The organism is Streptomyces bikiniensis (genome assembly GCF_000716625.1).
Taxonomy (GTDB): Bacteria; Actinomycetota; Actinomycetes; order Streptomycetales; family Streptomycetaceae; genus Streptomyces; species Streptomyces bikiniensis.
The window spans coordinates 1-55798 of sequence record NZ_JNXJ01000009.1; the positions used below are offsets into that span (position 1 = coordinate 1).

Annotated in this window: 51 protein-coding genes and 1 tRNA gene (1 of these 52 cut by a window edge); 24 read left to right on the top strand and 28 right to left on the bottom strand. The window is 74.5% G+C overall.

Translation table 11 applies throughout. The annotated features are described in order from the left end of the window. Nucleotides 1-95: 95 nt before the first annotated feature. From OO47_RS08945 to OO47_RS08970, 6 genes are all read right to left on the bottom strand, one after another. Nucleotides 96-1505: a family 2B encapsulin nanocompartment shell protein gene (locus OO47_RS08945; RefSeq protein WP_030215245.1), complete on the bottom strand. Its 1410-nt coding sequence runs from the start codon at nucleotides 1503-1505 to the stop codon at nucleotides 96-98. Nucleotides 1506-1752: 247 nt separating this feature from the next. After that, a complete protein-coding gene (locus OO47_RS08950; RefSeq protein WP_030215247.1) occupies nucleotides 1753-2094 on the bottom strand; it encodes a GNAT family N-acetyltransferase in 342 nt (113 codons plus the stop codon). A 115-nt stretch (nucleotides 2095-2209) separates the two neighbouring features. Further along, nucleotides 2210-2818, bottom strand: a complete 609-nt coding sequence (locus OO47_RS08955) for a hypothetical protein (protein WP_234323109.1) — start codon at nucleotides 2816-2818, stop codon at nucleotides 2210-2212. Continuing rightward, complete coding sequence (locus tag OO47_RS08960) at nucleotides 2815-4539, bottom strand: serine/threonine-protein kinase (protein ID WP_030215252.1); 1725 nt, start codon at nucleotides 4537-4539, stop codon at nucleotides 2815-2817. The genes OO47_RS08955 and OO47_RS08960 overlap by 4 nt, the downstream gene beginning before the upstream one ends. Nucleotides 4540-4632: 93 nt before the next feature. Continuing rightward, a complete protein-coding gene (locus tag OO47_RS08965; RefSeq protein ID WP_030215254.1) occupies nucleotides 4633-6501 on the bottom strand; it encodes an RICIN domain-containing protein in 1869 nt (622 codons plus the stop codon). Nucleotides 6502-6579: 78 nt separating this feature from the next. Continuing rightward, nucleotides 6580-9198, bottom strand: a complete 2619-nt coding sequence (locus OO47_RS08970) for a beta-glucosidase family protein (RefSeq protein WP_078489547.1) — start codon at nucleotides 9196-9198, stop codon at nucleotides 6580-6582. 272 nt (nucleotides 9199-9470) lie between these two features. Here OO47_RS08970 and OO47_RS08975 point away from each other — a divergent pair, with 272 nt between their 5' ends. Further along, nucleotides 9471-10034: a TetR/AcrR family transcriptional regulator gene (locus OO47_RS08975; RefSeq protein WP_267883684.1), complete on the top strand. Its 564-nt coding sequence runs from the start codon at nucleotides 9471-9473 to the stop codon at nucleotides 10032-10034. Between the two features lie 58 nt (nucleotides 10035-10092). Here the strand turns inward: OO47_RS08975 and rpsR are convergent, their stop codons facing one another. Genes rpsR through rpmG form a run of 4 tightly spaced genes read right to left on the bottom strand, consistent with a single transcriptional unit; the run spans nucleotide 10093 to nucleotide 11966 of the window. Next, complete coding sequence (gene rpsR, locus OO47_RS08980; RefSeq protein WP_030215264.1) at nucleotides 10093-10329, bottom strand: 30S ribosomal protein S18; 237 nt, start codon at nucleotides 10327-10329, stop codon at nucleotides 10093-10095. Between the two features lie 38 nt (nucleotides 10330-10367). Next, nucleotides 10368-11519 (bottom strand): CobW family GTP-binding protein, encoded by a 1152-nt coding sequence (locus OO47_RS08985; RefSeq protein WP_030215272.1) that lies wholly within the window; start codon nucleotides 11517-11519, stop codon nucleotides 10368-10370. Then, a complete protein-coding gene (locus OO47_RS08990; protein WP_030215275.1) occupies nucleotides 11519-11764 on the bottom strand; it encodes a type B 50S ribosomal protein L31 in 246 nt (81 codons plus the stop codon). Before OO47_RS08990 ends, OO47_RS08985 begins: the two co-directional genes overlap by 1 nt. A gap of 37 nt (nucleotides 11765-11801) precedes the next feature. After that, nucleotides 11802-11966 carry a 50S ribosomal protein L33 gene (rpmG, locus tag OO47_RS08995; protein ID WP_030215278.1) on the bottom strand — a complete coding sequence of 55 codons (165 nt, stop codon included), beginning with the start codon at nucleotides 11964-11966 and terminating at the stop codon, nucleotides 11802-11804. Nucleotides 11967-12043: 77 nt separating this feature from the next. Between rpmG and rpmB the strand changes: the two genes are divergently transcribed. The 5 genes from rpmB to OO47_RS09020 all read left to right on the top strand — a co-directional run bounded on the left by rpmB (nucleotide 12044) and on the right by OO47_RS09020 (nucleotide 14884). Further along, nucleotides 12044-12280: a 50S ribosomal protein L28 gene (rpmB, locus tag OO47_RS09000; RefSeq protein WP_030215281.1), complete on the top strand. Its 237-nt coding sequence runs from the start codon at nucleotides 12044-12046 to the stop codon at nucleotides 12278-12280. Further along, complete coding sequence (gene rpsN, locus OO47_RS09005) at nucleotides 12280-12585, top strand: 30S ribosomal protein S14 (RefSeq protein ID WP_030215284.1); 306 nt, start codon at nucleotides 12280-12282, stop codon at nucleotides 12583-12585. Before rpmB ends, rpsN begins: the two co-directional genes overlap by 1 nt. A 142-nt stretch (nucleotides 12586-12727) precedes the next feature. Next, nucleotides 12728-12898: a 50S ribosomal protein L32 gene (rpmF, locus tag OO47_RS09010; RefSeq protein ID WP_030215287.1), complete on the top strand. Its 171-nt coding sequence runs from the start codon at nucleotides 12728-12730 to the stop codon at nucleotides 12896-12898. Nucleotides 12899-13199: 301 nt separating this feature from the next. Next, complete coding sequence (locus tag OO47_RS09015) at nucleotides 13200-13859, top strand: class I SAM-dependent methyltransferase (RefSeq protein WP_030215290.1); 660 nt, start codon at nucleotides 13200-13202, stop codon at nucleotides 13857-13859. Nucleotides 13860-14491: 632 nt separating this feature from the next. Next, nucleotides 14492-14884: an SPW repeat domain-containing protein gene (locus OO47_RS09020; RefSeq protein ID WP_158708644.1), complete on the top strand. Its 393-nt coding sequence runs from the start codon at nucleotides 14492-14494 to the stop codon at nucleotides 14882-14884. Here the strand turns inward: OO47_RS09020 and OO47_RS09025 are convergent. Then, on the bottom strand, nucleotides 14858-15292 hold the full coding sequence (locus OO47_RS09025) for a hypothetical protein (protein WP_106969366.1): 435 nt from the start codon (nucleotides 15290-15292) through the stop codon (nucleotides 14858-14860). The two genes, OO47_RS09020 and OO47_RS09025, sit on opposite strands and share 27 nt — an antisense overlap. Next, complete coding sequence (ctaD, locus tag OO47_RS09030) at nucleotides 15289-17016, bottom strand: aa3-type cytochrome oxidase subunit I (protein WP_030215298.1); 1728 nt, start codon at nucleotides 17014-17016, stop codon at nucleotides 15289-15291. The genes OO47_RS09025 and ctaD overlap by 4 nt, the downstream gene beginning before the upstream one ends. Nucleotides 17017-17324: 308 nt before the next feature. Here ctaD and OO47_RS09035 point away from each other — a divergent pair, with 308 nt between their 5' ends. Together OO47_RS09035 and OO47_RS09040 are read left to right on the top strand one after the other, a co-directional pair. After that, nucleotides 17325-17795 carry an SPW repeat protein gene (locus OO47_RS09035; RefSeq protein ID WP_030215300.1) on the top strand — a complete coding sequence of 157 codons (471 nt, stop codon included), beginning with the start codon at nucleotides 17325-17327 and terminating at the stop codon, nucleotides 17793-17795. 166 nt (nucleotides 17796-17961) lie between these two features. Next, on the top strand, nucleotides 17962-18189 hold the full coding sequence (locus OO47_RS09040) for a DUF5133 domain-containing protein (protein ID WP_030215303.1): 228 nt from the start codon (nucleotides 17962-17964) through the stop codon (nucleotides 18187-18189). A 105-nt stretch (nucleotides 18190-18294) separates the two neighbouring features. On the opposite strand, the gene OO47_RS09045 is transcribed toward OO47_RS09040, so the two are convergent. From OO47_RS09045 to OO47_RS09060, 4 genes are all read right to left on the bottom strand, one after another. Then, nucleotides 18295-18963 carry a DUF3618 domain-containing protein gene (locus tag OO47_RS09045; protein ID WP_030215306.1) on the bottom strand — a complete coding sequence of 223 codons (669 nt, stop codon included), beginning with the start codon at nucleotides 18961-18963 and terminating at the stop codon, nucleotides 18295-18297. Continuing rightward, the gene (locus OO47_RS09050; RefSeq protein WP_030215308.1) at nucleotides 18939-19373 is read right to left on the bottom strand and encodes a phage holin family protein; all 435 of its coding nucleotides are present in this window, start codon (nucleotides 19371-19373) and stop codon (nucleotides 18939-18941) included. The genes OO47_RS09045 and OO47_RS09050 overlap by 25 nt, the downstream gene beginning before the upstream one ends. 2 nt (nucleotides 19374-19375) lie before the next feature. Then, nucleotides 19376-20119, bottom strand: a complete 744-nt coding sequence (locus OO47_RS09055; RefSeq protein WP_051716106.1) for a hypothetical protein — start codon at nucleotides 20117-20119, stop codon at nucleotides 19376-19378. A 133-nt stretch (nucleotides 20120-20252) separates the two neighbouring features. Next, the gene (locus OO47_RS09060; protein WP_030215315.1) at nucleotides 20253-20558 is read right to left on the bottom strand and encodes a hypothetical protein; all 306 of its coding nucleotides are present in this window, start codon (nucleotides 20556-20558) and stop codon (nucleotides 20253-20255) included. Between the two features lie 188 nt (nucleotides 20559-20746). On the opposite strand from OO47_RS09060, the gene OO47_RS37210 reads away from it, so the two are divergent. The 3 genes from OO47_RS37210 to OO47_RS09070 all read left to right on the top strand — a co-directional run bounded on the left by OO47_RS37210 (nucleotide 20747) and on the right by OO47_RS09070 (nucleotide 22540). Continuing rightward, a complete protein-coding gene (locus OO47_RS37210) occupies nucleotides 20747-20896 on the top strand; it encodes a hypothetical protein (protein ID WP_167345340.1) in 150 nt (49 codons plus the stop codon). Between the two features lie 209 nt (nucleotides 20897-21105). Next, on the top strand, nucleotides 21106-21966 hold the full coding sequence (locus OO47_RS09065; RefSeq protein WP_051716119.1) for a Rieske 2Fe-2S domain-containing protein: 861 nt from the start codon (nucleotides 21106-21108) through the stop codon (nucleotides 21964-21966). Nucleotides 21967-22027: 61 nt separating this feature from the next. After that, a complete protein-coding gene (locus tag OO47_RS09070; protein ID WP_030215319.1) occupies nucleotides 22028-22540 on the top strand; it encodes a DUF1360 domain-containing protein in 513 nt (170 codons plus the stop codon). Between the two features lie 21 nt (nucleotides 22541-22561). On the opposite strand, the gene OO47_RS09075 is transcribed toward OO47_RS09070, so the two are convergent. The 5 genes from OO47_RS09075 to OO47_RS09095 form a co-directional block, all read right to left on the bottom strand. Continuing rightward, the gene (locus tag OO47_RS09075; protein ID WP_030215323.1) at nucleotides 22562-23272 is read right to left on the bottom strand and encodes a hypothetical protein; all 711 of its coding nucleotides are present in this window, start codon (nucleotides 23270-23272) and stop codon (nucleotides 22562-22564) included. Between the two features lie 179 nt (nucleotides 23273-23451). Continuing rightward, nucleotides 23452-24099 carry a class I SAM-dependent methyltransferase gene (locus OO47_RS09080; RefSeq protein WP_030215325.1) on the bottom strand — a complete coding sequence of 216 codons (648 nt, stop codon included), beginning with the start codon at nucleotides 24097-24099 and terminating at the stop codon, nucleotides 23452-23454. Between the two features lie 109 nt (nucleotides 24100-24208). Beyond that, nucleotides 24209-25627, bottom strand: coding sequence for a Re/Si-specific NAD(P)(+) transhydrogenase subunit beta (pntB, locus tag OO47_RS09085; RefSeq protein ID WP_030215327.1), 1419 nt, complete (start codon nucleotides 25625-25627; stop codon nucleotides 24209-24211). Nucleotide 25628: 1 nt separating this feature from the next. Next, the gene (locus OO47_RS09090; RefSeq protein ID WP_030215331.1) at nucleotides 25629-27155 is read right to left on the bottom strand and encodes a Re/Si-specific NAD(P)(+) transhydrogenase subunit alpha; all 1527 of its coding nucleotides are present in this window, start codon (nucleotides 27153-27155) and stop codon (nucleotides 25629-25631) included. A 212-nt stretch (nucleotides 27156-27367) separates the two neighbouring features. Continuing rightward, on the bottom strand, nucleotides 27368-28243 hold the full coding sequence (locus OO47_RS09095; protein WP_030215333.1) for a PhzF family phenazine biosynthesis isomerase: 876 nt from the start codon (nucleotides 28241-28243) through the stop codon (nucleotides 27368-27370). Nucleotides 28244-28397: 154 nt separating this feature from the next. On the opposite strand from OO47_RS09095, the gene OO47_RS09100 reads away from it, so the two are divergent. The 5 genes from OO47_RS09100 to OO47_RS09120 all read left to right on the top strand — a co-directional run bounded on the left by OO47_RS09100 (nucleotide 28398) and on the right by OO47_RS09120 (nucleotide 33195). Next, the gene (locus OO47_RS09100) at nucleotides 28398-29642 is read left to right on the top strand and encodes a hypothetical protein (protein WP_030215338.1); all 1245 of its coding nucleotides are present in this window, start codon (nucleotides 28398-28400) and stop codon (nucleotides 29640-29642) included. After that, a complete protein-coding gene (locus OO47_RS09105; RefSeq protein WP_030215341.1) occupies nucleotides 29626-30396 on the top strand; it encodes an alpha-ketoglutarate-dependent dioxygenase AlkB in 771 nt (256 codons plus the stop codon). The genes OO47_RS09100 and OO47_RS09105 overlap by 17 nt, the downstream gene beginning before the upstream one ends. A 292-nt stretch (nucleotides 30397-30688) precedes the next feature. Then, entirely contained in the window at nucleotides 30689-31183 is a 495-nt protein-coding gene (locus tag OO47_RS09110; protein ID WP_030215343.1) for a SigE family RNA polymerase sigma factor, read from the top strand. Continuing rightward, nucleotides 31180-31626, top strand: a complete 447-nt coding sequence (locus OO47_RS09115; protein WP_051716107.1) for a hypothetical protein — start codon at nucleotides 31180-31182, stop codon at nucleotides 31624-31626. The genes OO47_RS09110 and OO47_RS09115 overlap by 4 nt, the downstream gene beginning before the upstream one ends. A gap of 327 nt (nucleotides 31627-31953) precedes the next feature. Further along, the gene (locus tag OO47_RS09120; protein WP_030215349.1) at nucleotides 31954-33195 is read left to right on the top strand and encodes a mannosyltransferase family protein; all 1242 of its coding nucleotides are present in this window, start codon (nucleotides 31954-31956) and stop codon (nucleotides 33193-33195) included. Nucleotides 33196-33425: 230 nt separating this feature from the next. On the opposite strand, the gene OO47_RS09125 is transcribed toward OO47_RS09120, so the two are convergent. Then, entirely contained in the window at nucleotides 33426-38297 is a 4872-nt protein-coding gene (locus tag OO47_RS09125) for a DNA repair ATPase (RefSeq protein ID WP_033208539.1), read from the bottom strand. 97 nt (nucleotides 38298-38394) lie between these two features. After that, a complete protein-coding gene (locus OO47_RS09130; protein ID WP_030215354.1) occupies nucleotides 38395-40446 on the bottom strand; it encodes a flotillin family protein in 2052 nt (683 codons plus the stop codon). 575 nt (nucleotides 40447-41021) lie between these two features. Here OO47_RS09130 and OO47_RS09140 point away from each other — a divergent pair. Beyond that, nucleotides 41022-42080, top strand: a complete 1059-nt coding sequence (locus OO47_RS09140; RefSeq protein ID WP_033208542.1) for a PucR family transcriptional regulator — start codon at nucleotides 41022-41024, stop codon at nucleotides 42078-42080. On the opposite strand, the gene OO47_RS34810 is transcribed toward OO47_RS09140, so the two are convergent. Together OO47_RS34810 and OO47_RS09145 are read right to left on the bottom strand one after the other, a co-directional pair. After that, nucleotides 42037-42387, bottom strand: coding sequence for a 6-pyruvoyl trahydropterin synthase family protein (locus OO47_RS34810; RefSeq protein WP_078489549.1), 351 nt, complete (start codon nucleotides 42385-42387; stop codon nucleotides 42037-42039). The genes OO47_RS09140 and OO47_RS34810 overlap by 44 nt on opposite strands. A gap of 56 nt (nucleotides 42388-42443) precedes the next feature. Then, nucleotides 42444-44351 carry a potassium channel family protein gene (locus tag OO47_RS09145; RefSeq protein ID WP_030215362.1) on the bottom strand — a complete coding sequence of 636 codons (1908 nt, stop codon included), beginning with the start codon at nucleotides 44349-44351 and terminating at the stop codon, nucleotides 42444-42446. 359 nt (nucleotides 44352-44710) lie between these two features. On the opposite strand from OO47_RS09145, the gene OO47_RS09150 reads away from it, so the two are divergent. Further along, nucleotides 44711-45661 (top strand): aldo/keto reductase, encoded by a 951-nt coding sequence (locus OO47_RS09150; protein ID WP_234323111.1) that lies wholly within the window; start codon nucleotides 44711-44713, stop codon nucleotides 45659-45661. A gap of 161 nt (nucleotides 45662-45822) precedes the next feature. Here the strand turns inward: OO47_RS09150 and OO47_RS09155 are convergent. Both OO47_RS09155 and OO47_RS33290 read right to left on the bottom strand, forming a co-directional pair. After that, nucleotides 45823-45896 (bottom strand) — tRNA-Pro (locus OO47_RS09155). A gap of 53 nt (nucleotides 45897-45949) precedes the next feature. After that, nucleotides 45950-48772 carry an ATP-binding protein gene (locus tag OO47_RS33290; protein ID WP_037624034.1) on the bottom strand — a complete coding sequence of 941 codons (2823 nt, stop codon included), beginning with the start codon at nucleotides 48770-48772 and terminating at the stop codon, nucleotides 45950-45952. A 173-nt stretch (nucleotides 48773-48945) separates the two neighbouring features. On the opposite strand from OO47_RS33290, the gene OO47_RS09170 reads away from it, so the two are divergent. Further along, nucleotides 48946-49542, top strand: coding sequence for a DUF309 domain-containing protein (locus tag OO47_RS09170; protein ID WP_030215372.1), 597 nt, complete (start codon nucleotides 48946-48948; stop codon nucleotides 49540-49542). Between the two features lie 283 nt (nucleotides 49543-49825). On the opposite strand, the gene OO47_RS09175 is transcribed toward OO47_RS09170, so the two are convergent. After that, entirely contained in the window at nucleotides 49826-50428 is a 603-nt protein-coding gene (locus OO47_RS09175) for a TetR/AcrR family transcriptional regulator (RefSeq protein WP_030215375.1), read from the bottom strand. Between the two features lie 178 nt (nucleotides 50429-50606). Between OO47_RS09175 and OO47_RS09180 the strand changes: the two genes are divergently transcribed. The 5 genes from OO47_RS09180 to OO47_RS09200 all read left to right on the top strand — a co-directional run. Next, nucleotides 50607-51512, top strand: coding sequence for a phosphatase PAP2 family protein (locus tag OO47_RS09180; RefSeq protein ID WP_078489551.1), 906 nt, complete (start codon nucleotides 50607-50609; stop codon nucleotides 51510-51512). Then, nucleotides 51509-52543 (top strand): DMT family transporter, encoded by a 1035-nt coding sequence (locus OO47_RS09185; protein WP_030215382.1) that lies wholly within the window; start codon nucleotides 51509-51511, stop codon nucleotides 52541-52543. The genes OO47_RS09180 and OO47_RS09185 overlap by 4 nt, the downstream gene beginning before the upstream one ends. An 81-nt stretch (nucleotides 52544-52624) precedes the next feature. Then, nucleotides 52625-53653 carry an SPFH domain-containing protein gene (locus OO47_RS09190; protein WP_033208548.1) on the top strand — a complete coding sequence of 343 codons (1029 nt, stop codon included), beginning with the start codon at nucleotides 52625-52627 and terminating at the stop codon, nucleotides 53651-53653. Further along, nucleotides 53650-54549 carry an NAD(+)/NADH kinase gene (locus tag OO47_RS09195; protein ID WP_030215389.1) on the top strand — a complete coding sequence of 300 codons (900 nt, stop codon included), beginning with the start codon at nucleotides 53650-53652 and terminating at the stop codon, nucleotides 54547-54549. Before OO47_RS09190 ends, OO47_RS09195 begins: the two co-directional genes overlap by 4 nt. Before the next feature lie 626 nt (nucleotides 54550-55175). Next, nucleotides 55176-55798, top strand: the 5' portion of a protein-coding gene (locus tag OO47_RS09200; RefSeq protein ID WP_030215397.1) for a GNAT family N-acetyltransferase. The gene runs 241 nt beyond the window's last position; the window shows 623 of its 864 coding nt (coding positions 1-623); the start codon lies at nucleotides 55176-55178; its stop codon lies beyond the right edge, outside the window.

Consider the following 55798-nt stretch of genomic DNA (forward strand, 5'->3'; position numbering starts at 1 on the left):
GTCGCCCCGATACTGGATGTATCGGGGTGATCCCGACAACGCGGCGAGCGTGCGTGCCGGGCGCCGCCGGGCAGGCGGGACTTTCGACACACGCCCTAGCGCCTGCGGGCGATCTCCACGTTCTCCAGAACGCCGAGCGCGTTGGGCACCAGGACGGCGGCGGAGTAGTAGGTGGTGACCAGGTAGGAGATGATCGACTTCTCGTCGATGCCCATGAAGCGGACCGAGACGCCCGGTTCGTACTCCTCCGCCAGGCCGGTCTGCCGCAGGCCGACGACGCCCTGGTTGTCCTCGCCGAGGCGCATGGCGAGGATCGAGCTGGTGTTCTCCGGGGTGATGGGGATCTTGTCGCAGGGCAGGATCGGGACGCCGCGCCAGGTCTGGACCCGCTGTCCGTCGAGGTCGACGTGGTCCGGGTAGATCCGCCGGGCGTTGAGTTCGCGCCCGATCGCCGCGATCGTCCGAGGGTGGGCGAGGAAGAGCTTGGTGCCCCGGCGGCGGCAGAGCAGTTCGTCGAGGTCGTCCGGGGTGGGCGGACCGGAGTGCGGCTGGATCCGCTGCTTGAAGTCGGCGTTGTGGAGCAGGCCGAACTCCCGGTTGTTGATCAGCTCGTACTCCTGGCGCTCGCGCAGCGCCTCGACGGTGAGCCTGAGCTGCTCCTCCGTCTGGTTCATCGGGCCGTTGTAGAGGTCGGCGACGCGGGTGTGGACCTTGAGGACGGTCTGGGCCACGGAGAGTTCGTACTCGCGGGGCGCGAGCTCGTAGTCGACGAAGGCGCCGGGCAGGGCGACCTCGCCCTTGTGGCCGGACGACATCGGGATGGCGGCCTCGCCGTACTTGTTCTGCGGCCGGACCGTCCGGGAGCCGAACTCCCGCACGTGGTCCTGGAGTCCGGGGGCGGAGGCCAGGACGGCGGCGAAGTCGGCGCGGGAGAGGGTGAGCAGGGTGCCGGGGGTCTCGGCGGTGGCGGTGCGGTCCCAGGCGGCGCCGGCGTCGAGGAGGGCGGGCTCGCCGAAGTGGTCGCCGTCGGCGAGGACGGCGACGGCGTCCTCGCCGCCGTACTTGCCGGGGGTGGTCTGGTTGATCCGGCCGTGGGCGATCAGGTGGATGCCCTCGGCGGGGTCGCCGCGCCGGACCAGCACCTCTCCGGCGCGGAAGTCGCGCTGGACGCAGCGGGCGGCGAGGGCGGTCAGCACCTCCTCGTCCTCGAAGCCGCGGAGCAGGGCCAGTTCGCCCAGCTCGCGCGGGACGACCCGGACGCGGGCGCCGTCCTGGACGAACTCGACGCGCCCGTCGCCGACGGTGTGGCTGAGCCGGCGGTTCACCCGGTAGGCGCCGCCCTTGGTCTCCACCCAGGGGAGCATCCGCAGCAGCCAGCGGGAGGTGATCTCCTGCATCTGCGGGACGGACTTGGCCGTGTGGGCGAGCTTGCGGGCGGCCGCGGTGCTCAGACTGGACTGCCGGGGCGGCTCAAGCCGTACGTCCGGGCGGTCGTCAACGGTCATCGGGCGAGCTCTCTTCCACGAAGGCGGTGGACGGCGCCTGCGCGCGTCACACCGCCGAAAGGAGAAACAGGGTGCGAAGATCCGGCAATCCGCCCGGATCCCGGGGAACAGTAACGGCCGTCGCACCCGACCCGCCTCATGGGAACGGGGTCTTTACCTCCATGCAGTGATCTTGATCCGAACGTGGTTTATCCGCCCGAACATAGGTTTTCGCGCCATCTGTTCGCGTGTCGGCCAACGGCCGGGATCAGCGTCCCAGCCGGGCGTCCAGCCACTGGCGGACCTCGGGGGTCACCGGGTCGGTGATGTCGGCGAACTCGCCGTGCTTCTCCAGGAACTTCGCCACGTACGGGCAGACGGGCACGATCCGCATGCCGGAGGCCCGTACGTCGGCGAGGGCCCGTTCGACGAGGATGCCGGCCAGGCCCCGGCCCGCGTAGGCGTCGTCCACCTCGGTGTGGAAGAAGACCCGCCGGTCGTCGCGGTCGCGGTAGGCCGTCAGACCGGCGCGCTCGCCGTCGACGAGGATCTCGTAGCGGTGCCGGGAGTCCACCCGGCGCACGTCGGGGGCGGAGGCCTGCTGGGTCACGGTGGTGCCTTTCGGGTGACGGGAGGGAACGGGGAGGCGGCCGGAATCGATCGCTCGCGCCTCGCACGCCCGACGATATCCGCGCGGCCGTGACGGGGCCTCGGCGGCGGTCCGCTCACCCGCAGCGGTACGTGAAGGTCCCCTCGGCCGTGCGGGGGGTGGGCGACGTGATCACCAGGCGCGCCGCGGCCCGGTGGGTGCCGGGTCCGTGGAAGGTCCAGAGGAGGTGGAGCCGGGCCTCCTCCTGTCCCCGGACCAGGGTCTCGCGCAGGGGCGCGGACCGGGTCCCGTCGCTGCGTTCCCAGTGGTACGTCAAGGTGCCGGGCCGCCCGTCGGTGCGCACGACGCCCACGACGTCCGCCGTGCCGTCGCAGCCGAGCGGGCTCCCGGGGGCGGTGACCGCGACGTCCCGGACCGCCGCCCGGGGGCCGTACTCCCGCCAGGCGAGGAAGACCAGGACGGCGGCCAGGACCAGCGCGGCGGGCGCGTGGCGGCGGAGCCGCCGCCGGGGGCGGGCCGGAGGCGACGGCGGGGTGCCGGGCAGGGTGCCGTGCCAGATCTGGACGGCGGTGGGGGTGTTCCCGGCGCGCCGGGCGGCGGCCGCGGTCACTCCCGGCCCGAAGCGCAGGACCTCGCCCTCCCGTCGGTCGGGCGCCGGGTCCGGCTCCGGGCGTTCGAACCAGTGGCTGCCGAGTTCGGTGGCGCTGTAGCCGTCGTCGTTCACGAGACCACGCACCGTCGGACGAGGACCTGCTGGAGGGAACCGGCGTTCGCGGCGGCCGGGTCGGTGGTCGCGCGCGCTCCCCAGTAGCAGCCGGTGCCCCGGAAGGCGTGCGGGAGCGTGAGGGTGTACCGGGTGTCGCCCGCGCGCCGGAAGGTCCCGGAGCCGTCCGGCGTGCCCGGCGCCCCCTTCCGGTCGCCGGTGGACCACTCGACGAGGAGCGTCACCGGGCCCGTGCCGTCCGTCGTGATCTCGACGGTGGCCTCGGCGGTCGTGGTCCCGGTCTGCCGCAGACCCGTGACGGAGACGGAGGTCACGGAGACGGGGGGCGTCGTCGGGGGTTCCGTCGTCGGAGGCATGGTCGGCGGGGCGGTGGGCGGAGTCGTGGTCGGCGGGGCCGACGGGGGTTCCGTGGCCGGAGCCGTCGGGGTGGGCGTCGCGGTCGGCGTGTCGTCCGTGGGGGTGTCGTCCGTGGGGGTGTCGTCCGTGGGGGTGTCGTCCGTCGGGCTGTTGTCCGTCGGGGTGGGGGTGTCCGACGGGGCGGAGGGCCCCGGGCCCGTCACCGTCGCGGTCGGTGTCGGGGTGACCGCGGGCGGGGGTACCGAGGAGGGGGAGGGCGCGCCCGGGTCCGGCGGGAGCGCGGTCGCCGCCGTGTCCGTCGTCGCGAAGGCCTGCGCGGCCCGGTCCCCGTCCGGCTCCTCTCCCCCGGCCCGCGCGGCGAGGGCGAGCAGCAGCGCCAGGACGAGCGCGGCCGCCCCGGCGGGCAGTCCGCGGGGGAACCGGCGCCGGAGGCGCGGGGCGGGCGGCCGGGGCAGCGTGGTCGTGGCGAGGGCGGTCGCGCCCTGGGCCGTACCGCCGGAGGAGGGGAAGAGCAGCGGCAGGAGGGCGGCGAGGGCCGCGAGGCGGCCGCGGCCCTGCTCCTCCCAGTCCGGGCCGTACGCGGCCGTGGCGACCGCCTCCAGCTCGTCGACGAACGCGGCGGCGTTCTCCGGCCGTTCGTGCGGGGCCTTGGCGAGGCCCCGGCGGATGAGCGGGCGCAGCGGCTCCGGAGCCTGTCCGTCGGGGACGGGGGCCTCCAGGTGCTGGAGGGCGAGTTCGGCGAAGTTGCCGCCCGCGAAGGGCTTGTGCCCGGTCAGGCACTCGAAGAAGGTCGCGGTGGCCGCGTAGACGTCGGCCGCCGGGGAGGCGGGGGCGCCGCTCCACTGCTCGGGCGCCATGTAGGCGGGCGTCCCCGCGACGCCGGGTCTGCTGTCGTGTCCGGTCGCGATCCCGAAGTCGACCAGTACGGACGAGCCGTCGGCGGCGACCAGGACGTTCTCGGGCTTGTAGTCGCGGTGCACGACGCCCGCCCGGTGGGCGGCGGCGAGGCCCAGGAGCGAGCCCTTGAGCACCACGAGGGCGGCCTCGGGGCCGGTCGCGCCCTCCCGGGCGAGGAGGGCGCGCAGCGCGACGCCGTCCACCAGCTCCATCACGATGGCCGCGCCCGGGGGCGCCTCGACGTACTCGTGGAACCCCACGACGTACGGACTGTCCAGGGCGCCGAGCAGCCGGGCCTCGGCCCGGAAGCCGCGTACGAACGCCTCGTCCGAACGGAGCCGCTCCCCCAGGTACTTCACGGCCACCGGCGTGCCGGTCGCGTCGTGGACGGCCAGCACCACGCGGCCACTGGCGCCCGCCCCCAGCTCCCGGGTCTCCGTGTATCCCGGGACCACCCATGCGCTCATCCCCGTCCCCTCCCGGCGCCTCGGCGTTCCTCCCCCCACAGGGACAGATTCTCGCCACGGCCGGTTCCGGGGACGGGGAAGAGCGGGAGGAGGTCACGTCAGGGTGAACGCCTGGGCCGGTGATCCGTCGCAGGGCCGCTGGGAGAGCCGGGCCCCGTCGGCGGTCGAGGCGTTGTCGACGGTGAGGCACTGGGCGCTGTGGCGGGCGACGAAGCGGTACCGGCCGGCGGTGCCGACGGCCTCGGGGCGCCACTGCTGGTTGGTGCCGCCCCCGTAGCCCCACAGGTGGACCCTGGTGCCGGCGGCGGTGGCGCCGGGGCCGCCGTCGACGTCCCAGACGCGGGAGTTGTACTGGTTGACGACCTGGTAGTGGCCGTCGCCCGTGGGGCGGAACTGCCACTTCTGGTTGGCGCCCGTGGTGCAGCCCCACTGCTGGAGGGCGGTCCCGTCCGCCGTACCCCAGTCGGCGGCGTCCAAGCAGGCGCCGCTGTGGGCGTTGGCGACGCGGTACCAGGCGGCCGGGTCGATCGGACCGCCGGGGGCGCTGCCGGCGCCGGTCCAGACGACGGTCGCCACGGCGCCGGCCGGGAGGGTGTACGCGAGGGTCCTGCCGCCCTCGGTCAGGGAGAAGCGCTGCGCGCCGCTCGCGGTGTTGACGACGTAGGCGGCGAAGGAGCCGTCCGGGTTCTGGAAGGCGACGTTCTGCACGCCTCCGGCGCCCTGGCTGGTGGAGCCGACGCGGGTGGCGCCGGGCTTGACGAACTTGGTGACGTGGCCGAGGACGTAGTACTCGGCGTTGCGGGTGACGACGCCGTCCGCGATCTCCACGACGCCGTTGCAGCGGGTGGCGCAGTGGCCCTGGTGGGGGCCGCCGTTCCGGTCGAGGGCGAGGTTCCAGTTGACGACGGTCTCGCCGCCGTTGCGCATGTTCTGCACGACGAGGTTCTCGGCGTGCCACCGGAGGGTGTCGGCGAAGGTGGTGGCCGTGTTCGCGCTGTCGGTGCCGGAGCACTCGGTGAAGAAGACGCGCTTCCCGGCGTTGACGATCTGCTGCTGCGCGGAGGGTTGGCCGCCGTAGCAGTGGAAGGCCGCCCCGATGATCCGCTGGACGCCCTGGGTGGCGGCGAAGACCTCCAGCGGGTAGTTCGGGTGGTCCCAGTTGTGGTCGTAGGCGAGGACGTTGGTCGGCAGTCCGTTGGCGGTGAGGGTCCGGTCGAGGACCTTCAGGAAGGCGGCCTGTTCGGCCGGGGTCATCGCCATGGACGGGTAACTGGTGGCGAACTCGGGCTCGTTCTGGACCGTGAGGTCGGTGAGGGTGATGCCCTGCTGCCCGTACGCCTCGACCGCCTTGACCAGGTAGTCGGCGTACGCCTGGTACTGGTCGGTCCGCAGACTGCCGCCGTGGAGGGAGTTGCCGGTCTTCATCCAGGCGGGCGGCGACCAGGGGGAGCCCATGAACCGGATCGAGGGGTTGAGGGCGAGCGCCTGCTTGACGACGGGAATGATCTTCTCCTGGTCGCGGGCGACGGAGAACGAGCCCTTGGTGTCCTCGTACGTGTAAAAGCCGCCGGAGTTGAAGTCGGTGCTGCCCAGCGGCTGGCGCAGGTAGTTCAGTCCGATGCCCTCGCTCGGGGAGAACAGCGACTTCATCAGCTCGGCCCGCGTGCCGGCGGGCAGGCCCTGGACGAGGTGGGCGGACGCCTCGGTGACCGAGGCGCCGGCGCCGGTGAACCTCTGCCCCCGGCTGCCGGCGTCGACGCGGATGTCGACGGGCTGGACCGTGCCGGTGAAGGGGACGGTCTCGGCGGCGAGTTTCCTGGACCCGTCCGGGGTGGTGACCCAGACCTGGGCGGTGGGGTCGGCGGCCTGGGCGCTGCCGGTGCCGGCGGCGCCGAGGCACGCGACGGCGAGGACGAGTGCGGCGCCCGCGGCGCGGGCCCGTGCGGTCGTTCGGTGGGACACGGTGCGGCTCTCCTTCGGTGGGGATGACCTGACACGTGGGGGTGGTGCGTCCGTGCGAACCGTGGGGTGGGGCGGGTCTCAGCCGAGATCGGGGATGCAATCGGGGGCGAGGTCGAGCGTCAGGCGCAGGTCCCGGCTGGAGCGGCCGACGCGCAGGCGGCGGCGTCCGGCCGGCGTGCGCCAGCACCGGTGCTCCTCGTCCCAGGACTGGAAGACCCGCCGGGGCAGGGTGAGGACGACCGTCGCGGTGCCGCCCGCGGGCACCTCGGCGACGGCGAAGCCCGCCAGGACGCGGACGGGGTCGCCGGGCGCTCCGTCGGGGGCGTCCAGGTACGCCTGGACGACCTCCCGCCCGGTCCGGGGGCCGGTGTTGGTGAGGGTCACGGCGATCCGGGGGCCGTCGCCGTCCGCGAGGACGGGGGCGGGGTCGGCGGGGACGGGGGCGGGGTCGGCGGGGACGGGGTCGGAGGGGGCTGGGGCGGGGTCGGACGGTTCGTGGACCTCGACGCGGTCGTAGGACCAGGTGGTCCAGCCGAGTCCGTGGCCGAAGGGGAAGGCGGGCTCGGTACCGGCGCGGTCGTGGCCCCGGTGGCCGATGTGGAGCCCCTCGCGGTAGTCGAGGACGCCGTCGACGGGGACGGCATCGGGGACGGGGACGTCCTCGGTGCGGGCGGGCAGGGTCCACGGCAGGCGGCCGGAGGGTTCGGCGCGGCCGAACAGGACGTCGGCGAGGGCGTGCCCCGCCTCCTGGCCGGGCAGCCACGCCCAGAGCAGGGCGGGCACCTCCCGGGCCCAGGGCAGCAGGACCGGGGCGCCGGCGTTGACCACCACCACGGTACGGGGGTTGACTGCGGCCACCGCGCGTACGAGCCGGTGCTGCTGCGGGGTCAGCTCCAGGTCGGGGCGGTCCCAGCCCTCGGACTCCACCTCCTCGTTGGTCCCGACGACCACCACGGCGGCGTCGGCCGCGCGGGCCGCCGCGACGGCCTCGGCGATCTCGTCCTCGACGCCCGGGCCGGGCGGCAGGTGGCGCACGTGGGCGGTGACGAAGCGGCCGTAGCCGTCGGCGTCGACGACCCGGAGGTCGATCCGCAGGTCCAGGTGGACCGGGTCGGCGCCCACGCGCACGGTGCGGCGGTGGGTCTCCGGGTGGTGGTGGCCGGAGTCCAGGACCAGTTCGACGCCCCGGTCGTCCTCGCCGGCGTGGACCGGGGTGCCGTCGAGGGCGACCGTGAAGCGCCCGGCGCAGCCGAACTCCAGGAGGTGTTCGCCCGGTTCGGCGAGGGTGATCCGGCCGGTGAGGACCACGTCGGCGGCCCCGTCCGGGACGCCGGAGGCCCCCCAGTCGCCGGTGCGGCGGACCTCCTCGCCCAGCGGCGCGCCGTCCTCGGAGAAGTACGCGGCGCGCATGCCGGTGAGGCGCGCGGGGTCGACGAAGGGGGCGTGCCGCCGGGACGAGCCGCCCCGGTGCACGGTCAGTCCGACCCCCTCCGGCAGGGCGGCCCGCAGCCCCTCGGCGTATCCCACCGTGCGGACGGCGGGGACGTGGGCGCTGCCGCCGCCCTGGAGGTACGGCTCGACGGCGTTCGGTCCGATCAGCGCCACGCGGCTCAGCCGGCCCGGGTCCAGGGGCAGCAGGGCCCGTTCGTCGCGCAGCAGGACGGTGCCCCGGGTGAGGACCTCGCGCAGCGCGGCGAAGTCCGCCTCGCCGACCGGTGCGGGCGCGGGCGCGGCCGGCAGCGGCGGGGGCTGCTCGCCGGGGGTCCAGGGCTCGGTCAGCTTGCCGACCCGGGCGGCGAGCCGCATCAGCCGCAGGACCTTGTCGTCCACGACCGCCTCGTCCACCTCGCCGCGGTGGACCGCCCGGACGAGGGCGTCGCCCCAGGGTCCTTCGGGGCCCGGCATCACCAGGTCGAGGCCGGCGACGGCGGTGGCCGCGGTCGTCCGGGCGGCGGCCCAGTCGCTGATCACCGCGCCGTCGTAGCCCCACTCGTCCTTCAGTACGCCCCGGAGGATCCGCCGGTGTTCGAGGACCGGCGCCGACTCGGTCCCGTCGTCCAGGCCCGAGTACGCGCCCATCACGCTCCACGGCCCGGCTTCGGCGAGGACGCGCTCGAACGGGGCGAGGTAGACCTCGCGGAGCGTGCGGGGGTCGATCCTGGCGCGGTAGCGGGTCCGGTCCGTCTCGGAGTCGTTCGCGACGAAGTGCTTCAGGCAGGCGGCGACGCCCTCGTCCTGGAGGCCCCGCACGATCGCGGCGCCGAGCGCGCCGGAGAGCAGGGGGTCCTCGGAGAGGCATTCGAAGTGGCGGCCGGCGACCGGGGTGCGCTGGAGGTTGACCAGCGGGGCCAGGACGACGTCCACGTTCTTGCGGCGGGCCTCGGCGGCGAAGAAGCGGCCCAGGCGCTCGGCCAGTTCGACGTCCCAGGTGGCGCCGGTGGCGCTCGGGGCCGGGGCGAGGAGGCCCGTCTCGCCGGGCACCTCGCCGGTGCCGCGTACGCCCTGGGGTCCGTCGGAGGTGACCACGGGGTGGAGTCCGAGCCTCGGTTCGCCGTGCAGGGCCCACAGGCTCGCCCCGGTCAGCAGCCGCACCTTGGCCGCCGTGTCCAGGGCCTCGATCAGCGCGGCCCAGCGGCTCTCGTCCGCCGCCTCCGGCCGGGCCGGAGGGGCGGGGGGTGCGGGCGACGGGGCAGACATGGGGTTCCCTCCGGCCGTGGCGACGGCGTGCCGGACGGCGAGGACGCGCCGGGGCGAGGACGGCGTGCCGCCGTGGTGACGGGCACATGAAAGCACACCTGCTAAGTACTTAGTAAGTAGCGGGGTCACACAGCCCCGAGGCCTCCTCGGAGCCGGTCCCCCGGCTTCCCGCGGCACCTATGCTGGCGCGCGTGAGCAACCACCCGGTAGGTAAGACGACGCGCCCGCCCCGTACGCCCCGCAGTGCGGAGGCCAAGCAGCGCCGGCAGGACATCCTGCACATCGCCATGGACACGTTCGCCGCGCGCGGCTACCACAACGCGCCGGTCCAGGAGATCGCCGACCGCGCCGGGCTCACCCAGGCGGGGGTCCTGCACTACTTCCGGACCAAGGCCCAGCTGCTCACCGGCGTCCTCGAACTCCGCGACCAGTCCGACATCGAACAGCTCGGGCCGGACCGGCCGCGCGGGACGGAGTTCCTGCGCCACCTCGTGGACACCGCCCGCCGCAACGCCGAGCGCGAGGGCATCGTGCGCCTGTACGCGGTGCTCTCGGCCGAGTCCGTCACCGAGGACCACCCCGCGCAGACCTACTTCCGCGACCGCTACACCGGGCTGCGGACCTTCGTGGCCGACGCGCTGCGCGAGGCGGGCGGCCTCGCCGGGGACGACGCCCGGGTCGAGCCGGCCGCGAACGCGATCATCGCCGTCATGGACGGCCTCCAGGTCCAGTGGCTCCTCGACCCCGGCTCGGTCGACATGGCCGTGTCGACCGAGCTCGCCCTGGACTCCCTGCTCACCGCGCTCGCACCGGACCGCTTCCCCGCCGGGGGGTGAGCGGTCGCGGCCGGCTCCGACGCGGCTCGCGTACGGCATCGGCGGTTCGCGTACCGCGTCAACGGCTCGCGTACGGCAGGAGGGCCATCTCGCGGGCGTTCTTGATCGCGGCGGCGAGGGCCCGCTGCTGCCGGGCGGTCACGCGGGTGACGCGGCGGCTGCGGATCTTGCCGCGGTCGGAGAGGAACCTGCGGAGCAGGTCGGTGTCCTTGTAGTCGATGTACGTGATCCCGGCCGCGTCCAGCGGGTTGGGGCGGGACCTGGCGGGCTTGCGGGGCTCGGAGCGTCGGGCCACGGCGGCTTCTCCTTCGGTGGGCGTGTCGTGCGGCGGGGTCAGGCGGCGTCGAGAAGGGGGGCGAAGGCCGCGGGCAGGCGCTTCCACGTCTCCGGCCCCGACGCGTACTCCGCGTCGGTCAGCAGGCAGGAGTCGAGGAGCCGTTCGAGGCCGTCCCGGTCGAGGCCGGGCGAGGTGAAGACGAGGTGCTGGCAGCGGTCGCCGTGGTCGGTGTGCCAGTCGAGCGCGGCGGCCGCCCGGCGCACGGGCGGGACCGTCTCCCAGGCCGCGTCCGGCAGCGAGGCGAGCCAGGGGCCCGCGCTCTCCACGCACAGCGCCCCGCCTGCGGCGTACCAGGCGAGCAGGGTGTCCGGGCGGTCGGCGAGCCAGAACCGGCCGCGGCTGCGGGCCGCCGCGCAGCACAGGTCCTCCAGGGCCTCGTAGAGGCGCTCGGGGTGGAAGGGCCGCCGGCGGTGCCAGACGAAGGTGGTCACGCCGGCCTCGTCCGCGTCCTGGGGCAGGAGCGCGCAGGCGGGGTGCTGGGCGGCCGCGGCGGCCTCGACGTCGAAGCCCGCGAACGCGGCCCGGGCGAGGTCGGCCGAGGCGGCCCGCACGCGGCGGGCGGTGGGGTGCAGCTGGGCGAGGAGGGCGTGGTCCTCGTCGTCGGCCTCGGCGCTGTCGACCACGGCGAGGACGGGGGCGTACTCCAGCTGGCGGGCCCAGGTGTCGCCGACGGTCCGCCGATCGGTGGGGGCGGCGGCGAGTCCGGCCTCGGCGAGGTCGTCGCCGTTGGCGAGGTACGGCAGGACGAGCGCGGGGTCCACGGCGGTGATCACACCTGTCACGGCCAGGCGGCCCCCGCCGTGGGCGGCGACGACCTCGGCCATGGCCCTCGGCTCGACCGAGTCCCACAGTTCGACCACCGCGAGCCGGGTGAGGCCGTCGTCCGCCAGGCGTTCCAGCTCGGGGACGAGGTCCTCGCGCAGCGCGCAGCAGGCGCAGTCGTTCACCAGCGGGGTCTCGCCGTGCGAGACGGTTCCGGAGGCGTCCCGGACGAGGCGGAGGACGGTACCGTCGGGGGCCGAGGCGAGGTCGTGGTGGAGCGCGACGCTCCCCGGGACGTCCCGCAGGAGGCGGTCGACGACCTCCTTGCGGGCGTCCGCGTGGAGCCCGGCGACGATCACGACGGGGAGTTCGCGCGCGTGCCCCATCAGCGGGCTCCGTAGCGGCGCTGGAACTTCTCGACGCGGCCGGCGGTGTCGAGGACGCGGGCGGTGCCCGTGTAGAAGGGGTGGCTCGCCGAGGAGATCTCGACGTCGACGACCGGGTAGGTGTTGCCGTCCTCCCAGTCGATCGTCTTGTCGCCGGTCATGGTGGACCTGGTGAGGAAGGCGGTGCCGGAGGCGGAGTCGCGGAAGACGACGGGGCCGTAGGCGGGGTGGATGCCGGGCTTCATGGCGGGGCCTTTCGGACGGTGGGGCGACGGGTCGGGGTCAGCGCTCTTCGCGGAAGTCGACGTGCCGGCGGGCGACGGGGTCGTACTTGCGCAGCATCATGCGGTCGGGGTCGTTGCGGCGGTTCTTGCGAGTGACGTAGGTGAAGCCGGTGCCGGCGGTGGAGCGGAGCCTGACGACCGGGCGGAGTTCGTTGCGCGCCATGGGGCTAGTATATGACAACGGTTTTCATTATCGAAAACCCCCCGTCCGCGACCCCGCCCCCGAGAGGTGAACCACCCATGTCCGCCCACTGCCAGCTGACCGGCGCCAAGCCGGGATTCGGCAACACGATCTCCCACTCGCACCGGCGCACCTCGCGCCGCTTCGACCCGAACATCCAGCGCAAGCGCTACTGGCTGCCCGGCGAGGGGCGGTACGTCCGCCTGACCCTGAGCGCCAGGGCGATCAGGACGGTGGACGCGATCGGCGTCGAGGCGGCCGTGGCCCGGATCCGGACACGGGGAGGGAAGGTCTGATGGCGAAGAAGAGCAAGATCGCACGGAACGAGCACCGCAAGGAGGTCGTCGCGCGGTACGCCGCCCGGCGGGCCGAGCTCAAGGAGATCATCCGCCGCCCCTCCAGCACTCCGGCCGAGCGGGAGGCCGCACGGGCCGAACTGCGCCGCCAGCCGCGCGACGCCAGCGCCACCCGGGTGCGCAACCGCGACAGCGTCGACGGGCGCCCCCGCGGCTACCTGCGCACGTTCGGACTCTCCCGCGTACGGACCCGGCAGCAGGCGCACGCGGGCTTCCTGCCCGGGGTGACCAAGTCGTCCTGGTAGACGCCGGGGCCGGCCCGGGTGCGGATCCCCGCGCCCGGGCCGGTCCGCCCGGACGCACGGGTGAGGCCTTGAATTGAAAACGGCAGTCATTTTCATCTAACCTCTTCCCCGCACCCCCTCCCCCTCGCCCCTGGAGTCCACGATGGCCGTCCCCAAGCGCAAGACGTCCCGCAGCAACACGCGCCACCGCCGCGCCCGGTGGAAGGCGACCACGCCGCAGCTCGTGCCCGTCACGGTCGACGGCAGCGTGCACCACGTGCCCCAGCGCCTCGTGAAGGCGTACGAGCGCGGCCTCCTCCGCCCCGGGGGCTGAGCGCGTGACCCCGGGCGACGAGCCGGCGGACCGCGGCCTCGTCGCCCGCGTCGTGCCCGCCGCGCGCGGCCGCGCGCCCTCGAACACGAGCACGGGCCCGTGTCGGGGCGGCGACCCGAGGACTCCGAGCCGGACGGTGGTCGCAGCCACGGCACCGTCCGGCCCGGTCATGCGCCGCGGGCGTCCCGGCGCTCACGGTCCGGGCTCGCGGTCCGGGGTCGCCCGCAAGCGCTCTTGTGGGCGGCTTGCCGGCGGTGGAACGATGCGACGGCATCCGCCCGACCCGACCGGAAGGACCCTCGTGACCGACGAACAGCAACGGCCGCCCGCCGCCGTCGTGTTCGACGCGCTGGGAGCGGCGTACGAGAAGGCGTTCGCCGGTTCCGAGGCGCACCGGCGCTCGCTGGAGCGGCTGCTCGGGCGGCTCGCGCCGGGCAGCCGGGTCCTCGACGTGGGCAGCGGCACGGGCCGGCCCACCGCCGAGACGCTCGCGGACGCCGGTCACGAGGTGCTGGGCGTCGACGTCTCCCCCGTCATGGTGGAGCTGGCGTCCCGCCAGGTGCCGGCCGCCTCCTTCCGGTGCGCCGACATCCGGGAACTGCCGCTGGACGAGGCCTCGTTCGACGCGGTCTGCGTGTACTTCTCCCTGCTCCAGCTGGACCGGCGGGAACAGGCGGACGTCGTCCGGCGGCTGGCGCGGGCGCTGGTGCCGGGCGGCCATCTGGTCCTGGCCACCGTGCCGCTGGACGTGGAGGGCGTGGAGGCCGTCTTCATGGGGCAGCCCGTACGCGTGACCAGCTTCAGCACGCCGGACCTCGCCGCCGTGGCCGAGGGGGCCGGGCTCGACGTGCTGGAGCGCGAGGAGGTGCTGTTCACCCCCGCCCACCCGGACGCCGCACCGGAACCCCACGTGTTCCTGCACTGCCGTCGGCACCGGGACGACGCGGCGGACGGCACCTGACGGCACGGTGCGCCTCCGGGCCTCCACGGACCGGACCTTCCTCCCGTCGCCGCCCCGCCGGAGCCGGTTCCTCCGGGCGGTCGGGGGGTCTTCGGCGCGTGGGTCACGGGGCCGGGGGCGGTGACGCGTTCACGCGGTGGTGCCGCCGAGGCGGAGGACCGCGAGGTCGACGCCGGGGGATCCCGTCCGGTCCTTCGAAGAGCGAGGTGTCACCGGTGAGGTACGGGCTGGTCCCGCCGGGTCCGCCCACTCCCCGAACCGCAGCAGCGTGCCCGTGACGGGCGGCAGGAGCCGCCGCAGGACGGGGTGGCCGGCACACCGGGCCGGCAGGGCGGTGATCCGGATTCGGGTGCCCCTCGCACACAGGACCCGGTCCTCCCAGGTCGCGCGCCCGCGGGCCCGTTCGATCTCGAGACGGTCCGGGCCGGACGGGTTCGCGCCGTTCTCCTCGCGGGCGCGCTCTCGCCCCCTTCATGCCCGATTCTCCGGGTTCGCGGTTTTCACGCCGCGCACGGGAGAGTGGGACGCGAGCCGTCGGGTAGTCGCGGGTGACCCCATCCGAGGAGATGAGCGTCATGGCGATCCAAGTCGACCGGGGAACGGCCCCGCACGTCCCGGACCGGAACCACGTAATGCGTCAGGGGGTGCACGACCAGATCCTGGGCCTGTTGATGCTGGCCGTCTCGGTCGTGGTGCTGCTCTTCCCGATGGCCACGCACGACGGCCCCAAGGACGCCCAGGTGAACGAGTTGGTGGTGGGGCTCGTGGTCGCCTTCGCCGCGGGTGCGCGCCTGTACCGCGGCGGAGGCGTGTGGTCCGACGCGGTGGTGGGGCTCGCGGGCGCGTGGCTGATCGCCTCGCCGTTCGTGCTGGACGCCCAGGACACCGCCGTCCACACGGCGGACCGCATGCTCTGCATCGTGGCCGGTAGCGTCCTGGTCGTCCTGAGCCTGCTGTCCGCGGCGGTCTGGTGGTCGGACCGCGGGAGCCGGAAGGGGTCAGCCGGCGCTTCTCACCACGAGTGACAGCACGGCCGTCGCCGCGCCGGCCGCGCCCAGCGCGAGGGCGAACAGCCGGCGGCGGAGCCGCTCGTAGCGGTTGTCGTACTCCCGGCGGAGTTCGCCCGCACGCGCCACGGCGTCCCGGAGCATGCGGCGCCGTACGGCGAGGTGTTCCCGCGCGAACTCCCGGGCGACCTCCGACCGCTCCCGGGGACCCAGCCACGGAAACCGGTCGGCGAAGGCGGCACCGGCCTCCGTGGCCTCGGCCCCGACCTTTCGCGCCAGCAGGTATCCCTCCAGCCGGGCGATGCCCGCGGCCGCCTCCGCCGTCAGGGCGCGCGGCCTCTCGCGGTCGTCCGCGACCGCCCCGCGAGCGCCGTCGCCGGCCCGGCTCGCGGGGGCCTGCGGCTCCCCGGGTTCGCGCGCGGTCATGCGTTCCGGCCCGCGTCGGGGCCGTCGTGGGTGGCGGCGCCGGAGTCGTCGATCACGTCCCGCTTGCCCCCCTTGCCCTGGTCGAGGGCCGCGACCTCGGGATAGTTGAGGTCGAAGGCGGGGGACTCGGAGCGGATGCGCGGGATGGTGACGAAGTTGTGCCGGGGCGGCGGGCAGGAGGTGGCCCACTCCAGGGAGCGTCCGAAGCCCCACGGGTCGTCGACGGCGACGCGGGGAGCGGTCTTGGCGGTCTTCCAGACGTTGTAGAAGAACGGCAGGGTGGACGCCCCCAGCAGGAACGCGCCGATGGAGGAGATCGTGTTCAGGGCGGTGAAGCCGTCGGCCGACAGGTAGTCGGCGTAGCGCCGGGGCATGCCTTCGGCACCCAGCCAGTGCTGGACGAGGAACGTGCCGTGGAAACCGACGAAGAGGGTCCAGAAGTGGACCTTGCCCAGGCGTTCGTCGAGCATCGTGCCGGTCATCTTGGGCCACCAGAAGTAGAACCCGGCGAACATCGCGAAGACGACCGTGCCGAAGACGACGTAGTGGAAGTGGGCGACGACGAAGTAGCTGTCCGTGACGTGGAAGTCCATCGGCGGCGAGGCGAGGATGATCCCGGTCAGGCCGCCGAGCAGGAAGGTGACGAGGAAGCCGATCGACCAGAGCATGGGGGTCTCGAAGGAGAGCGACCCCTTCCACATCGTGCCGATCCAGTTGAAGAACTTCACTCCGGTCGGGACGGCGATCAGGAAGGTCATGAAGGAGAAGAACGGCAGCAGGACCGCTCCGGTGGCGAACATGTGGTGGGCCCACACCGTCACCGAGAGGCCCGCGATGGCGATGGTCGCGGCGACCAGGCCGATGTAGCCGAAGAGCGGCTTGCGGGAGAAGACCGGCAGGATCTCGCTGACGATGCCGAAGAACGGCAGCGCGATGATGTAGACCTCCGGGTGCCCGAAGAACCAGAAGAGGTGCTGCCACAGCAGCGCCCCTCCGTTGGCCGGATCGTAGATGTGCGCCCCGAACTTCCGGTCGGCCTCCAGGGCGAACAGGGCCGCGGCGAGGACGGGGAAGGCGAGCAGGACGAGCACCGAGGTCAGCAGCACGTTCCAGGTGAAGATCGGCATCCGGAACATCGTCATCCCCGGCGCGCGCATGCAGATGATCGTGGTGATGAAGTTGACCGCGCCCAGGATCGTGCCGAACCCTCCGAGCGCGAGGCCCATGATCCACATGTCACCGCCGACGTACGGCGTGCGCTCCCCGCCGCTCAGGGGCGTGTAGGCGGTCCAGCCGAAGTCGGCCGTGCCCTGGGGGGTGAAGATCCCCGCGAAGGCGATCAGGCCGCCGAAGAGGAAGAGCCAGTACGACAGCATGTTCAGCCGGGGGAAGGCGACATCGGGCGAGCCGATCTGCAGGGGCATGATCGCGTTGGCGAAACCGGCGAACGTGGGGGTGGCGAACAGCAGCAGCATCACCGTCCCGTGCAGGGTGAACACCTGGTTGTACTGCTCGGGCGAGACGATCTGCAGGCCCGGCCGCGCCAGCTCCGCCCGGAGCACGAGCGCCAGCAGGCCCCCCAGCAGGAAGAAGACGAACGACGTGATCAGGTAGAGGTGCCCGATCTTCTTGTGGTCGGTCGTGGTCAGCCAGTCCACGACGACCCTTCCGGGTCCTCTCCCCTTCACGGGCACGAGGGTGGGCGGCTCCGTGGTGACGGCCATGGGAACTCCTGCGGGGGGCTCGGGGAAAGCGCGCGGGCAGGGCGACCGTAGATCAACTTTTCCACCAGAACGAAAAAATACGGGCACTCGACCCAAAGTGATTCATCACCCGGATCGTGACCTGCGCTTTCGCGTCGAGGCGGACGAGAAACACCCGTACGGCGGGCGCACACGACGACTCGCCGCGCCCTCGGCGCACCCCGCCGGGACGACACCAGTCGACGAGACGAGAAGAATGACCCATTTGGGAGGTTTATTCCATCCTTATGGGTAAGTGCAGGACAGGCACCGTCCTTCTGGAGGTCGTCATGGCGTCGACCCATCGCGCCCCCGTCGAAGAGCACCCCGACCTGATGGAACTGCGCGCCCGGCACGACCGCGCCGCCGCGACCCCGCGGGCCCAGACGATCGAGGCCCTGGCCCTCGTCACCGGTCTCTACCTCGCCGCGTCCCCGTGGATAGCCGGCTTCAACGGCTTCACCACCCTCGCCGTCACCAACCTCATCGCCGGCATCGCCTACATGCTGCTCCTCGGCGGCCTCGGCAACTCCTACGAACGCACCCACTCCATGGCATGGGCCGCCGCCGCCATCGGCATCTGGACCTGTGTCGCCCCCTGGGTGGTCGCCGGGGACGTCGCCCGCACCCGCTCCATCACCAGCAACCTCGTCACCGGCGCCGTCACCGCCCTCCTCGCCCTCGCCGCCGCCTCCGCGGCCCGGGACCACGCCGGCGACTCGGGCGCGCGCGGGCGCCGCGGGATGCCCGGAGACCGCTGACACCGACGACGGGCGGACGCGATCACGGCGCCGGACCCACCGGCCCGGACGCGAGCGTCCCACGGCTCCGAGACGCCCCGGACCGCACGGTTTCCGTCGTGCGGTCCGGGGCACACGCGCGGACGGGGTACCCCCGTTCGGAGTAACCGGAGCAAGGAGACGGCTGATGCTGATGGCCCACCCGATGGTGCTGGAGAACCTCGTCGAGCAGTACGCGACGCTGCGGACCCTGTACGCCGAGAACGGTTCGGCCGAGGTGCGCCGACAGCTCGAGGACGTCACCTACACCCTGTGCGTGTCCACCGGCACCCGCGACATCGACGCCGCCCTGGCCGCCTCCCGCCGCCAGCTGGCCCGCGCCCGTTCCGAGATCGACTTCGCGCTCGTCGGCTGACCGCGACGACCGCGCCGCGCCGCGGACGCCGCTCCCCCGACGACAGGGGCGGCTGCCGACCTCACGGGTCGGCAGCCGCCCCTGTTCCGTGCGGCGACGCGGTCCTCAGCGTCCCGCCTGTCCTCCGCCGGAGGTGTGCTTCATGTCGTCGGCGGCGTCGCGGCCGACCTGACGCAGTTCCTGGGCGGTCTCCCGACCCGCGTCCCGCGCGTGCTCCTTGGTCGTGCCGACGGCCTCCTGGGCCGTGCTCTTCACCGACTCGACGGCGTCCGCGGCGGGGCCGCGCAGCTCCTCCCGGACCTCCTGGGCCGCGTCCACGGCCGTCCGCTTCACCGGTTCCAGCAGTTCGTCGGAGTGCTCCTTGAGCTGCTGCCCCAGGCGTTCCTCCGCCTCGGTGGTCGGCAGGAGGGCCGAGGCGAGCATGCCCGCGCCGAAGGCGATCAGGCCGGCGGCCAGCGGGCTTCCCTGGGTCTGCCGGCGCACCTGGGCCGGAGCCTGCTGGACCGCTTCGCTCACGTTGCCGCCCGCCTCCCGCGCCGTGTCCGCGACGCTGCTCGCCGCCCGGTTCAGGCCCTCGGACGCCCCGTGCGCCGAGTCGTGTGCGCTGCCCATGACGCGATCCTTCACTCCGCTCACCTGGTTCCGTATCGAATCGGCCTTGCGACGTGCGACCCTGCCCGGGGTGATCCGGTCCGCCAGGCGGTCGACGTTGCGGGCCAGATGGGCCCGCCGTTCCTCCACGTCGTTCCTCAGCTCGTCGGGTGTCGTGCCCACTCGGCGTCCTCCTTCAGGGTCTCCACGGTCTGTTCCGGCTTGAGGTTGACGGTGCGCAGGCGCTTGCGTCCGGCGGAGTAGAGCACGCCGCCCACGACCGCCCACAGAACGGTGATGATCAGTGCGGCCCAGGCCAGGTTCATCACGTTACCCAGGGCGAAGACGACGGTCAGGCTGCCGAGCAGCGCCACGACGTGGGCCGCGTAGCCCGCTCCGCCGAGCATGCCCGCCGCCTTGCCCGCCTTGACGGACTCCTGCTTGACCTCGGCCTTCGCCAGCTCGATCTCGTCCCGGACGAGGCGGGACAAGTCCTGACCGATCTCGCTGACCAGATCGCCGATCGACGGTTCGGGGGCCTCACCCGGCGACACGGCCGCCGAGGTGGGGCGCTCCTGGAAGGAGAGCGCCATGGTCAGATCCCCCCTGTCGGACGCGAGGGGCCGCCGTACGTCTGCCCGCCGCCCGCGGGCGGGTGGTTCGGCGGGGCCGGCGTGACGTGCGGGGGCTGGGACTGGCCGTAGGTGTCGAGCGGGTCCTCGTACGTGCCCGGCGCGGTGCGCGGCAGGGGGTCGGGGGCCGTGAGGGGCCGCTCCGTACCGTACGTTCCGGCGCGCGGTTCCGGAGAGCGGGTCTCCCCGCCCGTGCCGCCGGAGGACGCCGCGCCGATGCTCTTGCCCGCACGGGCCACCACGAAGCCGGCCAGCGCCGCGCCGGCGAGGAAGACGCCCGGACGCCGGCGGGCGAAGCTCTGCAGGTCGCTCACCAGGCCGTCGGGGCCGCGCTTCTCCATGTGGGAGGCCACCTGGTGGCCTCCGTCGGCGGCCCGGCGGGCCAGGTCGGCCATCGTGGAGTCGGGCTTGCCGTTGTCGCCCAGTTCGCGCAGCTCTTGCGACAGGCGCCGTACGTTCTCCGCGAGGCGCTGGGTCTGGGTCTCGGCCTGGCCCTGCAGCTGGGCGCGCAGTTCGCCCGCCAAGTCCTTGGCCTGGGCCGCGGCTTCGCCGACGACGTTGCCGGCCTGCTCCTTCGCCGTGCCGCCCACCTCCGCGGCCTTCCCGCCCACCAGCGAAGCGCCGTCTCCCGCCTTGTCCTGGGCGGTCCGCGCTACTTCCGCCGCCCTGCTCTCGTGCTGCCGGTCCGAGTCCTGGAAGTCACTCAAGGCTCCTCCTGAGTGCTGGAAGGGGTTCTGTCTGCTTGCTGAATCCCGCATCTGCCCCCTTACGGTCCGCTCATACGCCCGAATGTCGAAGCAGTATCAGGACTTTTCAGCATTCGGTGCGCTCCCGCCCCGGTCAGGGGCGCGGGTTCACGCGCTGCCACCGCGGGCGGGCGTCGGGGCCGCGGCGCCCGGCGACGGACGCGCAGCGCGGGCACACCCGCCGCACCCGGTCGGCGGCGCCGCCGGACTCGGGGAACGCGTCGGTCCAGGCGATGTGCGACAGCCGTGTCAGCCGTGAACGGTGCAAGGAGAGTCCGCAGACGGTCTGGTTCATGCCCTGTTCCCAGGCGTGGACCTCGCCGGCGGGCAGACGGCGCCCGTCCTCCTCGTCCGTCCAGCTGCCCGACGCGGCCACCGCGTAGCGCTTCTTGTCGGCCATGCCCGGCCCCTACCCCGGTCGGTGCGGCCCATGTGGCGGGGCGGGTCCCGTCCCCGGCTCCGGGCCCCGCCCCCGTACGTCCTCCCGCGGCCGGTGAACCGCGCCCCGGTGGGTAGTCGCGCCCTCGTGGCACCCGTACCGGGCCGCCGCGAAGCCGTACGAGCCACGCCGAGGAAGGGAACAGCGCCATGCAGGAGAGCACCCCGTCGCAGGCCGAGGGAGAGCGCCCCGAGGAGAGCCGTCCGGAGGGGACGGAGGGCCGGGACGCCGGGCCGGAGCGCACCACGCCCTCGCAGGCCGAGGGAGAGCGGGAGCCGGACGACGACGAGAACTCCTAGCGGTGGTGTCCGGACACCGGGGCGACCCCTCGCGGTCCGTCGCACCGAAGGAGGATCATGAACCGTTTCACCACCTTGTGGAAGGTCATAGGGGATTCATGACATACGACCCGGTTTTCGGTGACCGCACCGCTGTGGGCGGGACCGTGCGGCGACTGCTGAAGCGCGCCCTGCCCTCGGCCGCGGGCCCCGGCAGGGCCCTTCGGGCCATGGACCGCCTGGAGCGCTCCACCGCCCTCGACGGCCCGGCCGAACGGCTCGGCAGCGTGGTCAGGGCGCTTCCCCTGGGTCGCGGGAGGGACGTGCTGCACGGACGCCGGCTGGGCCACCCCGCCCATCCGCTGATGGTCCAGGTGCCGATCGGGGCCTGGTTCTCGGCGGCGGTGCTCGACGCGTTGCCGGGGCAGCGGCGGGCGGCGGGCGTGCTCATCGGCGTGGGACTGGCGGCGGCGGCCCCCGCGGCCGTGGCGGGCTGGGTCGACTGGGCCGAGCTGCGACGCCGGCAGATGCGGGTCGGGCTGGTGCACGCGGCGGCGAACATCGCGGGAGTGGGCCTCTACACGGCCTCCCTGGCCGCGCGGGCACGAGGCCGCGCCCTCCGGGGCAAGGCCCTGGGGTTCGCGGGGCTGACCGCCGTCGGCGTCGGCGGTGCGATCGGCGGCCACCTGGCCTACCGGCAGGGCTCCGGCGTCAACCGCGCCGCGTCGGTGCCGGACCTTGTCGAGCCCGGGTGGCACGGGATCGGACAGGTCGCCGACCTCCCCCTCGGGCGGCCGGTCCGGCGGCACGTCGGCGACGTGGCCGTCCTGGTCGTGCGCGAGGAGGCGGACCGCGTACACGTCATGGCGGACTCGTGCAGCCACGCGGCCGGCCCCCTGTCCCGGGGGACGGTCGAGGACGGCTGCGTGCGCTGCCCCTGGCACGGCAGCGTCTTCCGCCTGGAGGACGGCTGGAACGTGCGCGGCCCGGCCACCGCACCCCAGCCCGTCTTCGACACCCGCGTCACCGACGGCCGCCTCGAAGTGAGGCTGCGCGCCCCGGAGACGGCTCCCTCCCCCGACCGCGCGTGACGTCCCGCGGCCCGGCGGAAACCGTCGCCGCCGGCCCGTCGCACACAGGAAAGGCAGTTGCGTGCACCAGCTCAAGGAAGTGTTCCGGGGCCTGGGCCGGGCCTACTCGCCTCAGGAGGACCGCCGGCTCGGCGGGCACCTGGGGGCCGTCGTCGCGTTCGGCGCCTACACGGCCGCCTGGGGCGCCGCGGTCCGCAGGCACGGGACGAAGCCGCCCGACCGCCACGACCCGTGGGACCTCCCGCTGACGGCGGCGGCCGTGTTCCGGCTGAGCCGCCTGCTCGCCAAGGGGTCCGTCACCAGTCCCCTCCGGGCGCCCTTCACGCGTGACGAGTCGGCGACCGGTCCCGCGGAAGTGAGCGAGAGCCCTCGCGGGGGGCCCGTCAGGTCCACGGTGGGCGAGCTGATCACCTGCCCGTTCTGCCTGAGCGTCTGGCTGACGGCCACCTTCACCGGCGCCCGCCTGCTGTGGCCGCGCGCCACATGGACCGTGACCGGCGGCCTCAGCGCCCTGGCGCTCGCCGACGCCCTGCAGCTCGGATACGACTGCCTGTTGCAGAAGAACGCCGAGTGAGACGGGCCCCGCGCGGGCCCGTCAGGAAGGCGGCGCCGCGTGCCGTCCCGCCCGTGATCCCGCGTACGCGGCGAGACGCAGCGACCGGAGGCGGTCGACGGGGCGGAAACCGGGCAGGAAGTTGAGGTAGGGGTCGAACGCGCCGCCGTCCGGAGGGGTCGGGGGCGCCTCCCCGTGCAGGGTGAGCCGGGCCAGGGGCCGCCAGGCGGCGCCCGCTCCGTCCGCCCCGAAGCAGAGCCGGAACACCACGGGCCGCCCGGCGACGGCGGCCCCCACCGTCGCCGGGTCGGCGGGGATCCGGGGAGATCCGGGTGCCGGGAACGCGGCCACCACCCCCCGCCGTCCGCCGACGACGTACGACAGGAGGCTGGAGTACGGACCGGCCGTGGCGGACGTGCGGGGAAGCGGTACGTGGCGGGTCCACCGGCCCCGGCCGCCGGTCGTGAGGAGCAGGTCCAGGGGGCGGCCCGGCCCGTCGGCGTCCTCCACCCGCAGCGCGAGGCCCAGTCCGTCCGGCAGCGGGTGCGGCAGTCCGGCGCCCCGGGACCAACGGGCCGTCACCCCGTGGGAGCCGGGCGCGTCGAGCCACGGCACGCCCCAGGGGTCCCCGTGTCCGGACACGGCGAGGCGTCCCGCGAGGACCGTCCCGCGGGGGTGCAGGGCCGGCCGGTCCCCGCGACGGCGGGCGGCGGTCCGTGCCGTACGGAAGGCGATCTGGTCGAGGAGGTCCATGGTGCTGTCCGTTCCTGGTGCCGACTGCGGTGCGGGCGGGCCCGCCCGGTACTCCCGTCGTCTGCCCGGGATCGCGCCGATCGACCGGACCGCTTCCCGGCGGGCCGGGGACGGCTTCGACGCGGACGGCGGACGGACGAGCGACCGCGCCGGCACCGCGCCCGGCGGTACTCCGTCGCTCAGGTCTTGCGGGCCAGCAGGTGGACCGCCTGGAACTGCCGCCGGTCGGTGGGTTCCGGCTCGCGGATCGTCCGGGCCGTCTCGGCGAGTCCGCACGCGCGCAGCAGCGCGGCGAGGTGGTCGGGCCACCACCGGTAGGCCGGTGCTACCGCGTGGTCGAAGACCTGCGTCGGGTGCGCCGGGCCCCCGCTCGCCGAGAAGGCGATCAGGAGGTGGCCGCCGGGGGCCAGTACGCGGTGGAACTCCGCCAGGACGGCAGGGAGTTCGTCCGGCGGGAGGTGGATGACGGACCAGCGCGAGAGGACGCCGTCCAGCGTGCCGTCGGCGATGTCGAGGGCGTCCATCGAGCCCACGTCGAACCGCAGGCGCGGGTGGGCGCGCCGGGCCAGCCCGATCATGGCGGGAGAGGCGTCGACGCCGAACGCCGACAGGCCCAGGCCGTCCAGGTGGGCGGTGACGTGGCCGGGCCCGCAGCCCAGGTCCGCGACCCGGCCGCCCCCGGCCGCGCGTACGACCTCGGCGAAGACGCCCAGCACCGCGCGGTCCAGGGGGCTGTCCCGCAGGCTGTCGCGGAACATCTCCTCGTAGGTGGCGGCGACGGCGTCGTAGGCCTCGCGGACGGTACCGGGAGCAGCGTGTTCGACCATGTCCGCGACAGTACTCCCGGGCGGGGCGGTGGAGCACGAGGGCCTTCCGGACCTGCGCGGGCGTCCGTCCGCCGTGCCGGGCCGGAAGGCCCTCGTCCGTCGTCGCGTCTCAGAGGGCGCCGACGATGTCCTCGACCCGGGCCTTCGCGTCGCCGAAGAGCATCGAGGTGTTCTCCTTGAAGAAGAGCGGGTTCTGCACGCCCGCGTACCCGGAGGCCATCGAGCGCTTGAACACGATGACCTTGCCGGCCTCCCAGACGGTGAGGACCGGCATGCCCGCGATCGGGCTGCTGGGGTCCTCGGCCCCGGCCGGGTTGACCGTGTCGTTGGCGCCGATCACCAGGACGACGTCGGTCGTGGCGAAGTCCTCGTTGATCTCGTCCATTTCGAGGACGATGTCGTACGGCACCTTGGCCTCGGCGAGGAGCACGTTCATGTGGCCGGGCAGCCGGCCGGCGACCGGGTGGATGCCGAACCGCACGTCGACGCCCTTGGCGCGCAGCTTCGAGGTGAGTTCCGCGACCGGGTACTGGGCCTGGGCGACGGCCATGCCGTACCCGGGCGTGATGACCACGGAGCGGGCCGAGCCGAGCAGTTCGGCGGCGCTCTCGGCGGTGATCTCGGTGTGCTCGCCGTAGTCGACGTCCGAGCCCGAGGGCGCTTCGATGCCGAAGCCGCCGGCGATGACCGAGAAGAAGGAGCGGTTCATCGCCTTGCACATGATGTACGACAGGTAGGCGCCGGACGAGCCGACGAGCGCGCCGGTGATGATGAGCAGGTCGTTGCCGAGCAGGAAGCCGGAGGCGGCCGCGGCCCAGCCGGAGTAGCTGTTGAGCATCGAGACCACGACCGGCATGTCGCCGCCGCCGATGGAGGCCACCAGGTGCCAGCCGAGGGCGAGGGCCAGGACCGTCACGGCGATGAGGAGCCACAGCTCCGGCGTGACGACGAACCACACCGTCAGGGCGACGAACAGGGCGAGCGAGCCGAGGTTCAGGGCGTTCTTGCCGGGCAGCACCAGCGGCTTGGAGTCCATCTTCGCGGCGAGCTTCAGGTACGCCACGATCGAGCCGGTGAAGGTCACCGCACCGATGAACAGGCCGATGAACACCTCGGCGTGGTGGATGCCCAGGGTGCCGAGGGCGTCCAGGGCCTTCGCCTCGTGGCCGTCCGGGTCGTGCTCGACGTTCAGGAAGCCGTTCCAGCTGACCAGGACGGCGGCCAGGCCGACGAAGGAGTGCAGCAGCGCGATGAGTTCGGGCATGCCGGTCATCTCGACGCCGCGGGCCCGCTGGAGTCCGATCAGCGCGCCGACCAGCATCGCGACGCCCATCAGCCCGAGGCCGGCGGTGCTGACGTCGCCGTCCACCGCGAGCACGACGGTCGCGACGAGCGCGACGCCCATGCCGAGCATGCCGAAGGCGTTGCCGAGGCGCGCGGTCTCGTGCTTGGAGAGTCCTGCCAGCGCGAGGATGAACAGCAGCGCGGCAACGAGGTAGGCCGCCTGGGCGGCAATGGTCGCAGACATGTCAGCTCCGGTTGAACATGGCGAGCATGCGACGCGTCACCGCGAAGCCGCCGAAGACGTTGATACTGGCCAGGAGGATCGCCACGGACGACAGCACCGTGACCGCCGTGCTGGTGTGGCCGATCTGCAGGAGCGCGCCGACGACGATGATCCCGGAGATCGCGTTCGTCACCGACATCAGCGGGGTGTGCAGCGCGTGGTGGACGTGGCCGATGACGTAGTAGCCGATCACGATCGCGAGGACGAAGACCGTCACGTGGGGCAGCAGCGCCGCCGGGGCGAACGCGGCGAGGAGGAAGAGCGCCAGGGCGCCGAGGGCCACGCCGCCGAACCTCTGCCCCGCCGTCATCGGCGCCTTCTTCGGCGCGGGCGCGGGGGCCGCCGCGGCGGGCGCGGGGGCCGGGGCCGCCGAGACCTGGACCGGCGGGGGCGGCCAGGCCGTCTCCCCCTCGCGTACGACGGTGATCGAGCGCTGGACCGGGTCCTCCCAGTCGAGGACGAGCCGGGCGTCCTTGCCCGGGGTCATCAGCTTCAGCAGGTTCACCAGGTTGGTGCCGTACAACTGCGAGGCCTGCGCGGGGAGCCGGCCCGCGAGATCGGTGTAGCCGATGATCGTCACGCCGTTCTCCGTGACGGTCTTCCCGCCCTTCACCGTGCCCTCGACGTTGCCGCCGTTGGCGGCCGCCATGTCGACGATCACCGAGCCCGGCTTCATGCTCGCCACCATCTCGGCGGTGATCAGCCTCGGCGCGGGGCGGCCGGGGATCAGGGCGGTGGTGATGACGATGTCGGCCTCGCGGCACTGGGCCGCGTAGAGCTCGGCCTCGCGCGCCTTGTAGTCGTCGCCCATCTCCTTGGCGTAGCCGGTCTTGGAGACCTCGGCCTCGGGGGACTCGATCGACAGGTATTCGCCGCCCAGCGAGCGGACCTGGTCGGCCACCTCCGGCCGGGGGTCGGTGGCGCGGACGATCGCGCCGAGCGAGCCCGAGGCGCCGATCGCGGCCAGGCCGGCGACGCCGGCGCCCGCGACGAGCACCTTCGCGGGCGGCACCTTGCCCGCCGCCGTCACCTGGCCGGTGAAGAAGCGGCCGAACTCGTGCGCCGCCTCGATGACGGCCCGGTAGCCGGCGATGTTCGCCATCGAGGAGAGCACGTCCATCGACTGGGCCCGGCTGATGCGCGGCACGGCGTCCATCGAGAGCGCGGTGAAGGGACGGCGGCCCAGGTCCTCGACCATCGCCGGGTCGAAGGCCGGGGAGAACAGGGCGATCACGGTCGCCTCCGGCCGGACCCGGTCGAGCTGGGACGGGTCCGGGGCGTTGACCCCCAGCACTACGTCCGCCGCCACCGCGTCGCCGACGGTCGCGCCGGCGGCCTCGTAGGCGCCGTCGGTGAAACCGGCCGCCGCGCCCGCACCCGGGTCGACCACGACCTCGTACCCCAGTTTGCGGATCTGTTCGACTGTGGCCGGCGTGGCCGAAACGCGACTCTCACCTGCCCGCGCTTCCTTGAGGACTCCGACAATCACGAGTGTTCTCCGTTCGCTGCTCTGGCCGTCAACGGCGTGTTCCGACTCGATCAGAAGTGCGCTCGCGATGATCCGGAGCACGCCGCTCAGCTTGACGCCGGGACCTCTCCTTGAACAGCACTCGCCGGTGAGGCACACGCAACACTTGACGGACCGGGATCCGGTGCTTCACACGGTGCGGGGAATCCGGGACAGCCGGGCGCGCCGGGGTCTCAGTCGATGCGGGTTCCCGCGCCGCCGACGCGGACGCGCGGGTCGCCCGCGCGCAGCGTCACCGTGAGTTCGCCGGGGCGGCCCAGGTCCTCGCCCTGGTGCAGGGTGAGGACGGCGTCCTCGGGGACCAGGCCGAGAGTACGGAGGTACGCGCCGAAGGCTGCGGCCGCGGCACCGGTCGCCGGGTCCTCGACGACCCCGCCGACGGGGAACGGGTCGCGGACGTGGAAGACCGTGGCGGATTCCCGCCACACCAGCTGGACCGTGGTCAGGTCGAGGCGCCGCATCAGGGTTTCGAGGCGCGTGAAGTCGTACGCGAGGTCGGCGAGGCGGGCGCGCGTCGCCGCCGCGAGGACGAGGTGGCGGGCGCCGGCGTAGGCGATGCGGGGCGGGAAGGCGGGATCGAGGTCGGCGGCCGGCCAGTCGAGCGCGGCGAGGGCCTCCGCGAGGTCGGCGTCGGCGATCCCCTCGACGTGCGGCTCGACGCTGGTGAGCGTGGCCCGGAGCCCCCCGTCCTCCTCGGTCACCTCCACCGGCACGGTGCCGGCGCGCGTCGCGAACACCAGCTCCCCGGGGCCCGTCCGCTCGGCGAGCGCGACGGCGGTCGCGACGGTGGCGTGGCCGCAGAACGGCACCTCGGCCCTGGGGCTGAAGTAGCGGATGCCGTACGCCCGTCCCTCCTGGCCGCCGAGGCCCGCCGGCGGCGCGGTCAGGAACGCGGTCTCCGAGTATCCGAGGCCGGCCGCGATCGCCAGCATGTCGTCGTCGTCCAGGGCGGTGGCGTCCAGGACGACGCCGGCGGGGTTCCCGCCGGCGGGGGCGCTGGAGAAGGCGGTGTAGCGCAGCACCTCGGGCCGCGGGGCATCGGTCGTCATGGTGGTGGCAACGCGGGGCGGATTCGCGGCTATTCCGGGGCCCGGAACCGCGTTGCCCGCCGCCGGGCCCCGTGAGAGCATCGACGCCCCGGCGGGCCGTTGCCGTGTCCGTGGTCCGAGTGGTCCACCGGGATCTGCCGAGGGGGGCGGTCCGATGCGCACGACGGAGCTGACGGAGGCCTGCGTCGAGGACGCGGGCAACGTCCTGGTGGCGCCCACGGCGTTGTGGGACGACGACTCGGTCAGGGGTTTCCTCGGCTCCGTGATCACACCGGAGGACCTCGCCTCCGGCACGCCGGACCTCGCCCGGAAGACCGTCTACCTGTGCGGCGACGTGTCCGGCGTCAGCGCCCGCCGGCTCCTCCCGGCCGCCCGGGTCTTCGTCGTCCGGGAGCTGTCGCGCGGTTTCCGGGAGGGCGCCGACGCCCCCTGGACCCCCGTCGGAACCGGCCGGGTCCCCCTCCGGGTGCACGGCGCCGGCGTGTACTACCGCCGTTTCTTCGACCCCGGCGCCGGTCACTTCGGGAGGATCCGCGCGGAGCACGCGTTCCAGTCCCTGACGGAGTCCACCAAGCCCGGGACGGCCCACCGCAGCGGCATCTACCTGACGCCCGTCAGGCGGGACGGCGACGCGCTGCGCTTCCGTCTGCTGCGGTGCTACACGAACCTCTCGGGGCCGACCGAGGGCTTCGGTCCGACCGACACGGCCGTCGTGGACGACCTGAACCGCGAGGCCGCCGCCGTCTTCCGGAACCACGCGCCGCTCAACCACGTGCTGGCGCAGATCTATCACAACACCCGTGCCACGGCGGAGCGCAAGCAGTCCAAGGCCAGGATCTCGTCCCACGCCGACAAGACCAAGGACATGCCGGTCAACGGCATCATGGCCTTCTGCACCTTCTACGACCGGCTGGACGGGCTGGAGCCCCTGGCCGGGGACTCCTTCGACCGCGGTGTGAAGGGCGTCAGCGGGCTGACCCGGCTCCACTTCCGGCTCAAGGAACCGGCACGTGAGGAACCGGCAGGAGGGCACGGCGGGGGCGCGCTCCCGGAGCAGTTCGCCCTGACCCTCCACCCCGGCTCGGTGTTCTTCATGCCGCTGTCCACCAACCGCCTGTACACGCACGAGATCCGGCCCTCGGCGCTGGACGCCGCGCTGCTCCCGACCCGCCTGGGGTACGTGGTGCGCTGCTCGAAGACCGAAGCCGTCCACGAGGACGGCCGCACGTTCCTCGAACGGGACGGGCGACGGGTGGGGCTGGAACCGCCCACGCCGGAAGGAATGGAGGAGCTGCGCCGGCTGTACGCCGAGGAGAACAGGTCCTCGTCCTTCGTCGACTACGGCGACCGGTTCCCCTTCAGCATGAACACGGGAGACTACCTTGCCCCCCGTCCCTAGGTTCTCGGACGAGATCCTCTCGTACGCCCTGCCGACCGGGGAGAACCCCTTCGCGGAGCTGTCGGCGTCGGTCCGCCTGGAGGACGTGGGGAAGGGCCGGCGGGGCGCCGTGCTCGCCAGGACCGACGAGACGGGCGGTGTGCCCCTCGTCCGCACCACCACCCGGTACGGCGAACCGGCGCAGCGGTTCCGTGCGGTGCACGAGCGGCTGGCGCGGCGGATCCGGGAACGCGCGGGGCTCCCGGTGGGCTTCAACAACGCCCTGGTCGAGATCTACACGAACGCCTACACGACCATGGGCGGCCATTCCGACCAGGCCCTCGACCTGGCCGACGGGTCGTCCATCGCCGTCTTCTCCTGCTACCGGAGTCCCGAGGCGGTCCCGCCGAGGAAGCTGGTCTTCGCGTCGAAGGAGTCCGGTGACGAGAGGTTCGAGGTCCCCCTCGTCCACAACGGCGTCGTCGTGTTCTCCGTCGAAGCGAACCGGCGGCTCAGGCACAAGATCGTGCTGGACGCGCCCGGCCGGGCGGCGGACAACGAGTGGCTGGGCCTGACGTTCCGTACGTCGAAGACCCTCGTCCGGTTCCGCGACGGGCACGCGTACCTTCCGCAGGGCGCGCGCCTCACGCCGGCCGACGAGGAGCAGCGGAACGAGTTCTACCGGCTGCGGCGCCGCGAGAACAGGGAGACGGACTTCGCCTATCCCCCGCTGACGTACACCGTCAGCGAGAGCGACCTGATGCCACCCGTCTGACCCCGGGACCTCGCGAACGGCCCTGCCGCGTGCCGCCGGACGGCCCTGGGCACCGATGAGGGTCCGGGCCCGCTGTGGGAGCGTGCGCCGTACGGTCATCGTCCGCGGGCCGCCCAGGGCCTGTCCGCCGGGCAGGCCCTGGGCGGCATCGCTTTCCGGACGCGGCTTAGAGTCGGTGGACGGCGCGGGTCCTCGGTGTGACCGGGCTCACGCCACTTCTTCGGAAACGGTGTCGACCGTCGGGGCCGTGCCAGGCGTATGCCCGGTGAAGCGAGAGACCCGGGAGTTGCCGTTGACCGTCGAAGAGTTCGAAGCGTTCTACGTCCAATCGGTCGGGCGGCTCACCGGGCAGCTCTACGTCATGCTCGGTGATCTGCAGGAGGCTGAAGACGTTGTCCAGGAAGCGTTCGTCAAGGCCTGGAACCGGCGGCGCCGGCTGGACCGCGACAGCGGACCGGAGGCGTGGATCCGCACGGTCGCCTGGCGTCTCGCCGTGAGCCGGTGGCGCCTCCGGCGGCGTACGGCCGACGCCTGGAACCGGCGGTCGGCCCCGCCCCACGCGGCCGGCCCCGGGCCGGAGCACGTGGTCCTGGTCGACGCGCTGCGCACCCTGCCGGCCCAGCAGCGGCGCACCGTCACCCTGCACTACCTGTGCGACCTCACCGTCGAGCAGATCGCGGGCGAGACCGGACTGTCCGCCAGCACCGTCAAGACGCACCTCGGCCGGGGGCGCGCCGCCCTCGCCGACCGGCTCAAGGACACCGAGCAGGAGGCCGGATCCCGATGAACGAGCACTCCGATCCCTCCCTGAGGGCCCTGTTCCGGGCCGCCGCCGACCACGGCAGCCGGGAGGCCGCGACGCTCCCGGTCGCCCAGGTCGTCGAACGGGGCAGGCGGGCCCACCGGCGCCGGCTGGCCCTCGGCACGGCCACGGCGGGCGTCGTCGCCGTCCTCGGCCTGGCGACGGCCGCCTCCCTCGTCCCCGGCCCCGCCGCCGGTCCCGCCCTGCCCGCGACGAGTCCCTCCGTGCCCGGGCCGGGGCCCAGCCCCTCCGCCCGCCCCGGGCCTCCGCCCCGGGAGACGGAGGACGCCGCTCCGCCGGACCACGGCAGCGCGACGACGTACGGGCAACGGACCCGTCCGCCGACGACTTCCGACCGGACGACGCCACCGACGGCCCCGCCGTCGACGGCGACGACCATGGCGACGACGGCACCGCCGCAGGGCTGACCCGCCCCCTCTCCCCCTTTTCCGGTTGAACCCGGGTGAACTCGGACGAACCCGGCTGATCCCGGCCGAGCCTGAAGATCCCGAGGCCGACCGGCCGCGTCCGCCCTCCCGGGGCCGAGCGGCCTCGTCCGCCCTCCCGGGGCCGACCTACCGCATCCACCCTCCCGGGGGCGGCCGACCGCGTCCGCCCTCCCGGGGCGGCCCCGCACCGACCAGGCCGCCCCGCCCTTCCCCGTACCCCCGCGCCCGCCCGTACCGCCCGTGCCGTCCGCACCGCACCACGGGCGTGACCGTGCGTACCCGCGCCCTCACGGAGAGACCTCACCCATGCCGATCTCGGCGCCCCCCTCCCCCCGGCATGCCCCCGTGCGGCCGGGCTCCCCCGTGCGCCCGGCGCCCGCGGAGGCCCCGGCCGCCCCCCGCCTCCGCCGCGCCGACCGCGAGGTCCTGTGGCTGTACCTGCTGACGCGGGTGGCCGTGTGGACGACCGCGTACTGCACCCGCTGGCTGTTCCCGGCATCCGGTGACGCCCGGGCGCCCGCGCCGGTCCTCGCGCCCTTCGAGCACTGGGACTGGGGGCACTTCCTCAACATCGCCAGGGACGGCTACTTCCCCGAAGGGCCCGGCGAGGGGGACAACCGGGAGGCGTTCTTCCCCGGCCTCCCCCTGGTCCTGCGCGCCGTGCACGTCCTCGTACCGCACTGGACCGTCGCCGGACTGCTCGTCTCCCTCGTCGCCGGGGCCGTCGCCGCCGTGGCCCTCGCCCGGATCGCCGAGCTGCACCTGCCCGGTTCCGGCGCGGGCCGCCGCGCCGCCCTGTTCCTGCTGGTGTCGCCCTGCGCGGTCTTCCTGACCGCCGGATACAGCGAGGCGCTCTTCCTCGCCCTCGCCCTGCCCGCCTGGCTCGCGGCCCGGCGGCAGCGGTGGCTCCTCGCCTCGGTGCTCGCCGCCGGCGCCACCACCGTCCGCATCAGCGGACTGTTCCTCGCCGCCGCGCTCGTCGTCCTCTTCCTGACGACCTCGACGACCCCAACGGCCCCGACGACGCGGCGGGACGAAGGGACGAGCCGGAAGCGCGACGCCGCCTGGCTCGTCCTCCCCGGGCTGCCCGCGCTCCTCTACTTCTGGTACCTGTACGGGCGGACCGGCGACCCCCTGGCGTGGAAGCACGCGCAGGAGCGCGGCTGGTACCGGCACTTCCGCGCCCCCTGGGAGGCCTGGTCGCAGACCTGGCACGAGGCCTTCGACCGCACCCAGGCCACCGGTTACGCCGCCCAGTTCCAGGCGGACCTGCTCGCCATGGTGCTCGGCCTGCTGCTGCTCGGCGTCCTCGTCGTGCGGCGCCGCTGGCCGGAGGCCGTGTACCTCGCGCTGACGCTGTGGGCGCTCGGCACCTCGTACTGGTACATGTCCGTGGCCCGCAGCACCCTCCTGTGGTGGCCGCTGTGGGTCGGCCTCGCCGTCTGGAGCGTGCGCCGGCGGTGGGTCACGATCGCCTACCTGTGCCTGGTCGCGCCGCTGAGCACCGTTCTGGCCGTCACGTTCATGACGGGGCGCTGGGCGGGCTGACGGCCGGGGAGCGGCCGTGCCGCACGTGGCCTCACAGGGTGGCGGGGGAGACCTCCTCCAGGCTCTCCGCGAAGACCCGCCCCGGCCCCGGCTCCACCGCCGGACGGCCGCCCCGTTGAATGGACCGAGGACCGCTGCCGGGCGGGGGGCGTCACCTTCGACGTGAGCAACTCCGTCGGTACGGCCCCGCTGGTCCGGGACCCGGACGCCCTCCTCATGTGACGCCCCCCTCATCCGTGGCGCGGCGCCCGCAGCAGGTTCCCCGGGTCGGCCGCCCGGTCGATCGCCGCCTCGACGGCGGCGACGCGGTCGGCCAGCAGCCCGAGGGCGGCGACCGCGCGGGCGAGGGGATCGTCCCCGGAGCCGCCGAGCGCCCGCTCGCGGACGTACGCGGCGCTCACCTCGGCCCAGCGCGCGGCCTGCTCCGGGGTGAGAGTGCCGCGCAGTTCGGCGAGGCGGAGCAGGTTGGCCTCGGCCTCGGTGGTGAGGGTCCGGGCCTCGGCGGTGTAGTGGTCGTCGATCACGGCGGCCAGCTCGGTGTCGTTCATGGCGGGCGAGATCCGGGCCGCGATCCTGTTCATGGTGCGGTACGAGCCCTGGAGCCGGAACGGCGGCGCGGTGCGGGCCGCGTCGCTGCGGGCGGCGGAGGCGATGTACTCCTCGTTGACGGCGAGGACCGTCTCGCGGGCCGTGAGGAGCCGGCCGAGGACGGCGAGGATCCTCTCCAGCTCGGCCGGGGCGTACGGGTGGACGAGCCGGTCGCGGCGCGCGGTCGGGTCACCGGCGGCGATCCGGACGAGCAGTTCCAGGTCGGCCCGGTCGCGCCCGGCGAGCGGGGCGAGGGCCGGGTGGGAGGTGAGGGCGTTCTCCACGAAGCTGAGCGCGAAGACGTCCTCCTTGCCGGTCAGGACGTCGCCGAGGTTCCAGACGTCGGCCCGGTTGGCGAGCATGTCGGGCACCCGGAAGGCCTGCCCTGACTCGGTGTACGGGTTGCCGGCCATGCAGACGGCGAAGCGCTTGCCGCGCAGGTCGTGCCCGTTCAGGGTGCGGGTGGCGTCGCAGAGCGGGATGAACTTCTGGAGGAACTCCGGCGAGGTGTGCTGGATGTCGTCCACGTACAGCAGGACGTTGTTGGCGGCCTCCAGCGCGAAGGCGATCTTCTCCAGCTCCCGGCGGGCGGTGGCGTCGGGCGCCTCGGCCGGGTCGAGGGAGGTGGTCCGCTGTCCGAGGGCCGGTCCGTCGACCTTGACGAGGAGCAGGCCGAGGCGGTCGGCGACGTACTCGATCAGGGTGGTCTTGCCGTAGCCGGGCGGGGAGAGGAGCAGCAGCAGGCCGTGGGAGTCGCTGCGCTTGGCGTCCCCGGCGGCGCCGAGCTGCTTGGCGAGGTTGTCGCCGACGAGCGGCAGGTAGACCTCGTCCACGAGCCGGTTGCGGACGAAGGAGGACATGACGCGGGGGCGGTACTCGTCCACGCGGAGGCGGGCGCGCTCGGCCGCGACGAGTTCGGCCCTGCGCTCCTGGTAGGCGCGGAAGGCGGGCACGTCGTTTTCGGAGAACTCCCGTGTCCTGGCCAGGAATTCGTCCAGCCGCACGTCGAGCGCGCGGTCACGGACGCGGGGGTGGGCGCCCAGGAGACCGGTGACCGTGGCGGCGGTCGGGGCGTCGACCTCGTACCGTTCGAGCCCGGGGCAGAGCTCGACGGCGACGGCCTCGGTGAGCACCCCCCTGTCGAGTCCTTCCCCGTCGAGCCCCTTCCCGCCGCGCACGTCCCCGTCGAGCGGTTCGCCGTAGGTGGAGGCGGAGGTGGAGGCGGAGGCGTAGGCGGTGAGCCAGGCCTCGACCAGCTGGCGCCGCGCGCCGAGGTCCGTGAGCCCGGCGAGGGCGTCGTCGTACGCGGAACCGCCCACGGCGCGGCGGAACACGGCGAGGAGGGTGCGGGCCGCGTCGGAGACGGCGAAGCCGCTCGGGGCGGCGGCCAGCTCCTCGACCAGGTACGCGGCGGCCACCGGGTCGCCGATCTCCCCGGCCAGTTCGGCGCGCAGTCCGTCGACGGCCGACGCGGCGCCGAAGAGGTCGCGGGCGCGGGTCAGCGAGACCGCGCGGCGGGTCCACTGATCGCGAGCGTCCTCGTCGGCCGTGTGGGCCCAGAAGAGCTGGGCGGCGGCCCGGGCCGCCGCCGGGTACCGCAGCAGTCCGGCCTTCTCGCGGAGGCCGAGGAGCACGTCCAGGATCGCCGCCGCGTCGTGGTCGTGGACGCCGCGCTCGTACCCCTCGTCGTAGGCGGCCTCGGCGGCGGACCGGGTCAGCGCGGGCAGGTCGGCGCCCGCGAGGCCGGCCGCGCCGTGCTCGGCGAGCAGCCGGGCCGCCAGGTGCTCGGCCCGGTAGACGGCGGGCGACTCGGAGGGCAGCGTCCGGTCCCAGAACGGGCGGGTCGCGGCGAACTCCGGGTCGGTGACGGGCGCGCGGTAGTCGGTCCCGGTGAGGGCGAGGGCGAGGGTGTCCCCGTACGGGACGAGGGTGAGTTCGGGTGCCTGCCGGTTGACGGCGAAGCGGTGCCGGCCGAGGCGGACGGTGTCGCCGCCGTCGGAGAACAGCTCGGTGCGGTCGCGCAGCGCGCGCCCGGCCTCCTGGCGGGCGGCGCCGAGCCTGCCCTCCAGCTCCTCGGCCCGTACCGGGTCGCCGAGTTCGCGCAGTTCGGCGGCGGTGCGGCGGACCTTGGCGACCATCGGGTCGGAGGCGAAGTACGTGTGCACCTCGTCCGGGCCGGTCAGGGTCGCGGCCCGGCGGGCGACGGCCTCCAGGACGCGGTCGGCCGATCCGGCCAGGCGTTCGGCGCGGCGGGCGCGGGCGTCCCGGAGGGACTGCTTGCGGGCGGTGAAGGCGTCGTGGACCTCGGTGCGCCGCTCGGCGATGTCGGCGAGGAAGCCGTCGTGCTCGGCGAAGCGGGACTCCAGGTCCTCCAGCTGGAGGAGCAGGAGGCCGAGCTGGTCGTCGCAGTGGTCGGGGGTGTCGGCGGCGGCGAGCGCGCCGGTGACGGCCTGGCCGAGCAGGGCGAGTTCGGCGGCGAACTCCGCCCGGCCCTCCCGGTCGAGGAGTTCGGCGCGGCGGGCGGCGAGGACGGCGCGGGCGCGGTTCAGGCCGCCCAGGACGTCCGCGACGCGGCCCAGGATCGCGGTGCGGACGGTGGCGTCACCGATGTCGAGCCCGGCGACGATCTCGCTGAGGGTCCGCAGGCCGGTGGTCCGCTCGTCGATCAGCTCCTCGACGGGTCCCGTCTCCGCGACGGTGGCGACCTCCCCGGCCTCGGCGGCGAGCCGCTCCGCCTCGGCGTGCCGCGCGGCGAAGGCGTCCTCGCCGCGGAGGAAGGCGACGGCCCGCCGGCCGGCCGCGGCGATGTCGGACCCGACGTCCGCCGCGAGGGCGTCGATCGCGTCCGTGTCGGCGTACCGCATCTCCTTCAGGGTCACCAGGTGGCCCTGGGCCCGCCGGAGTTCGGTGATGCGGGAGATCCACTCCTCCGCCGTGGCGGGCGCCTCGCCGCGGACGCGCCGGACGAGCCGGGCGATCCGCTCGGTCGTCTCCGCGAGGGCGTCGGCGGCCTGCCGGGTGAGGGCGGTGACGGTGGCGAACTCGTCGAGGACCTGTCCGGCGGTGGACCGGAGTGCGGCGAGCGGGGTGCGCAGGTCGCCGGTCTCCGGGTCCCCCAGCCAGTGGTGGACGTCGGCGGCCCGCTCGCAGGCGGCGACGAGCGCCTCGTACACCTCGCCGGCGGGGGTGGGTTCGGTGGCCTGCCGGGCGATCGACAGGCAGTCGGAGACGCCCCGCACGAGGTCCGCGTCGCCGATGCGGGCCAGCGGGTCGTCGCTCACGGGGGCCACGTGGGTGTCGGAGACGTACGGCGTCGTCCAGACCTGCACGGGGTGGACGCGGCCGGGTTCGCCGGACTCGCCGCGCAGGACGACCATCGTCCCGTCGTCGAGCAGCGCGTGTCCCCGGCAGGCGAGGGGGGTGGCGACCTCCTTGCGGATCAGGTTGTACGGCAGGAGGAGGCCGCGGCCCTCCGCCTCGGCGTGGAAGGCGAAGAGCAGGTCCTCGCCGTTGGGCGAGCGGACCGCCCGCTCGAAGGCGAGGCCGGAGGTGTCGGTGTCGAAGGTCTTCACGACCCCGGACGAGAGGCAGTAGCCGCCGGGGAAGACGACGCCCTCGTCGTCGGGCAGCCGCAGGCAGGCCTGCCCGATGCCGTCGAGCCGGACGACGGTCCCGGTCAGCGCGTTGAAGACGAGGTACCGGACGACCTCTTCCTTGTACGGGCGGACCCGGATCAGGGTGAGGGCGCCGACGACGGCGTGGGCGACCTCGGCGTCGGCGAGGGCCTGCAGCGGTTCGGCGACCGGCTCCGTGTGGATGCCGTCGGCGGTCTCGGGGTCGTTCTCCGTCTTGACGGTGAGCACCCCGCCGGTCGTGGAGACGTACAGGCGTCCGCCGAGCGAGATGTGCGGGTGCCGGCCGGGGACGTGGTCGTCCCGGGTGCTCTCCGTCCAGTCGAGGTCGTGCGCGGGCGGGAAGGTGTGGTCGCGCTCGCCCCGGGCGTCGAGGAACCGGGCCCCGCCGGACGGTTCGAGGGCCCAGCGCAGCACCCGCAGGTCGTCCGCCTTCTCCCCGGTCCGGAAGACGGCGAGGAGCCGGTCCTCGACGCGCCGGAGCCGGAGCAGCCGCGCGCCCCGGAAGTAGCGGTGCAGCGCGGCGAACTCGCGGACGAAGCCGGGGTCGTCCAGGAGGCCGGGGACCGCGTCCCCGGGCAGCGGGTCCAGGTTCCGGTCGTGCAGGGTGAGGACGTCGGCGACCGCCGGCCCCTCACCGTCGGTGGCGACCGCGCGACCGCCGAAGAGCAGGACGTCGTCCCCGACGGCGACGACGTCGAGGAGCACCCCGGGGCGTTCGGTGCGGAGCCGGTCGGTGCCGGTGAGGGCGAGTCCGCCGGAGCCGAAGGCGGCGGTGCGGGCGGTGTTGAGGGCCTCGGCGCGCCGGGCCAGTTCGCCGGCCTGCGCGGTGAGGCGGTCGCGGAGCACCGCGTACGCGTCCTGGTCGATTCCGCCGCTCATCCCTGTGCTCCCTCGTACCGTGGTGACTGCGGGTCCGGTGCCGGCCACTCCCCCGTTCGCCGGCACCGGACCCGTTCCGACCGCACCCCCGTGGCGGTCAGTCCTCGGCCGCGCCGTTCAGCGCGGCGGTCTCGACCGGCGCGGACGGCGTCGGCAGGTAGCCGTCGAGCGCGCCGGACTTCATGAGCTTCGTAAGCAGCGCCGAGACGCTGAGGTCGCGCACGTCGGAGCTGGAGAGCGAGCCGAGCACGTTCGTCAGGTCCTCGGTGAAGGGCTGCGAGCCGTCCAGCCAGGGCCCTGCGAGGGCCTGTGCGGTCTGCGAGTGGCCGACGAAGCCGTCGACGGACTTGCCGAGCGAGACGGACTGCACGAGCCGGTCGAGGAAGACGGACTCTCCCCCGACGATGTCGATGTCGGCGTTCTCCAGGCCGGTGGCGAGGACGGTGGCCTGCGCCTCGGCGACCTGGCGCTGCACGTCGAGGCCGGCGAGCCGGACGTCCTTCTCGGCCTCCAGGCGCAGGCGGAACTCCTCGTGCGTGCGGGACGCCTCGTCCAGGGCGGCCATCGCCGCCGCCTTCTCGGTCAGGCCCGCGGCCTCGGCCTTCAGCTTCTCACCGATCGCGGTGGCCTCCGCGAGGGCCTTCTCCCTGGCGCCCTCGGCCTCCGCGAGCGCCTTCTCGCGGGCGCCGGCGGCCTCGGCGCGCAGCCGGGCCTCGGTGGCCCCGGCCTCCGCGCGGCCGGCCTTCTCGATGACGTCGGCCTCCTTGTCGCGGACCTGGACCGCCGCGAGCCCTTCGGCGGCGGCCTCGGCCTGGATGCCCTCGGCGAGGCGCATCTTGGCGCGGGCGTCCATGTCGGCGGCCTTGTTGCGGGCCTCGGCGAGGGTCAGCTCCTCGGCGGCCCGGTGCACGGCGGCCTGCTCGGCGGCCTCCGCGGCCTTGATGTCCTTGACCAGCCGCTCCTGGGCCTCGGCCTCGGCGGCGATGACGACCGCCTGGCGGTTGCGCTCGGCCTCCTCGACCGCCCGCAGCCGCTTGATGGACTCCTCCTGCTCGGCGACCGTGCGGTCCACGGCGACCCGCTCGCGGATCACCTCGGCGATCTCGCGGCGCTCCGCCTCGACCTCCTTCTCGGCGGAGATGCGGGTCAGTTCGGTCTCCCGGTCGCGGGCGATGACCTCCAGGAGGCGGTCCTTCTCGATCCGCTCGTTCTCGACGGCGATGACCCGCTCGCGGTTCTTCTGCGCGACCGCGACCTCGCGGCCCTGGTTCTCGCGCTGGATGCCGAGCTGCTCCTCGGTCTTCAGGAAGGCGCTCTGCGCCCGCAGCCGCTCCTCCTCCACCACCCGGGCGGTCTCCGCCTCCTCGCGGGCCCGTACGGTGTCGATCTCGCGCTTCTGCTTGATCTCGGCGTCGGCCTGGCGCCGCTCCAGCTCCAGGATGGCCTCGCGGGCGTCGACGTCCTGCCGGGTGATCTCCTTCTGCTCGTGCCGGCGGAACTCGTTGGTGCGCACGTTCTCGGCGGCGGTCAGCTCGGTGATCTTGCGGATGCCCTGGGCGTCGAGGATGTTGCCGGGGTCGAGCTGGGCGAGCGGGGTCTGCTCCAGGTAGTCGATGGCCGCGTCCTCCAGGCTGTAGCCGTTGAGGTCGATGCCGATGATCTCGATGATCCGGAAGCGCAGTTCCTCGCGCTTGGTGTAGAGGTCGGTGAAGTCGAGCTGCTTGCCGACGGTCTTGAGCGCCTCGGAGAACTTGGCGTTGAACAGCTCCTGGAGGGTGTCCTTGTCGCTGGCGCGGGCGGTGCCGATGGCCTGGGCGACCCGGATGACGTCCTCGACGGTCTTGTTGACGCGGACGAAGAAGGAGATCCGGATGTCGGCGCGGATGTTGTCCCGGCAGATCAGGCCGTCGCGGCCGGTCCGGGAGATCTCGATCGTCTTGACCGAGATGTCCATGACCTCGGCCTTGTGCAGCACGGGCAGGACGACCTGTCCGGTGAAGGTGACGTCGACCTTCCGCATCTTCGAGACGATCAGCGCCTTGCCCTGCTCCACCTTGCGGAACAGCCGGCTGACCACGAAGACCAGGACGAGGGCGAAGAGCAGGACAACGGCGACGAGCACGCCGATGCCCAGGGTGATGGCATCCATGGGAAACCCCGTGTGTATGGAGGTGGTTGGGGGTGCGGCGGCATCGCGTCCGCGCTGCCGGCCGGGGGCGGACGCGGTGGGGCCGCCCCGTGCGAGGGGCCTCGCGCCCGGCTCGGGCGCCGCCCGCCGGCCGTGAAGGGGCCGTACCCGGGGACCGGAGTCCTCCCGGGACGGCTACGGTTCGTCGGGGAAGAGCTTCGCCGTGCGCCGCGCGAGACCGCGGCGCGCCGTCGCGGTCAGGGAGCGGGGGTCGGCTGGGAAACGGGCACCGGCCCGGAGGCGGGCGTCCACCGCGCGGCGGGTGCCGGCCGGGAAGCGGGCGTCGATCGGGAACCCACTTATCGTGCTTCCCTCCCCCTCCGCCCGCGGCTGTCGCTGCCCGTCCCCGGCATCCACCGGGGGACGTGCCCTCCGTGGAAACATCGTGACAGGGCCATTCACTTGTTCGCATTTCCGGTTTCCGGCAATCTTGACGCATCCTTGATGCCGGTCAGCGCCCCTCGGGCGGCGCCCGGCCCGCGATCGGGTCCGTGCGTCGAGGGGGTGGGCGGCACATAGGGGTGGGGAGGACGACGGTGGAACGAGTGGTGTCCGGGGAGTACCTGGAGGGGTACGCGGAGATCCTGGCGGAGGCCTCGGCGACGGGCCGGCGGCTGACCCGCGACGAGCTGGAGGTGCTGCGGGCCCGGGGCGAGCGGGCCGCCGAGGCCGGGATCGGGCTGCGCGCCCTGATCCGGGCGCACCTCTCGGCCGCCGGGGAGCTGCGGGCGGAGCTGCCCCGCGCCGCCGGCGACCACCTCCTCGTCGCCGTCGAGCAGGCCGTCGACGCCTTCGCGGAGGGACACGAGCGGGCGGGTGTGCTGGCGGTGCGTCAGGAGGAGGCGTACCGGCGCGAGTTCATCGACGACCTGCTGTACGGGCGGAGCGACCTCGGGCGCCTCGCCCAGCGCGCCGAGCGCTTCGGCCTGCTGCTCGCCCACGCGCACGCGGTGGCCGTGGCGCAGGGCAGGGAGCCGTACGAGGACGGCGCCTCCGTCACGCGGAACGTCGAGGCGTCCCTCGTGGCCCGGTTCGGCCAGCGGCGCATCCTGATCACCACGAAGGAGGGGCGCCTCGTCTGCGTCGCCCCGGCCGACCAGCCGGAGGTGCTGTCCTTCTTCGCGAAGCAGGCGTACGCGGCGACCGACGGCGGACAGGCCGCCCTCGGGCGCCCCCACTCGGGCCCGGGCGGTGTCGTCCAGTCGTACGAGGAGGCCCTGAACGCCCTGGACCTGGCCGCCCGGCTGGACCTGAACGACCCGGTCCTGCGCGCCGCCGACCTCCTCGTCTATCCGGTCCTCACCCGTGACCGCCAGGCCATGGCCGACCTGGTGGTCAGCGTCCTGGGCCCGCTCCAGGAGGCGCGGGGCGGCGCCCGGCCGCTGCTCGACACGCTCACCGCGTACTTCGACACCGGCTGCGTCGCCGCCGGGACGGCCCGGCAGCTCTCCCTGAGCGTGCGGGCGGTGACCTACCGGCTCGACCGGATCCACCGCCTCACGGGCACCGACCCCGGCGACCCCGCCCAGCGCTACACCCTCCAGACCGCCGTCATCGGCGCCCGCTTCCTGGGCTGGCCGGAGCAGGAGCTGTGACGGCGGCGCTTCCCGCCCCACGGGTTCCGGGGCCGCGGCCCCGGAGCCCCCGGGGCGCGCCCGTCACCTGCGGCGCGTCCTCGCCGCCGCGGCCGGCGGGCCGGTAGGCGGCCCGGGTCTTGGGCGTCTCCGAGACCCGGACGGCCGTGAGCTCCGGCAGGCGTTCACTCCGGAGGTCGAAGATCCACACGGCGAGATTCTCGGCAGAAGGGGGGACATCCTCCCCCATCGCTTCGTTCAAGCGACAGTGGTCGAAGGTGTCGTCCACCCGTTTCTTGAACGCGCCGAGTTCCCGGCAGTCCCGCACGAACCCCTCGCACCGGCTCCGTCAGGTCTCCGGCCGGGGGCGGGGGCGGCTCGGGGTCACCGTCCGCGGCCGGAGGACGTACGGGCTCCTTCGAGGAGTTCGGCCAGGCCCGCGCGGGTCGCGGCGAGCACGACGCGGTCCTCGGGGCGCAGGACGTAGCCGGCGTGGAGGTCCCACAGGAGGCCCGGCGGGTCGTCGCGGTCGTGGGCGGCGGTGAGGTCGGGGCGGCGGGCCTGCGGGGCGGTGGTGTCGAGGGCGAGGACGCGCCAGGCGCCGGGCCGGAAGGCCTCCCGGACGGTCCGCCCCTCCAGCTGGGGCTGTCCGGCGACGTCGAGCGCGGCGAAGAGCAGGACGCGCCGCTCGACGGGGATGGCGCCGAGAATCTGACGGCCCATCATGGCGGTGGCGAAGGCGGGCGCGGCGAGGGTGGAGACGCTGCGGCTGCGGGTGAGCGCGTCGGGGTGGGCGGCGCGCAGGGTGCGGTAGACGGCGGTGGCGAAGTCGTCGTCGTACAGGCGCAGTGCGACGAGCAGGTCCGGCGCGAGCGTGCGCGCGTAAAGGGCGGCCTCCAGGTTGGTGGTGTCGGCGCTGGTGAGGGCGAGGAGCGCGTGTGCGCGGTGGACCTTGGCCGCTTCCAGTACGCCTTCCTGGGTGACGTCGCCGAGGACGACGGGGACGCGCAGGCTCCGGGCGAGCGCGACGCCCCGGGCGTCGGGGTCGTCCTCCACGCACACCACGGGGATGTCCAGCTCGCGGAGCCGGGCCAGGACGCGGGTGCCGATCTTGCCGAGGCCGAGCAGGACGACGTGGCCGGCGAGGCCGCGCGGCGGCCGGCGCAGCGCGGCGGCGCTGCGGTAGGCCCCCAGGGCCTCCAGGGCACCGGCGACGAGCAGGGGCAGCAGGGCGAGGCCGACGAACCCGGTGAGGAGCTGGAGGATCTGGCGGGGGGCGGACTCCCCGACGGCGGGCTCGGCGATCGCGAAGAGGTCGAGCAGGGTGATGTAGACGGCGTGCAGCGGGGAGTCGTCGGTGACGACCGAGGAGACGACGGCCAGGACGGTCACGGCCGCGACGACGCCGGCGAGGGCCCAGCGCAGCCGGCGCGAGAGGAGTTCCTTGAAGGAGGCGCCCCGGCTGGTGCGCCTGCGGGGCGTGGCGGGTTCGTGGGTGACGGCTTCCAGGACGATGGTGCCGCGGCCCGCGGCGGTCCGTACGGCGTCGTCGTCGGGGAGGAGCTGCGGGGCCTGCGGGCCGCTGCGGTCGGAGCCCTCGGCGCCGGCGGGGTCGGTGGTCGTGGAGGACAGCAGGGCGAGGGTCGCGAGGCCGGGCGCGGCGACGTCCCCGGGGCGGCTGGGGAGCCGTTCGGCGGCGCGCAGCAGCAGTCCGTCGGCCTGGACGATCTTGCGGGTGCCGGCGACGGCGGTGGCGGCGAGCGCCGGGGCGGTGGTGTCGGCGTCCGAGAGGACGATCGTCGAGGTGTCGTGCCGGCCCCGGACGTTCTCGGGGACCGTGAGGTCGGTGGCCTGGTCGAGCAGTTCCGCCATGCGCCGACCCAGGTTCCGGTTGTACATCCGCAGGACGAGCCGGATCCTCGGGTTGAGGCGGCGGGCGAGGAACGCGGCCCGCATGTTGGCCTCGTCGTCCTCGTGGAGGAGGGCGAGGGCGGCGGCCCGCGCCACGCCGACCGCCGCGAGGACCTGCTCGTCGGGGACGGCGGCGGTCACCTCCCGTACGCCCGCGCCCTGCCCGGTGTCCGCGCCGTCCGGGGGCGGCCCGCCGGGCCGCCCGACCGCCGCGCTCATCCGCCCGAGCAGCGTCGAGGCCCGGGAGAGGTTCGTCGGCCGGCTCGCCGCCCCCTCGAAACCGGCCGGCGGCGGTACGACGAGGGTGACGGCCTGCCGGTACACGTCGGCGAGCTCGGCGGCGATCCGGTGCGCGAGCGCGTCGTCCCCGCACACGACCATGTGGCCGCCGGCCTGCAGCCGCCCGTTGGCCTGGGGCACTACGGTCACGATCTCCCCCTCGGACGCCGGCATCCTTGTCCGGCACGGTTCCTGACGCCCCCTCACGACCTCTCGCATCGTTCCGGCGTGGGCCGGACCATGGTGCCACGCGGCGGTACGGGGCTCACTTCCGGATCCCGGCAGCGTTCCCCGCGGGTGACTGCCGCCGACGCCCCCACGGCACGGAGGGGACGCCACGCCACGGTCCGCACGCGGTCGCGTTCCGCGCGATCGGGGCCGGGTTACGATGCGACCGGCCGGTCCACCCGCGGCCCGCCACCGATCGGGCGTGCCGCCCCGTGCCCCGCAGGAGACCCGTCGTGACGACGCCCCCGACCACGAACCGGTTGGTCCTCGGCTGTATGGGACTCGGCGGTCCTTGGGACGCCGAGTCGTACGCGGCGGCCGATGTCGAGGCCGCGGAGAGGGCCGTCGAGGCCGCGCTGGACAGCGGTATCACCGCGTTCGACCATGCCGACATCTACGGGCGGGGCAAGGCCGAAGCGGTCTTCGGCGAGGTCCTGACCCGTCATCCCTCGCTCCGCGCGCGCATCGACATCCAGACGAAGTGCGGGATCGTGCTCGCCCGTGACGACCGGCCGGGCCTGTACGACCTGCGGGGCCCGTCGATCGTGCGGAGGGTCGAGGAATCCCTGATCCGGCTGCGCACCGACGTGCTCGACACGCTCCTGCTGCACCGCCCCGACCCCCTCGCGGACCCCGAGGACGTGGCGAACGCCCTGCACTCCCTCCATGAGCAGGGTCTCGTCCGCCGGTTCGGCGTCTCCAACATGAGCGCCCCGCAGATCGCCCGCCTCCAGGCGCACCTCTCGCTGCCGTTGGCGGTCGACCAGCTGGAAATGAGCCTGGCGAGGCGCGACTGGCTGGAGGACGGAGTCCTCGTCAACACCCCGGCCTCGGCCGCCAACGGCTTCCCCGGGGGCACCGTCGAACACTGCCTGGCCCACGGCATCACCCTGCAGGCCTGGGCACCGCTCGCCCAGGGACGCTTCACCGGCCGACAGGAGACCAAGGAGGAACACGCCACCGCCGACCTGGTGGCCCGCCTGGCCGAGGCCAAGGGCACGACCCCGGAGACGATCGTCCTGTGGTGGCTCCAGCACCACCCGGCCCGTGTCGTCCCCGTCATCGGCACCACCAGCCCCACCCGCATCAGGTCCTGCGCCGACGCCGCGACCGCCGACCCCCGCCTCACCCACGAGGAGTGGTACGACCTCTGGATCACGGCCCGTGGCCTGCCGCTGCCCTGAGCGTTCTCCGACCTCACGCCGATGCGCGGTGAAGGACGGGGACGGGTGGGCGAGCACGCGAAGCCCACGGCCGGAAGGCCGGTTCCCGAAGGGCCGCCGAACGCCGGAGGGGCCGTTTCGGATTGCTCCGAAACGGCCCCTCCGGCTACGACTCGTTCGAGTCGGGACGACAGGATTTGAACCTGCGACCCCTTGACCCCCAGTCAAGTGCGCTACCAAGCTGCGCCACGTCCCGATGCGCGTCTTCGGCGGGTTGTTCCCGCGTCGGCGTGCAGGGCAAACATTACCTCACTCCGGCGGGTGGAACGACGCACGGGCTGTCACCGCGTCGGGGGCGTGGAGGGACGCGCCGCAGTCCGCGGCCAGCTCGGTCGCCTTCGCGAGGGCGGCGGCGGAGCCGGTGGCGCGGGCCAGGTCGAGGTGGGCGCGGGCCTCCTCGTAGCGGGAGGGGGACGCGGCCAGGTGGGCGACGGCCTCGGTGAGGAGGCGGCGGGCCTCGGGCGGGTCGGCGACGGCGGCCGCGCAGCGGAGGGCTTCGCCGAGGGCCGTGGGGGTGCCGATGCGTTCGGCGTGGGCGCGGGCCTCGGCGGCGATCCCGGCCGCCCGGTCCGGGTCCGTGGGCGCGAGCGCCCGCGCGAGGTCCAGGGGCCACGGCGCCCACACCACGTGGTGGCGGCCCCGGTCGACCAGGGCTTCGGCCGCGGCCTCCAGGGTGTCCACCGCCTCCTCGACGCGTCCCTCCGCGAGCAGCAGCCGGCCGAGGACGCTGGGGCCGTCGGGCAGGACGATCGCACCCGGCCACGGCGGTCCGAAGGAGTAGCGGTCGGCCACGCTCCGCGCCTCCGCGGTGCGTCCCCGGGCGACGAGCGTGTCCACGAGAAGGCATGCGGTGTCCCAGTGGACGGGGAGGCCGTTGCCGACCCGGTCGGCCAGGCGCAGGCCCTCCTCCAGGTAGTGCTGCGCCCTCGGCAGGTTGCCGCGGCGCCGGTGGACGAGGCCCAGGAGGGTGTGGGCGAAGGCGAGGTGGGCGCCGCTCCGGCCCGAGATCTCGAAGGCGCGGGCCGCCTCCGTGAAGAGGATCCCGGCCCGGTCGGGACGGTCGGAGAAGGCGTACGCGATGCCGGTGAGGGCCGGGATCTCGAAGCCCCAGGTGGGATCGGTCCAGCCGAGGCCCCGGGCCGGTATGCCGTCGACGAGGGCGAGGTCGCAGAGGCGTACGACCTCGTCGGCGGGTTCGCCGCGCATCATGGCGTCGAACCCGCGCACCGTGAGCAGGGCCCGCTCGGAGTTGTCCGCGCCGGTGAAGTGCGCGGTGAGGTCGGCCAGGCGGCGGGAGCGGGCGGGGCCGTCCTCCTCTGCGGCCTGGAACCCCTCGTACATGAAGTTCGCGGCCTGCAGGCGGCGCCGGTCGGTGCCGGGCGGGGTGCGGACGGCCTCGGCGGCGAGGACCCGGGCGGCCTCCCGGAGCTGGTTGTTGTGGGCGAGGGCCTGCGCGAGCCGGTAGGTGGCGTCGATGCGCAGGCCGTCGTCCAGGCCCGGCAGTTCGAGCGCGGAGCTCAGGTGGCGGACGGTGGCGGCGGGCGCGGTCAGCAGGGAGGCGCAGCCCAGTTCGTACAGCACCCTGGCGTACGAGTCCGGGCCGGGCGGTTCGGCCAGGGCCCGCTCCAGACAGCGCCGGGCCGCGTCCGGGGCGCCCACCGCGAGGTGTTCGTCGGCGGCGGCCCGCAGTTGGTCGACGACGTCCTCGTCCTCGTCGGGGTGCACTTCGAGGAGGTGCCGGGAGACGGCGGCCGGTCCGTGGCCCGCCCCGGTGAGCGCCCAGGCCGCCCGCCCGTGCATCGCGGTCCGCGCGGCCGGTGACATCGAGCCGTACACGGCGGACGCGATGAGGGGGTGCGCGAACTCCAGGTGGGTGGGGGCGGGGGACGGCTGGAGGGGTTTCGGGTGGGCGGGCTCCCGTGTCGCCGCCGGGGCGGGGGCGTCTTCGGCGCGGGGGCCGGCGTCCGGTCCGGTCGGCTTCCCCGGTCCCCGTCCGTTCTGCGCCTCCCGGTCCGCCCTCGTCGTCACGATCCTCGCCTGGCGGAGGAGTTCGGCGTGCTCGGCGACCTCGGACTCGCTCATTCCGGCGAGCGACGCCAGGAGGCCCGGGGTGCTGTCCGCGCCGAGGACGGCGATCGCCCGGGCGAGCTGGGTCGGGCCGACGCCGAGTTCTTCGAGGCGGGCGACGAGCCCGCCGCCGCGCGCTTCGGCGCCGAGGCCGCGCAGGAGGGAGGCGGAGCCCGCGACGGGTTCGAGCATCCGGTCGCGGGCCTTGGCGAGGAGTTCGACCGTCTCGTACGGGTTGCCCGAGGTCACCGTCCACAGTTCGCGGCAGAACGGCCCGTCGGCGTGGCCGCCCAGCGTCTCCCGGGCGAGCGCGGCGGTGGCCTCGGGCGTGAGGGCGTGCAGGCCCAGGGTCACGACGGCGCGGTCGGCGAGCGCGGCGAGGACGGCCGGCACGCCGGTGCGCCGCGGCCCCTCCGGCAGGGGCCGGTGGGCGAGGACGACCAGGGCGGGCAGCCGGCGGTCCCGCCGGATCCGGGTGAAGGCGTCGAGCCACGCCAGGGATTCGGCGTCGGCCCAGTGCGCGTCGTCCACGAGCAGCACCGGGGGCCGGTCCCGCAACCGGTCCGCGAGCCGTTCCAGCAGCTTGGCCAGGCCGTCCCGCACACCCTGCGGGTCGGCGGGCGCGGCCGACGAGGAGGGCGGCGGGGCGAGGCCGAGCGCGGGCGCGAGCAGGTCGAAGTGGCCGCCGCAGAGGAGCCGTACGTCCTCCTCGTCGAAGCGGTCGAGCGCGGGCTGGAGGAGCTGGCGGGTGACGTGGAAGGGGACCGAGGTGAGGGTTTCGCCACCCCGGGCCGTCAGGACGGTGCAGCGGTCCCGGGCGGTGCGCCGGATCTCGCGGAGGAGGGTGGTCTTGCCGATGCCCGCCTCTCCCCGGTAGACGAGGATGCCGCCGCGCACCGGGCCGCCGGCCGTCGCCCCGGCGACGAGTTCGTCCACGGCGTGCGCTGCCGCGGCGAGCTCCGGGTCGCGTTCGAGCAGCCCGCCGTACGACCCGTCCGGGACCATGGGCGCGAACGGCGTGACGGGCGACGGCTTTTCGGGATCCGACGACACCGGTGACTCACTCCCCTACCCGAGCTTCTTGCGCGCCGCGGCCGGCGAGACCCACGCGGACCGGCACGAAGCGCTTGTCGGACGAGCCTAGCGTTCCTGATCGTTCCGGGGGTGACAATGGCGGGGTGAACCGGACCACGCATGATCGGGGCAGGGACCGCGACGAGGAGGGGCGGGCCCGCAGCGCCCGTCCCCGCGACGGCCTCGGCCGACCGCTGCCGTACGGGGCGGAGGGGGTGCCCCGGCAGCCGGAGGGGGTCGTGCGGGATCCCGCCGCGACCCTGCGCGAGGCGCAGCGGCTGCTCGACGCCGGGATGCCCTTCCACGCGCACGAGGTCTTCGAGGACGCCTGGAAGTCCGGGCCGGAGGCGGAGCGCGACCTGTGGCAGGGGCTCGCCCAGCTCGCCGTGGGCCTGACGCACGCCGCCCGGGGCAACGCGGCGGGCGGGGCGCGGCTGCTGCGGCGCGGCGCCGACCGGCTGGCGGCGGCCGGGGCGGGGGCCGGGGCCGGGGCTTTTGGACCCGGGGCTCCCGGGAGCGGTTCTCCGGCCCCGGGTCCGTACGGGATCGACGTCGGCGGGCTCGTCTCCTGGGCGCGGGAGCTGGCCGGGCGTACGGAGGGCACGGAGCGCACGGAAGGGGGCGCGGGGGACGGGGCTGTGGGGCCCGTCGTGGTCGACGCCGCCGCCGAGGCGCCGCGGCTGCGCCGGAACGCCTCCTGAATCCGCTCCCTCCCGAGCCCATCCGCTCTTGAACCCGCTCCCTTCCGGGCCCGTTCCCTCCTGGACCGTTCCCTCCCGGGCCCGTTACTTCCCCGCCCCCTCGATCTCCTCCCGCAGTACGGCCGCGTGGCCGGCCGCCGGGTCCGTGGTCGCCGTGAGGAGGGTGACCGTCCCGCGGGCCGCGAGGTCCTTCAGGCGGGCGAGGGGGTCTCGTAGACGCGGCGGACGCGGACGGCGGGGGTGTGTGCGGCCATGGGGCCAGGGTGCCGGACGGCGCCCCGGCTCACCCGGTGGCGCGCAGCGCCGGAAGGAGGACGGCGTCCACGAAGGCCCGCATGGCCGAGGTGTCCGTGAAGCGCTCCTCGCAGATCCGCTCGATGCGGAGCATGCCGAGGAAGGAGGGGGCCACGAAGTCGACGGCGGGGTTCCCGGCCTCGACCTCGCCGCGCTCGACCGCACGCGCCACGATCGCGTCGATGGCCGCGATCTCGGGGGCGATGACGGTCTCGCGGAGCGCGGCGCGCAGATCGGGGTGCTGGATGTACGCCTGGGCCACGGCCTCCATGAGGCCGGCGTCGCGCTCGTGGTGGGAGGCGGCGACACGGGCCGCCTCGCGCAGGTCGCCGGCGAGGGTGCCGGTGTCGATGCCGCCGAAGACGACGCAGCGCCGCCGGGCGAGGGCGGCGGTGACGAGCCGGGGCTTCGTCCCCCACTGCCGGTAGAGCGTGGCCTTGCCGCACTTGGTGAGGGCCGCGACGCCCTCCATGGTCACCGAGTCGTAGCCGCCCTCGCGGAGGAGGCGGAGCACCGCGTCGTAGAGCTCGGTCTCGCGCTCCGGCGTGATCTTGCTGCGCCGGGCTGCGGCGGTCGCGGCCTGTGTGGACATCGGTCCCTCCCGTAGGGGTCTCCCTCTGCACATACGAGAGTAGGGGGTGCACAATCGAGACGCAAACGTATCGATACGCTTGCGTCTCGATGAGAACGGATCTAGGCTTCCTCCGTTTGCTGCCGATTTGACTGATTGACCGATGGACGGATCAGAGGGCCGTGCGATGGCTGCCGGGATGAGCGGGATACGAGGACCACGTCCTGCAGGACCTGGGGCGACGCCTACCCCCGGCCCCGCCGGTCACGCCGGTCACGACATCGGCGCGGAGAGCGCGGAGAGCGCGGAGAGCGGGCAGGCCCCGGGCCCGGAGGAGAACCCGCCCCCACGGCAGGTCCCGCGACCGCCCCTCCTGCGCGAGCTGCTGCTCGTCACCGCCCTGTTCCTCGTCTACAAGTTCGGCCGGCTCTTCGCCAACGGGCACGAGGTCCGCGCCTTCCACAACGCCGACCGCGTCTGGGACGCCGAGCGCGCGTTCCACCTGCCGGGCGAGGGGGCGGTCCAACAGCTCCTGATGCACGGCGAGCCGCTGATTCGGGCCGCGAACACGTACTACGCGGCCGTGCACTTCCCCGCCACGGCCGCCTTCCTCGTCTGGCTGTACCTGCGCCGCCCGGCGCACTACCTGTGGTCGCGCCGCGTGCTCGCGCTCCTCACCGCCGCCGCGCTCGCGCTGCACCTGCTGGTGCCGCTCGCGCCGCCCCGGATGCTCGCCGCCACCGGCCTGGTCGACACCGCCCGGGTCTACGGCCCCTCCGTCTACGGGGCCGTGCCGGAGACGGACTCGATGGCGAACCAGTTCGCCGCCATGCCGTCGCTGCACTTCGGCTGGGCCCTGATGGTCGCGATCGGCCTGATGGCCGCCACCCGCTCCCGGTGGCGGGCGCTCTGGCTGCTGCACCCGCTGGCCACCCTGCTCGTCATCGTCGGCACCGCCAACCACTACTGGTTCGACGCGCTCGCCGCCGCCGTGCTCCTCGGCCTCGCGCTGCTCGCCGTCCGCGCCCCCGGCCACCGGACGGCGACCCCATCCGTACGCCGTCCGCCCGGGGCGGCGGCCCTCCCGGTCGGAGCCCTGCGATGAATCCCGCCGCCGGCACCGCGCTCGCGGTGCTCCTCTCCCTCGTCTCCGCCGCCGGTTACGCGCTCGCCGCCGTCGCCCAGTCCCGGCTCGCCGCTGCCTCGCCCGCCTCCCCCGACGGACGCGGAGCGCTGCGCGCGCTGCTCGCCCGGGGGCAGTGGTGGTGGGCGGTCGGCCTGAACGCCGCCGGGGCCCTCGCCCACGTGGCCGCCCTGCACTACGGTCCGCTGACCCTGGTCCAGCCGCTCGGCGCGCTGACCCTCGTGGCGGCGCTGCCGCTCGGCGCGTACTGCGCGCGCCGGCGGGTGACCCGCACCGAGTGGCGCGGAGCCGCGTGGACCCTGGCCGGTCTCGTCGGCCTGGTCGCGGTCACCGGGCCCGCGGCCCCCGGCGAGGCGCTCAGCCTGCGCGAGGCGCTGGTCGTCGCCGCGGCGACGGCGCTCCTGATCGCCGCGCTCTCCTCGGGCCGCCGCCACGGGCCCGAGGGGCGGGCCGCCGGACGCGGGCTCGGGCACGCCACGGCCTCCGGCATCGCGTCCGGTGTCGCCTCGGCGCTCACCCAGACCCTGACGGCCGCGCTCGCCCTCGACCTCCCCGGCGCCGAGCCGACCTGGTGGCAGACCGCGCTGCTCGCGGTGCTCATATCCGGTTTCGCCACGGGCGGGCTGCTGCTCTCCCAGGCCGCCTACCGGGGCGGGCTCGCGGCGCCGCTGGCCGTCGTCAACCTCTCGAACCCGGCGGCCGCCGCCGTGATCGGCGTGGCCCTCCTCGGCGAGACCTTCCGGGCGGGCGCGTGGGGCTGGTTCGCCGCCGCCGGAGCGTCGCTGATCGCGGCGCGGGGCGTGGTGCTCCTGACGAAGGGCGACGGCGGGACGGGAGAGGCGGGGGCCGCCACCGGGACGGGTGCCGGGGCCGTCGCCGACGCGAGCGCCGAGACCGGGGCCGTCGTCGGGGCCGGGGGCCTTCCGGCGGCCCGGATCGCCGGTCTCGCCGCGCCGGAGACCGAGCCGGCGGGCGTCCCGCTCGCGGGGTGAGGGCGGACGTCACCCGCATTCGTCACCTTGACGACAACCGAATCCACCCCCTATCGTCAATATGACGACAAGGGGGCTTCCATGGCCGACATCACCCGGCGGGCCGGCTGGCGCCATCTGCGCTCCGCGCCCACCGCGCACATCCGCCACCAGCGACGGGGAAAGCTCGTCCACGACGGCGAGGGGCTCAGCTTCTGGTTCCGGCCGCGCACCGCCGCCCTCTCCGAGGTGCCGGTGAACGACCGGGAGCTGGCGATGGCCTTCCACGCCCGCACGGCCGACTTCCAGGACGTGAGCGTGCAGTCCACCGTCACGTACCGGATCGGCGACCCGGGCGCCGCGGCCACCCGGCTCGACTTCTCCATCGACCCCGACACGGGCGCCTGGCGCGGCACCCCGCTGGAGCAGATCGCCACCCTCCTCACCGAGACCGCCCAGCAGCACGCCCTCGACGTCCTGGCCCGCACCACCCTCGCCGCCGCGCTCGTCGACGGGGTGGCGGCGGTACGGGACCGCATCGCGACCGGCCTCGCCGCCGAGCCGCGCCTGCCGGACACCGGCATCGAGGTCGTCGCCGTCCGGGTCGTGGCGATCCGCCCCGAGCCCGAGGTCGAGCGCGCCCTGCGCACCCCCGCCCGCGAGCAGATCCAGCAGGAGGCCGACCGCGCCACCTACGAGCGCCGGGCGGTCGCCGTCGAGCGGGAGCGCGCCATCGCGGAGAACGAGCTGGCCAGCAAGATCGAGCTGGCCCGGCAGGAGGAGCGGCTGGTCGAGCAGCGCGGCACCAACGCGCGGCGCGAGGCCGAGGAGAACGCCGCCGCCGACGCGGTGCGGGCCGAGGCCGAGGCCGTACGGAAGGTCCGGCTCGCCCGGGCCGAGGCGGAGGCCGCGCGCGAGGTCGGTGAAGCGCGCGCCGGGGCGCAGTCCGCGTGGCTGCGGGCGCACGCGGAGGCCGATCCGGCCGTTCTGCGCGCCCTCGCCGTGCAGCGGGCCGCCGAGAACCTGCCCCGGATCGAGCACCTGACGCTCTCCCCCGACGTGCTCACCGGACTGCTCGCCAAGCTGGGCGGCGAGGGCGGGTCGGGCGGGGCCGGCGGGGCCCGGTCGTGAGCCTCGCGCCGCGCGCGGTGCTCGTGCACCGGACGACGGAGTACGAGGAGTTGCTCGCCCGGCACGGCACCCACGGGCAGGCCGCGTTCTTCCTCTCCGCGCGCGGTCGCTCGGTCGAGGACGTGCGGGAACGGCACGAGCGGGCCCGTCGGGCGCTCGCCGAGGTGGCGGGCGCGGTGCCGCTGACGTGGCGGCAGACCCGGGTGGAACGCGCCGATCTGGACCGGTTCCTGTTCGGTCCCGAGGACGTCGTGGTGGTGGTCGGACAGGACGGCCTGGTCGCCAACGCGGCGAAGTACCTGACCGGACAGCCCGTCGTCGGCATCGACGCGGACCCGGGGCGCAATCCGGGCGTCCTGGTCCGGCACCGGGCGGCGCAGGCGCGGCGGCTGCTGCCGTACGCGGCGGGGGAGGGCGCGGCGGCCGACGAGCTGACGATGGTCGAGGCCGTCACCGACGACGCGCAGCGGCTCCTGGCGCTCAACGAGATCTACGTCGGGCCGCCGGGCCACCAGACCGCCCGCTACACGCTCGGGCTCGACGGGACGGACGCGGCGGCCGAGGCCCAGGCGTCGTCGGGCGTCCTCGTCGGCACCGGCACAGGGGCCACGGGCTGGCTGCGCTCCCTGTGGGAGCAGCGCTCCAGCGCCCTCCCGCTGCCCGCGCCGTCGGACCCCCGGCTCGCCTGGTTCGTGCGCGAGGCCTGGCCGTCCCCGACGACCGGCACCACCCGCGTCGAGGGGCTCCTCGACTCCGGCGCGGGCCTGCGCCTGACCGTCGAGTCGGACCGCCTGGTCGCCTTCGGCGACGGCGTCGAGTCGGACGCGCTCGAACTGACGTGGGGCCAGACGGTCCGCCTCGGCATCGCCGCCCCGCGCCTGCGCCTGGTGCACTGAGGCGGGGGCGCCGCGCGGGGCGCGGGGCACCGAGGGAAGCGGTCGCGGCCGGGCCGATCGGCCCGATCCGGACGGAGGCCCCACCCCAGCGCCGCCGGTCACGGCCAGGTCCGGTCACCCCGGACCGGGCGGAAGCCCCACCCCGGCGCGGAAGCACCGCCGAAGCACCCCAGCCCCGCCGGTCAGGGCCACGTTCGATCGGCCCGAGCCGGACGGAGACCCCGCCCCGGTGCGGAAGCACCGCCGGAACGCCCCGCCCCGCCGGTCACGGCCGGGCCCGATCGGCCCGATCCGGACGGAGGCCCCACCCCAGCCCCGCCGGTCACGGCCAGGTCCGGTCACCCCGGACCGGACGGAGGCCCCACCCCGGCGCGGAACCACCGCCGAAACCCCCCGGCCCCGCCGGTCGCGGGCGGGTTCGCCCGGGTCGGGCAGGGCGGGGCCCCGACCCGGTGCGGGAGCGCCCCGGTCGCGGCCGGATTCGATCGGTGGGGGTCGGGCGGGAGTCCGTACGGCGTTATGCTCGGCGCGCTTTGCCCGGGTATCCGCCCGGGCGTGGCCGGGGCGTCCGGCGCTTTCCGTACTCCCGCACCCCCGCACCCCTCCCGGCCGTCGAAGGACACCCCATGGCCACCGGCTCGCTGACCGTCTCCCCCGCCACGCCGCAGGACTGGGCACTGGTGCGCTCCTGGGCCGCCGAGGAGGGGTGGAACCCGGGGGTCTCCGACGTCGCGGCGTTCTTCGCGCAGGACCCCGGCGGCTTCTTCCTCGGCCGGATCGGCGGGGAGCCCGTCTCCGCCGTCTCGGTGGTCGACTACGACGACGCCTATGCCTTCCTCGGCTTCTACCTCGTGCGCCCCGAGCTCCGCGGTCTCGGCCACGGCCTGGCCACCTGGCGGGCCGCGCTCGGCCACGCGGGCGACCGGGCCGTCGGGCTCGACGGCGTGCCCGCGCAGCAGGACAACTACCGGCGCTCCGGGGCCGGGACCTCGCCCGCGTACCGCACGGCACGGTACGCGGGCGAGGTCCCGGCCCCGGAGCGCCCGCCGGCCGGCCTGGTCCCCGCCGGGCGGGTCGGCGCGGCCGCCCTCGCGGCGTACGACGGCGCCTGCCACCACGCCGACCGGCCGCGGTTCCTCTCCGCCTGGCTCACCACCCCCGGGCACCGCGCCCTGGCCCGGGTCGTCGACGGGCGTCTGACCGGGTACGGGGTGGTTCGTCCCGCCCAGGACGAGGCCCGGATCGGGCC

Excerpts from the sequence above, each read along its gene's own strand:
- OO47_RS08945 (WP_030215245.1), bottom strand. The coding sequence starts at position 1,505 with ATGACCGTTGACGACCGCCCGGACGTACGGCTTGAGCCGCCCCGGCAG.
- OO47_RS08960 (WP_030215252.1), bottom strand. The coding sequence starts at position 4,539 with ATGAGCGCATGGGTGGTCCCGGGATACACGGAGACCCGGGAGCTGGGG.
- OO47_RS08970 (WP_078489547.1), bottom strand. The coding sequence starts at position 9,198 with ATGTCTGCCCCGTCGCCCGCACCCCCCGCCCCTCCGGCCCGGCCGGAG.
- OO47_RS08985 (WP_030215272.1), bottom strand. The coding sequence starts at position 11,519 with ATGGGGCACGCGCGCGAACTCCCCGTCGTGATCGTCGCCGGGCTCCAC.
- OO47_RS08990 (WP_030215275.1), bottom strand. The coding sequence starts at position 11,764 with ATGAAGCCCGGCATCCACCCCGCCTACGGCCCCGTCGTCTTCCGCGAC.
- rpmG (WP_030215278.1), bottom strand. The coding sequence starts at position 11,966 with ATGGCGCGCAACGAACTCCGCCCGGTCGTCAGGCTCCGCTCCACCGCC.
- rpmB (WP_030215281.1), top strand. The coding sequence starts at position 12,044 with ATGTCCGCCCACTGCCAGCTGACCGGCGCCAAGCCGGGATTCGGCAAC.
- rpsN (WP_030215284.1), top strand. The coding sequence starts at position 12,280 with ATGGCGAAGAAGAGCAAGATCGCACGGAACGAGCACCGCAAGGAGGTC.
- rpmF (WP_030215287.1), top strand. The coding sequence starts at position 12,728 with ATGGCCGTCCCCAAGCGCAAGACGTCCCGCAGCAACACGCGCCACCGC.
- OO47_RS09020 (WP_158708644.1), top strand. The coding sequence starts at position 14,492 with ATGCGTCAGGGGGTGCACGACCAGATCCTGGGCCTGTTGATGCTGGCC.
- OO47_RS09025 (WP_106969366.1), bottom strand. The coding sequence starts at position 15,292 with ATGACCGCGCGCGAACCCGGGGAGCCGCAGGCCCCCGCGAGCCGGGCC.
- ctaD (WP_030215298.1), bottom strand. The coding sequence starts at position 17,016 with ATGGCCGTCACCACGGAGCCGCCCACCCTCGTGCCCGTGAAGGGGAGA.
- OO47_RS09035 (WP_030215300.1), top strand. The coding sequence starts at position 17,325 with ATGGCGTCGACCCATCGCGCCCCCGTCGAAGAGCACCCCGACCTGATG.
- OO47_RS09040 (WP_030215303.1), top strand. The coding sequence starts at position 17,962 with ATGCTGATGGCCCACCCGATGGTGCTGGAGAACCTCGTCGAGCAGTAC.
- OO47_RS09050 (WP_030215308.1), bottom strand. The coding sequence starts at position 19,373 with ATGGCGCTCTCCTTCCAGGAGCGCCCCACCTCGGCGGCCGTGTCGCCG.
- OO47_RS09060 (WP_030215315.1), bottom strand. The coding sequence starts at position 20,558 with ATGGCCGACAAGAAGCGCTACGCGGTGGCCGCGTCGGGCAGCTGGACG.
- OO47_RS37210 (WP_167345340.1), top strand. The coding sequence starts at position 20,747 with ATGCAGGAGAGCACCCCGTCGCAGGCCGAGGGAGAGCGCCCCGAGGAG.
- OO47_RS09065 (WP_051716119.1), top strand. The coding sequence starts at position 21,106 with ATGGACCGCCTGGAGCGCTCCACCGCCCTCGACGGCCCGGCCGAACGG.
- OO47_RS09075 (WP_030215323.1), bottom strand. The coding sequence starts at position 23,272 with ATGGACCTCCTCGACCAGATCGCCTTCCGTACGGCACGGACCGCCGCC.
- OO47_RS09080 (WP_030215325.1), bottom strand. The coding sequence starts at position 24,099 with ATGGTCGAACACGCTGCTCCCGGTACCGTCCGCGAGGCCTACGACGCC.
- pntB (WP_030215327.1), bottom strand. The coding sequence starts at position 25,627 with ATGTCTGCGACCATTGCCGCCCAGGCGGCCTACCTCGTTGCCGCGCTG.
- OO47_RS09095 (WP_030215333.1), bottom strand. The coding sequence starts at position 28,243 with ATGACGACCGATGCCCCGCGGCCCGAGGTGCTGCGCTACACCGCCTTC.
- OO47_RS09100 (WP_030215338.1), top strand. The coding sequence starts at position 28,398 with ATGCGCACGACGGAGCTGACGGAGGCCTGCGTCGAGGACGCGGGCAAC.
- OO47_RS09115 (WP_051716107.1), top strand. The coding sequence starts at position 31,180 with ATGAACGAGCACTCCGATCCCTCCCTGAGGGCCCTGTTCCGGGCCGCC.
- OO47_RS09120 (WP_030215349.1), top strand. The coding sequence starts at position 31,954 with ATGCCGATCTCGGCGCCCCCCTCCCCCCGGCATGCCCCCGTGCGGCCG.
- OO47_RS09125 (WP_033208539.1), bottom strand. The coding sequence starts at position 38,297 with ATGAGCGGCGGAATCGACCAGGACGCGTACGCGGTGCTCCGCGACCGC.
- OO47_RS09130 (WP_030215354.1), bottom strand. The coding sequence starts at position 40,446 with ATGGATGCCATCACCCTGGGCATCGGCGTGCTCGTCGCCGTTGTCCTG.
- OO47_RS09145 (WP_030215362.1), bottom strand. The coding sequence starts at position 44,351 with ATGGTCGTGTGCGGGGACGACGCGCTCGCGCACCGGATCGCCGCCGAG.
- OO47_RS33290 (WP_037624034.1), bottom strand. The coding sequence starts at position 48,772 with ATGGTCCCGGACGGGTCGTACGGCGGGCTGCTCGAACGCGACCCGGAG.
- OO47_RS09175 (WP_030215375.1), bottom strand. The coding sequence starts at position 50,428 with ATGTCCACACAGGCCGCGACCGCCGCAGCCCGGCGCAGCAAGATCACG.
- OO47_RS09180 (WP_078489551.1), top strand. The coding sequence starts at position 50,607 with ATGAGCGGGATACGAGGACCACGTCCTGCAGGACCTGGGGCGACGCCT.
- OO47_RS09185 (WP_030215382.1), top strand. The coding sequence starts at position 51,509 with ATGAATCCCGCCGCCGGCACCGCGCTCGCGGTGCTCCTCTCCCTCGTC.
- OO47_RS09190 (WP_033208548.1), top strand. The coding sequence starts at position 52,625 with ATGGCCGACATCACCCGGCGGGCCGGCTGGCGCCATCTGCGCTCCGCG.